This is a genomic window from Gottfriedia acidiceleris (assembly GCF_002128425.1).
GTDB lineage: Bacteria > Bacillota > Bacilli > Bacillales > Bacillaceae_G > Gottfriedia > Gottfriedia acidiceleris.
Map to the genome: position 1 here is coordinate 115,343 of NZ_NESS01000008.1, position 57,671 is coordinate 173,013.

Annotated in this window: 56 protein-coding genes and 2 pseudogenes (2 of these 58 running past the window's edge); 43 read left to right on the forward strand and 15 right to left on the reverse strand. The window is 32.9% G+C overall.

The window, feature by feature from the left end:
- On the forward strand, nucleotides 1-651 hold the 3' portion of the coding sequence (locus tag B6K90_RS15865; protein ID WP_088013736.1) for a DMT family transporter. The gene continues 255 nt to the left of window position 1, outside the view; the window shows 651 of its 906 coding nt (coding positions 256-906); its start codon lies off the left edge, out of view; its stop codon occupies nucleotides 649-651.
- Between the two features lie 19 nt (nucleotides 652-670).
- Nucleotides 671-1,966 (forward strand): uracil/xanthine transporter, encoded by a 1,296-nt coding sequence (locus tag B6K90_RS15870; protein WP_088013737.1) that lies wholly within the window; start codon nucleotides 671-673, stop codon nucleotides 1,964-1,966.
- 202 nt (nucleotides 1,967-2,168) lie between these two features.
- Here the strand turns inward: B6K90_RS15870 and B6K90_RS15875 are convergent, their stop codons facing one another.
- Nucleotides 2,169-3,179 carry a LacI family DNA-binding transcriptional regulator gene (locus tag B6K90_RS15875; RefSeq protein WP_167555390.1) on the reverse strand — a complete coding sequence of 337 codons (1,011 nt, stop codon included), beginning with the start codon at nucleotides 3,177-3,179 and terminating at the stop codon, nucleotides 2,169-2,171.
- 451 nt (nucleotides 3,180-3,630) lie between these two features.
- Between B6K90_RS15875 and B6K90_RS15880 the strand changes: the two genes are divergently transcribed.
- From B6K90_RS15880 to B6K90_RS15890, 3 genes are all read left to right on the forward strand, one after another.
- On the forward strand, nucleotides 3,631-5,052 hold the full coding sequence (locus B6K90_RS15880) for an aldehyde dehydrogenase family protein (protein WP_088013739.1): 1,422 nt from the start codon (nucleotides 3,631-3,633) through the stop codon (nucleotides 5,050-5,052).
- 234 nt (nucleotides 5,053-5,286) lie between these two features.
- Nucleotides 5,287-6,603, forward strand: a complete 1,317-nt coding sequence (gene gabT, locus B6K90_RS15885; RefSeq protein ID WP_088013740.1) for a 4-aminobutyrate--2-oxoglutarate transaminase — start codon at nucleotides 5,287-5,289, stop codon at nucleotides 6,601-6,603.
- A 156-nt stretch (nucleotides 6,604-6,759) separates the two neighbouring features.
- The gene (locus B6K90_RS15890; RefSeq protein WP_088013741.1) at nucleotides 6,760-8,154 is read left to right on the forward strand and encodes an amino acid permease; all 1,395 of its coding nucleotides are present in this window, start codon (nucleotides 6,760-6,762) and stop codon (nucleotides 8,152-8,154) included.
- Nucleotides 8,155-8,247: 93 nt separating this feature from the next.
- On the opposite strand, the gene B6K90_RS15895 is transcribed toward B6K90_RS15890, so the two are convergent.
- The gene (locus B6K90_RS15895) at nucleotides 8,248-9,294 is read right to left on the reverse strand and encodes a GIY-YIG nuclease family protein (RefSeq protein ID WP_328588117.1); all 1,047 of its coding nucleotides are present in this window, start codon (nucleotides 9,292-9,294) and stop codon (nucleotides 8,248-8,250) included.
- Between the two features lie 226 nt (nucleotides 9,295-9,520).
- Here B6K90_RS15895 and B6K90_RS15900 point away from each other — a divergent pair, with 226 nt between their 5' ends.
- The gene (locus B6K90_RS15900; protein ID WP_139840743.1) at nucleotides 9,521-9,859 is read left to right on the forward strand and encodes a hypothetical protein; all 339 of its coding nucleotides are present in this window, start codon (nucleotides 9,521-9,523) and stop codon (nucleotides 9,857-9,859) included.
- A gap of 286 nt (nucleotides 9,860-10,145) precedes the next feature.
- On the opposite strand, the gene B6K90_RS15905 is transcribed toward B6K90_RS15900, so the two are convergent.
- Together B6K90_RS15905 and B6K90_RS15910 are read right to left on the reverse strand one after the other, a co-directional pair.
- Nucleotides 10,146-10,493, reverse strand: a complete 348-nt coding sequence (locus tag B6K90_RS15905; protein WP_088013744.1) for a DUF952 domain-containing protein — start codon at nucleotides 10,491-10,493, stop codon at nucleotides 10,146-10,148.
- A gap of 19 nt (nucleotides 10,494-10,512) precedes the next feature.
- Nucleotides 10,513-11,256, reverse strand: coding sequence for a hypothetical protein (locus B6K90_RS15910; RefSeq protein ID WP_088013745.1), 744 nt, complete (start codon nucleotides 11,254-11,256; stop codon nucleotides 10,513-10,515).
- A gap of 161 nt (nucleotides 11,257-11,417) precedes the next feature.
- On the opposite strand from B6K90_RS15910, the gene B6K90_RS15915 reads away from it, so the two are divergent.
- From B6K90_RS15915 to B6K90_RS15925, 3 genes are read left to right on the forward strand one after another with little or no spacing between them, the layout of a single operon-like run.
- Entirely contained in the window at nucleotides 11,418-12,872 is a 1,455-nt protein-coding gene (locus tag B6K90_RS15915; RefSeq protein WP_088013746.1) for a spore germination protein, read from the forward strand.
- Nucleotides 12,873-12,892: 20 nt separating this feature from the next.
- Nucleotides 12,893-13,990: a GerAB/ArcD/ProY family transporter gene (locus B6K90_RS15920; protein WP_167555391.1), complete on the forward strand. Its 1,098-nt coding sequence runs from the start codon at nucleotides 12,893-12,895 to the stop codon at nucleotides 13,988-13,990.
- Entirely contained in the window at nucleotides 13,987-15,108 is a 1,122-nt protein-coding gene (locus B6K90_RS15925; RefSeq protein ID WP_088013748.1) for a Ger(x)C family spore germination protein, read from the forward strand. The genes B6K90_RS15920 and B6K90_RS15925 overlap by 4 nt, the downstream gene beginning before the upstream one ends.
- 40 nt (nucleotides 15,109-15,148) lie before the next feature.
- Here the strand turns inward: B6K90_RS15925 and B6K90_RS15930 are convergent, their stop codons facing one another.
- On the reverse strand, nucleotides 15,149-16,333 hold the full coding sequence (locus tag B6K90_RS15930; RefSeq protein WP_088013749.1) for an MFS transporter: 1,185 nt from the start codon (nucleotides 16,331-16,333) through the stop codon (nucleotides 15,149-15,151).
- 2 nt (nucleotides 16,334-16,335) lie between these two features.
- Nucleotides 16,336-16,779 (reverse strand): MarR family winged helix-turn-helix transcriptional regulator, encoded by a 444-nt coding sequence (locus B6K90_RS15935; protein ID WP_088013750.1) that lies wholly within the window; start codon nucleotides 16,777-16,779, stop codon nucleotides 16,336-16,338.
- Between the two features lie 215 nt (nucleotides 16,780-16,994).
- Here B6K90_RS15935 and B6K90_RS15940 point away from each other — a divergent pair, with 215 nt between their 5' ends.
- The 6 genes from B6K90_RS15940 to B6K90_RS15965 all read left to right on the forward strand — a co-directional run bounded on the left by B6K90_RS15940 (nucleotide 16,995) and on the right by B6K90_RS15965 (nucleotide 24,715).
- Complete coding sequence (locus tag B6K90_RS15940; RefSeq protein WP_235821823.1) at nucleotides 16,995-17,831, forward strand: YitT family protein; 837 nt, start codon at nucleotides 16,995-16,997, stop codon at nucleotides 17,829-17,831.
- A 191-nt stretch (nucleotides 17,832-18,022) separates the two neighbouring features.
- Nucleotides 18,023-19,681, forward strand: coding sequence for an FAD-binding dehydrogenase (locus B6K90_RS15945; RefSeq protein ID WP_088013752.1), 1,659 nt, complete (start codon nucleotides 18,023-18,025; stop codon nucleotides 19,679-19,681).
- Nucleotides 19,682-19,921: 240 nt separating this feature from the next.
- Nucleotides 19,922-20,683 (forward strand): SDR family oxidoreductase, encoded by a 762-nt coding sequence (locus tag B6K90_RS15950; RefSeq protein WP_088013753.1) that lies wholly within the window; start codon nucleotides 19,922-19,924, stop codon nucleotides 20,681-20,683.
- Between the two features lie 209 nt (nucleotides 20,684-20,892).
- Entirely contained in the window at nucleotides 20,893-22,611 is a 1,719-nt protein-coding gene (locus tag B6K90_RS15955; protein WP_088013754.1) for an alpha-keto acid decarboxylase family protein, read from the forward strand.
- A 310-nt stretch (nucleotides 22,612-22,921) separates the two neighbouring features.
- Nucleotides 22,922-23,869, forward strand: coding sequence for a LacI family DNA-binding transcriptional regulator (locus B6K90_RS15960; RefSeq protein WP_088013755.1), 948 nt, complete (start codon nucleotides 22,922-22,924; stop codon nucleotides 23,867-23,869).
- Between the two features lie 75 nt (nucleotides 23,870-23,944).
- On the forward strand, nucleotides 23,945-24,715 hold the full coding sequence (locus B6K90_RS15965) for a Cof-type HAD-IIB family hydrolase (RefSeq protein ID WP_088013756.1): 771 nt from the start codon (nucleotides 23,945-23,947) through the stop codon (nucleotides 24,713-24,715).
- A 238-nt stretch (nucleotides 24,716-24,953) separates the two neighbouring features.
- Here B6K90_RS15965 and B6K90_RS15970 read toward each other — a convergent pair whose 3' ends face one another.
- Nucleotides 24,954-26,642: a M4 family metallopeptidase gene (locus tag B6K90_RS15970; RefSeq protein ID WP_088013757.1), complete on the reverse strand. Its 1,689-nt coding sequence runs from the start codon at nucleotides 26,640-26,642 to the stop codon at nucleotides 24,954-24,956.
- 403 nt (nucleotides 26,643-27,045) lie between these two features.
- On the opposite strand from B6K90_RS15970, the gene B6K90_RS23455 reads away from it, so the two are divergent.
- From B6K90_RS23455 to B6K90_RS16000, 7 genes are all read left to right on the forward strand, one after another.
- Nucleotides 27,046-27,243, forward strand: a complete 198-nt coding sequence (locus B6K90_RS23455; protein WP_139840744.1) for a MerR family transcriptional regulator — start codon at nucleotides 27,046-27,048, stop codon at nucleotides 27,241-27,243.
- Between the two features lie 72 nt (nucleotides 27,244-27,315).
- A complete protein-coding gene (locus B6K90_RS23790; protein ID WP_268875908.1) occupies nucleotides 27,316-27,522 on the forward strand; it encodes a toxin-antitoxin system TumE family protein in 207 nt (68 codons plus the stop codon).
- 81 nt (nucleotides 27,523-27,603) lie between these two features.
- On the forward strand, nucleotides 27,604-27,786 hold the full coding sequence (locus B6K90_RS15975; protein WP_088013758.1) for a hypothetical protein: 183 nt from the start codon (nucleotides 27,604-27,606) through the stop codon (nucleotides 27,784-27,786).
- 345 nt (nucleotides 27,787-28,131) lie between these two features.
- Entirely contained in the window at nucleotides 28,132-28,362 is a 231-nt protein-coding gene (locus tag B6K90_RS15985) for a hypothetical protein (RefSeq protein ID WP_069035062.1), read from the forward strand.
- Nucleotides 28,363-28,490: 128 nt separating this feature from the next.
- Entirely contained in the window at nucleotides 28,491-28,997 is a 507-nt protein-coding gene (locus B6K90_RS15990) for a protease inhibitor I9 family protein (RefSeq protein WP_235821821.1), read from the forward strand.
- A gap of 232 nt (nucleotides 28,998-29,229) precedes the next feature.
- Nucleotides 29,230-30,699: a response regulator transcription factor gene (locus tag B6K90_RS15995; protein WP_088013761.1), complete on the forward strand. Its 1,470-nt coding sequence runs from the start codon at nucleotides 29,230-29,232 to the stop codon at nucleotides 30,697-30,699.
- A gap of 310 nt (nucleotides 30,700-31,009) precedes the next feature.
- Complete coding sequence (locus tag B6K90_RS16000) at nucleotides 31,010-31,537, forward strand: DinB family protein (protein ID WP_088013762.1); 528 nt, start codon at nucleotides 31,010-31,012, stop codon at nucleotides 31,535-31,537.
- 79 nt (nucleotides 31,538-31,616) lie between these two features.
- On the opposite strand, the gene B6K90_RS16005 is transcribed toward B6K90_RS16000, so the two are convergent.
- Entirely contained in the window at nucleotides 31,617-32,000 is a 384-nt protein-coding gene (locus B6K90_RS16005) for a VOC family protein (protein WP_088013763.1), read from the reverse strand.
- 241 nt (nucleotides 32,001-32,241) lie between these two features.
- On the opposite strand from B6K90_RS16005, the gene hutU reads away from it, so the two are divergent.
- From hutU to B6K90_RS16070, 13 genes are all read left to right on the forward strand, one after another.
- Entirely contained in the window at nucleotides 32,242-33,918 is a 1,677-nt protein-coding gene (gene hutU, locus B6K90_RS16010; RefSeq protein ID WP_088013764.1) for a urocanate hydratase, read from the forward strand.
- Nucleotides 33,918-35,174 carry an imidazolonepropionase gene (gene hutI / locus B6K90_RS16015; protein ID WP_088013765.1) on the forward strand — a complete coding sequence of 419 codons (1,257 nt, stop codon included), beginning with the start codon at nucleotides 33,918-33,920 and terminating at the stop codon, nucleotides 35,172-35,174. Before hutU ends, hutI begins: the two co-directional genes overlap by 1 nt.
- 69 nt (nucleotides 35,175-35,243) lie before the next feature.
- On the forward strand, nucleotides 35,244-36,551 hold the full coding sequence (locus B6K90_RS16020; protein WP_088013766.1) for an MFS transporter: 1,308 nt from the start codon (nucleotides 35,244-35,246) through the stop codon (nucleotides 36,549-36,551).
- 128 nt (nucleotides 36,552-36,679) lie between these two features.
- On the forward strand, nucleotides 36,680-37,003 hold the full coding sequence (locus tag B6K90_RS16025; protein ID WP_212667549.1) for an ArsR/SmtB family transcription factor: 324 nt from the start codon (nucleotides 36,680-36,682) through the stop codon (nucleotides 37,001-37,003).
- Nucleotides 37,003-37,458, forward strand: coding sequence for an SRPBCC family protein (locus B6K90_RS16030; RefSeq protein WP_088013767.1), 456 nt, complete (start codon nucleotides 37,003-37,005; stop codon nucleotides 37,456-37,458). Before B6K90_RS16025 ends, B6K90_RS16030 begins: the two co-directional genes overlap by 1 nt.
- A 196-nt stretch (nucleotides 37,459-37,654) precedes the next feature.
- A complete protein-coding gene (locus B6K90_RS16035) occupies nucleotides 37,655-38,080 on the forward strand; it encodes a MarR family winged helix-turn-helix transcriptional regulator (RefSeq protein WP_088013768.1) in 426 nt (141 codons plus the stop codon).
- Nucleotides 38,064-38,402, forward strand: coding sequence for a DUF3147 family protein (locus B6K90_RS16040; RefSeq protein WP_088013769.1), 339 nt, complete (start codon nucleotides 38,064-38,066; stop codon nucleotides 38,400-38,402). Before B6K90_RS16035 ends, B6K90_RS16040 begins: the two co-directional genes overlap by 17 nt.
- A gap of 68 nt (nucleotides 38,403-38,470) precedes the next feature.
- Nucleotides 38,471-38,854, forward strand: coding sequence for a YkvA family protein (locus B6K90_RS16045; protein WP_088013770.1), 384 nt, complete (start codon nucleotides 38,471-38,473; stop codon nucleotides 38,852-38,854).
- Nucleotides 38,855-39,165: 311 nt separating this feature from the next.
- Complete coding sequence (locus B6K90_RS16050) at nucleotides 39,166-39,633, forward strand: DUF3291 domain-containing protein (RefSeq protein ID WP_088013771.1); 468 nt, start codon at nucleotides 39,166-39,168, stop codon at nucleotides 39,631-39,633.
- A 140-nt stretch (nucleotides 39,634-39,773) separates the two neighbouring features.
- Complete coding sequence (locus B6K90_RS16055) at nucleotides 39,774-41,165, forward strand: L-cystine transporter (RefSeq protein ID WP_088013772.1); 1,392 nt, start codon at nucleotides 39,774-39,776, stop codon at nucleotides 41,163-41,165.
- A gap of 420 nt (nucleotides 41,166-41,585) precedes the next feature.
- Complete coding sequence (gene pbp4b, locus B6K90_RS16060; RefSeq protein WP_088013806.1) at nucleotides 41,586-42,854, forward strand: penicillin binding protein PBP4B; 1,269 nt, start codon at nucleotides 41,586-41,588, stop codon at nucleotides 42,852-42,854.
- Between the two features lie 260 nt (nucleotides 42,855-43,114).
- A complete protein-coding gene (locus B6K90_RS16065; RefSeq protein ID WP_088013773.1) occupies nucleotides 43,115-43,750 on the forward strand; it encodes an FMN-binding negative transcriptional regulator in 636 nt (211 codons plus the stop codon).
- 580 nt (nucleotides 43,751-44,330) lie between these two features.
- Nucleotides 44,331-45,311, forward strand: coding sequence for a cation diffusion facilitator family transporter (locus B6K90_RS16070; RefSeq protein WP_088013774.1), 981 nt, complete (start codon nucleotides 44,331-44,333; stop codon nucleotides 45,309-45,311).
- Between the two features lie 130 nt (nucleotides 45,312-45,441).
- Here the strand turns inward: B6K90_RS16070 and B6K90_RS16075 are convergent, their stop codons facing one another.
- The 3 genes and pseudogenes from B6K90_RS16075 to B6K90_RS16085 form a co-directional block, all read right to left on the reverse strand.
- Nucleotides 45,442-46,215, reverse strand: coding sequence for a hypothetical protein (locus B6K90_RS16075; RefSeq protein WP_088013775.1), 774 nt, complete (start codon nucleotides 46,213-46,215; stop codon nucleotides 45,442-45,444).
- Between the two features lie 13 nt (nucleotides 46,216-46,228).
- Nucleotides 46,229-46,369 (reverse strand): annotated as a pseudogene (locus B6K90_RS24590) (matrixin family metalloprotease); the annotation flags it as partial.
- A 6-nt stretch (nucleotides 46,370-46,375) separates the two neighbouring features.
- Nucleotides 46,376-46,807 carry a hypothetical protein gene (locus tag B6K90_RS16085; RefSeq protein WP_088013777.1) on the reverse strand — a complete coding sequence of 144 codons (432 nt, stop codon included), beginning with the start codon at nucleotides 46,805-46,807 and terminating at the stop codon, nucleotides 46,376-46,378.
- A gap of 498 nt (nucleotides 46,808-47,305) precedes the next feature.
- Between B6K90_RS16085 and ftsZ the strand changes: the two are divergent.
- A pseudogene (ftsZ, locus tag B6K90_RS16090) lies at nucleotides 47,306-48,251 on the forward strand (cell division protein FtsZ); the annotation flags it as partial.
- Nucleotides 48,252-48,806: 555 nt separating this feature from the next.
- Here the strand turns inward: ftsZ and B6K90_RS16095 are convergent.
- Nucleotides 48,807-49,013 (reverse strand): hypothetical protein, encoded by a 207-nt coding sequence (locus B6K90_RS16095; protein WP_088013778.1) that lies wholly within the window; start codon nucleotides 49,011-49,013, stop codon nucleotides 48,807-48,809.
- Nucleotides 49,014-49,605: 592 nt separating this feature from the next.
- Between B6K90_RS16095 and B6K90_RS16100 the strand changes: the two genes are divergently transcribed.
- Both B6K90_RS16100 and B6K90_RS16105 read left to right on the forward strand, forming a co-directional pair.
- Complete coding sequence (locus tag B6K90_RS16100) at nucleotides 49,606-50,127, forward strand: sigma-70 family RNA polymerase sigma factor (protein ID WP_167555394.1); 522 nt, start codon at nucleotides 49,606-49,608, stop codon at nucleotides 50,125-50,127.
- The gene (locus B6K90_RS16105) at nucleotides 50,114-51,433 is read left to right on the forward strand and encodes a DUF4179 domain-containing protein (protein ID WP_088013780.1); all 1,320 of its coding nucleotides are present in this window, start codon (nucleotides 50,114-50,116) and stop codon (nucleotides 51,431-51,433) included. Before B6K90_RS16100 ends, B6K90_RS16105 begins: the two co-directional genes overlap by 14 nt.
- A gap of 83 nt (nucleotides 51,434-51,516) precedes the next feature.
- Here the strand turns inward: B6K90_RS16105 and B6K90_RS16110 are convergent, their stop codons facing one another.
- Complete coding sequence (locus B6K90_RS16110) at nucleotides 51,517-52,455, reverse strand: patatin-like phospholipase family protein (protein WP_088013781.1); 939 nt, start codon at nucleotides 52,453-52,455, stop codon at nucleotides 51,517-51,519.
- 306 nt (nucleotides 52,456-52,761) lie between these two features.
- Between B6K90_RS16110 and B6K90_RS16115 the strand changes: the two genes are divergently transcribed.
- The 5 genes from B6K90_RS16115 to B6K90_RS16135 all read left to right on the forward strand — a co-directional run bounded on the left by B6K90_RS16115 (nucleotide 52,762) and on the right by B6K90_RS16135 (nucleotide 56,792).
- On the forward strand, nucleotides 52,762-52,962 hold the full coding sequence (locus B6K90_RS16115; RefSeq protein ID WP_088013782.1) for an alpha/beta-type small acid-soluble spore protein: 201 nt from the start codon (nucleotides 52,762-52,764) through the stop codon (nucleotides 52,960-52,962).
- Between the two features lie 309 nt (nucleotides 52,963-53,271).
- Nucleotides 53,272-53,703: an AbrB/MazE/SpoVT family DNA-binding domain-containing protein gene (locus tag B6K90_RS16120; RefSeq protein WP_114346597.1), complete on the forward strand. Its 432-nt coding sequence runs from the start codon at nucleotides 53,272-53,274 to the stop codon at nucleotides 53,701-53,703.
- Nucleotides 53,704-54,330: 627 nt separating this feature from the next.
- Nucleotides 54,331-55,287: a nucleotidyltransferase family protein gene (locus tag B6K90_RS16125; protein WP_167555395.1), complete on the forward strand. Its 957-nt coding sequence runs from the start codon at nucleotides 54,331-54,333 to the stop codon at nucleotides 55,285-55,287.
- Nucleotides 55,288-55,445: 158 nt separating this feature from the next.
- Nucleotides 55,446-56,189, forward strand: coding sequence for an AlbA family DNA-binding domain-containing protein (locus B6K90_RS16130; RefSeq protein ID WP_167555396.1), 744 nt, complete (start codon nucleotides 55,446-55,448; stop codon nucleotides 56,187-56,189).
- Between the two features lie 195 nt (nucleotides 56,190-56,384).
- On the forward strand, nucleotides 56,385-56,792 hold the full coding sequence (locus B6K90_RS16135) for a hypothetical protein (protein WP_088013785.1): 408 nt from the start codon (nucleotides 56,385-56,387) through the stop codon (nucleotides 56,790-56,792).
- Nucleotides 56,793-56,930: 138 nt separating this feature from the next.
- Here the strand turns inward: B6K90_RS16135 and B6K90_RS16140 are convergent, their stop codons facing one another.
- Together B6K90_RS16140 and B6K90_RS16145 are read right to left on the reverse strand one after the other, a co-directional pair.
- Complete coding sequence (locus tag B6K90_RS16140; protein WP_088013786.1) at nucleotides 56,931-57,134, reverse strand: helix-turn-helix domain-containing protein; 204 nt, start codon at nucleotides 57,132-57,134, stop codon at nucleotides 56,931-56,933.
- Between the two features lie 12 nt (nucleotides 57,135-57,146).
- Nucleotides 57,147-57,671, reverse strand: partial view of a DUF2975 domain-containing protein gene (locus B6K90_RS16145; protein ID WP_088013787.1) — the 3' portion only. 39 nt of this gene lie beyond the right edge of the window; the window shows 525 of its 564 coding nt (coding positions 40-564); its start codon lies beyond the right edge, outside the window — the gene reads right to left on this strand; it ends in the stop codon at nucleotides 57,147-57,149.

A 57,671-nucleotide genomic window follows, 5' to 3' on the forward strand; every position in this document is an offset into this window, starting at 1 on the left:
TTAGAAACAACCCATCCTACAACTTCTGCATTAATCCTTGCGCTTGCTCCTCTTACTACATCTTTTTTAGCTTCAATATTTTTAAATGAAAGACTAACAAAAGGTTTTGTATTAGGTTCGATTATAGCTTTTATAGGTGTCTTTTTTGTGATTACAAACGGACAAAAGCTTCAAATTACAATTGGCTTGATTTGGATTTTTCTAACTATGCTCACGTTTTCAATCTCAATTATTATGATTAAAAAGCTTACGGAAAGCTATGAATCCACCACAATCACACTTTACTCTAATTTTATAGGCTTTGGAGGATTATTACCGATTGCGCTTTTATCAGAAACAACTGAGTCGTTGAGTAAGGATGCAATGCCTTGGATACTATTAATTGTGACAGCTATTGTTATGCATGGGATTTGTACTTTAATTTGGAATCATCAAATTAAAATTGTCGGAGCATCAAAAGCGGCTATGTTTCTTAACTTAGAACCTTTTGTTGCAATGCTAGTTGGATTGATTGTCTTAAAAAATGATATTACTGCATCACAATTTTTAGGTGGAGCACTCATTATTATTGGTGTTTTTCTTTCAACTTCATTAAAATGGAGAAAGGCGATTAAAGACCCAATCTATATAAAAGAGACAAAGAATTTTTAAGCAAGAGGAGGAGGAAACTATGAAAAACCTGAGAGTTTCTACTACTCTTTTTTCATCGGTTCAATGGCTATTTTTTATTTTTGCGAATACGATCGTAGTCCCTATCTCAATAGGAGCTGCATTTCATTTGCCTTCAGATGTTATTGAAAGTACGATCAGAAGTTCTCTGATTTTCACTGGTATTGCATCCGTTTTACAAGGATGGATTGGTCATAAATACCCGGTCATGGAGGGTCATTCTGGTTTATTATGGGGAGTTATGCTGAATTTAGGATTATCAGCCTCTTCGTTTGGGTTAAGTTATACAGAAATTGGTGGAGGAATGGCAACAGGATTTATTGCAGCAGGTATTGTTACATTACTTTTATCTGCATTTAATTTGATTTCATTTCTTCAAAAAATCTTTACCCCAATGGTTATGACGGTTTATTTATTTTTACTTTCATTTCAGCTTATATTTGTATTCTTTAAAGGAATGCTTGGAATTACGAATAAAGGTGAAATCAGTATATCAATCAGTATACTTTCTTTATGCATAGTATTATTTGTTAGCATTTTAAAATTAAAAGGTTCTCGTATAATTAGCAACTTTTCAATATTAATTGGCATTATAGTAGGATGGTTATTCTACTCGATTTTATTTGGATCAGATGCAAAAGAAGTAGGGGCAGCAAGTGCTCATTTTTCTTTATTCCCTTTAGGAGCACCAAATTTAGAAATAGGTATAATCGCGATCTCATTTTTTGCAGGAATTATGAATTTAAGTAATACATTTGCATCAATTAAAGCTGCTTCTGATTTGTTAAAAGAAGAAGCAAGTGAAAAGCAATATCGTTTTTCACTATTATTCACTGGCGGTTTTACAATTATTGCTGCACTATTTGGAATCGTTCCATACACTCCATTTACATCATCACTTGGATTTTTACAAAGTACACAAATATATGAAAGAAAACCTTTCATTTATGGGGGAGCACTACTAGCTATAATTGGTGTACTTCCTCCATTAATCTCATTTTTAGCAACTATGCCTGTAACAGTTGGAAATGCAGTATTATTTGTTGCATATCTTCAATTGTTTGGAACGGCTTTTAGTAGTACAAATGGAAAAGTATTTACTTCAGATACAATTTTTAGATTGGCAGCCCCAGTTTTAGTTGGTGTAAGCTTAATGAATATTGCACCTGGAACATTTGGTAATCTTCCAACGATTGTTCAACCATTTTTAACAAATGGACTGATTATGGGAGTAATTCTTTCAATATTATTAGAGAAATCGATTAACTGGAATCAGTTTGAGAAGGTAAAAGGATAAAAAAATGGCTCGGGGAAAATATACCCGAGCCTATTTAAATGCGGTTCTTACTTCTAATCGCAATTACATTAAACTGTTAAAATATATACTCTTATGCACCCATTTGATAGTTGAACAAAAGATAGGCTGATTTTAAATGGATAGAAAATCGAAGACGTTAGTTATTCACGTACCTGATTCTTGATGGTTTCACTTCTAAAATCTATTTTATTCTAGGTTTCCCAGTTGAACGTCTAACAATTAAATGAGGTTTGATTGTAGTTGATACAGAATTAATTTGTTTCTCTTTATTTTCAATCAAATTAATTAGATGTTCCATAGCCAGATTACCTAGAGATTGACTTAAATGAGTTCCTACTGTTGTTAATTGAATAGATGCATGGGCAGAAAACTCGATATTGTCAATTGCACCAATGCTGATATCTTCCGGTATTTTAAATCCTTTACTAAGTAGGAAATCCATACATGTTAAAGCGATAGCATCTGTGGCAGCGACAATGGCTGTTGGATATTCTATACCTGAAAATAACTCTTTACAGGCTTGTACGATGGATTCTACACTTGTATCGGTTGTTTTTATCCAGTCTTCACGAACCGCTAATTTATGTCTACTAGTCTCCATTTTATATCCTTTTAAGCGACCGTAAAAAGTAGAGGCTTGTAGTGGCCCACCTATATAGGCCAAATTCTTATGTCCTAATTCGATCATATGATCTGTAATTAATTCTCCAGCTTTTACGTTATCAATCTCAAAATAGTTTGTTCCACACGAATGTTTACGATTGAACGTCACATACGGTTTGCCTTCCAGACTTTCTAAAATGGGAAAAATAGAATCATTTAATAAAATAGAGGACATTATGATTCCATCAACAGGGGCACTTAAAACTTGGTTGTAAAGCATTTTATCGTTATCTATTTTATGGAAATAAACGAGCACGTTATATCCGTTTTTTGCTGCAATAGATACAATTCCGCGAGTAGATTCTTCATAAAATGGATCGTGAATATGTCCTGTGATTAACGCAATCATGTTGGTTTTTTTTTTCACGAGATTTCTAGCAATCATATTAGGATGGTAGTTTAGTTCCTTAATTGCTCTCTCTACTTTCGCTACTGTAGATTGTTTGATATTTTTAGATCCATTTAATACACGAGAAACAGTAGATTGAGAGACTCCAGCTAACCTCGCAACATCGTGGGACGAAACCAAATAAATCACTCCAAGCTCATAGAATAAAAATTGAAATAATAGTAAATTAATTTGAAAAAGGCAATCAATACAATCTGATATACGAATTCCTTTTACTGCCAAAAACAACATAAACTGTGTAAGTTTTCAGACACTATTCCTCATTATAGCAAATAAAATAGAATTTGATTAGGATTTTGACGGAAATAACGTGGTTTTTGAATACGTATTCATAAAATAAGGATGAAAACGGAATTATTATAGAGATTAAATTCCCAAATATATTGATAAAAAAGGATTGGATTAAAGGTATTCATACCGAAATCATTATAATTTGTAATCATACTTTGATAATCAAGGGATTTTTTGTCGAAAAATTAATATTTAAAAAATGCTAAATAGTAAAAATTGTTTGACACTTATTTATCGTGAAGTTTATTATTAATACGTATTCATAAATTAGGAGGGAAACATGAAACAGAATCTTTGGATTAACGGACTACATATGGAAACAGAACATTATTCAGAATTACTTTCTCCCTATTCAAGTGAAAAGATTTCAGACATTTCAATAGCGAATAAAGAGCAAATTCAAAAAGCAATACAAGCAGCTTATGATGCTAAAGAAGTAATGGCTAAAATGGCTTCTCATCAACGAGCAGCCATTTTAGAGAAGGTTTCGCAACTTCTTGAAGAAAATTTAGAAGAAGCGGCAAAAGTAATTGCTCTCGAATCAGCTAAACCGCTTATCTTCGCTAAAGCAGAAGTAATAAGAACAATTGAAACTTATAAATTTGCATCAGAAGAAGCTAAACGAATTCATGGAGAAACAATCCCCTTTGATGCGGCAGTAAGTGGTGTAGGAAAAATAGGATACACTGTTCGAAATCCAATTGGTGTTATTGGAGCGATTACTCCATTTAATTTTCCTATGAATCTAGTTGCACATAAAGTAGGACCTGCTATAGCTTCAGGGAATACCGTAGTATTAAAGCCAGCTTCACAAACGCCACTTTCTGCATTTTATGTAGCTGACTTGTTCAAAAAGGCAGGTCTCCCGGACGGTGCGTTAAATATTGTTACGGGACCAGGCAAAGTGGTAGGTGACGCTATTGTAGAAAGTGATCTAGTTAATATGGTGACTTTTACAGGAAGCTCATCAGTTGGAATTGCACTTCGGGCGAAGGCAGGGCTTAAGAAAACAACTCTTGAACTAGGTTCAAATGCAGCATTAATCATTGATGAGGGCATTGATGTAAAAAAGACAATTGATCGTTGCTTAATGGGTGCATTTTCGAACCAAGGGCAAGTATGCATCTCTTTACAGCGTATATACGTACACGAAAAAATCTATGATGAGTTTGTATCACAGTTTGCTAAAGCGGCTAGCAAACTTAAACTAGGAGACCCTCTAGATCCTGAAACATATGTTTCATCTCTTATTTCACCGAATGATTTGGATCGTGCTTTAAGTTGGATCGCAGAAGCAAAAGCACAAGGTGCGACTATTGCATCTGGTGGTAAAGCGCAAGGTAATATTCTCGAACCGACAGTTATTTTAGATGTAACGAGTAACATGAAGGTATCGTGTAATGAAGTTTTTGCTCCAATTGTTTCAATTTGTAAAGTATCATCAGTTAACGAAGCAATCGATGCTGTGAATGATTCCCGTTATGGGCTGCAAGCTGGAATATACACAAATAATGTTTCCAATGCATTGAAAGCAGCAGATGAATTGCACGTTGGTGGAGTAGTTATTAATGATGTCCCAACGTTCCGTGTTGATCAAATGCCATATGGCGGCGTAAAAGAAAGTGGAACAGGACGTGAAGGATTGAAGTATGCAATTGAAGAGATGACTGAAATGAAACTGGTTATTTGGCATAAGGGATAAATTAATTGCAGCGACTAAAATGATTTTATTTTTCAAGTGTATCGTCTAGCGTTATTGTTTTTTTAGACGGTACACGTTTTTAAATTTCTTTATCGGCTCTCAAACTAAAATTTGAAATGAAGGTATGGGGAGCTATAAATAATAGTAATGCTTGAGCCCTATTTAAAAAAGACTCAGTATTTGAAAAAGCAACTATCAAAGCAAAAATTATTATAAAAATGGAGGAATCAAAAGATGGGTAAGCAATTAACCTCAAAAGAATGGCAAGAAAACCGTGATAAATATGTAGTAAAAGGAGTTAGTAATGGAAATCGAGCAATCGCTGTAAAAGGCAAAGGAGCGACACTATACGATTTGGAAGGAAAGAAGTTTATTGACTTCGGTGCGGCGATAGGAACAATTAACGTAGGGCATTCACATCCAAAAGTAGTAGCTGCTATAAAAGAACAAGCAGAAAAGGTCATTCATCCTGGTTTCAATGTCATTATGTACCCGTCATACATTGAAGTTTGTGCAAAATTGTGTGAAGTATCACCAGGAAGTTTTGCGAAAAAAGCAATTTTACTAAACAGTGGAGCTGAAGCAGTTGAGAACGCTGTGAAAATCGCAAGAAAATATACAAAACGCCAAGCAGTTGTCACATTTACTCGCGGATTCCACGGCCGTACATTAATGACGATGACAATGACGAGTAAAGTAAAACCATATAAACTTGGTTTTGGCCCATTTGCACCAGAAGTATATCAAGCACCATATCCATATATGTATCGTAAGCCAGACGGTATGACTGATGAACAATATGAAGCAGATGTGATTGCACAGTTTGACCAATTCTTTGTGGCAACAGTTGCACCAGAGACTGTGGCGTGTATTGTCATGGAGCCGATTCAAGGAGAAGGTGGATTTGTTATACCACCAAAATCATTTGTAAAACATGTGCGTGAATTTTGTTCAAAACATGGTATTTTGATGGTTGCAGATGAAATTCAAACCGGTTTCGCAAGAACTGGAAAATTGTTTGCGATGGAACATTTTGAAATTGCAGCTGATCTTATGACTGCTTCTAAATCTATCGCAGGCGGTATGCCACTAAGTGCTGTTATCGGTAAGGCAGAAATAATGGATGTGGCAGATCCAGGTGAATTAGGTGGAACATACTGTGGAAATCCGCTAGCTTGTGAAGCAGCATTAGCAGTATTAGAAGTTATTGAAGAAGAACAATTATGTGAAAAAGCACAATGGATTGGAGACGTACTTGAGAACCAAGTGAAAAAATGGCAAGAAAAGTACAACTTCATTGGAGAATTTCGCGGTCTTGGAGCAATGTGTGCAGTAGAAATTGTAACAGATCAAAAATCAAAAACACCGAATAAAGAACTTACTACAAAAATTGCAAAAGCAGCAAATGAAGCTGGACTTCTATTACTTACTGCAGGTCTAGATGGAAATATCATTCGTTTTTTAAGCCCATTAGTGATAACAGAGGAGGAGCTTAGCGAAGGTCTTGCCATTTTAGAAAACGTTTTAGAAAACGAATTAGCTTATTGTTAAAATTTTGTTGAAACTTAAACGTTCAATTGTTTTCATATGTTCAAACTTTTTAAGAGTAACTTCCGAAGGTGGAGTTGAATAGGACATGCTCGAGTCTTTTAAAGAAAGGTTTTTATAAAGAGTTTTATATTAACACAAAAAAAGGATAGGGTGAATATGGAGAAACAAAACAAAGGTTTACAACAAAATTTAAAGAACCGCCATATTCAGATGATTTCAATTGGGGGAATCATTGGGGCTGGTTTATTCGTAGGAAGTGGGAATGTTATACATAGTGCAGGTCCATCAGCAATTGTTGCTTATGTAATAGCGGGAGTATTAGTTGCACTTCTTATGAGGATGTTAGGAGAAATGGCTGCAGAGAACCCAGATAGTGGATCATTTTCAACGTATGCAAAAGAGTCGATTGGCTCTTGGGCAGGTTACACGATTGGCTGGTTGTATTGGTTTTTCTGGTTGATTACAATCGCAATCGAGTCGATTGCAGGTGCAAATATTATGAATTCATGGTTCCCGAGTATTCCATTATGGGGATGGGCTTTAATTCTTACATTTGTTCTTACACTCACCAATATTTTATCAGTGAAAACATTTGGAGAGTTTGAATATTGGTTTGCTATTACAAAGGTAGTGGCGATTTCAGCATTTATGTTATTAGGTCTAGCGATTTTATTTAAATTTATCCCTACAATTCAATCTCCGGGATTATCAAATTTGACACAGCATGGCGGATTTTTCCCTAAAGGTGTGAGTGCAATATTAGGTGGGTTTATGACGGTTATGTTTGCATTTTTTGGATCTGAAATTGCTGCGATTGCTGCAGGTGAATCTAAAGACCCTCAAAAGTCTGTTGTTACTGCAATTAATTCTGTTGTTTGGCGTGTAGCATTGTTCTACATCGGATCAGTTACTATTTTAGTATTATTAATGCCATGGAATGACGCGAAATCGTTAAGTAGCCCATATGTAACGTTGCTTACAAATTTAGGGATTCCTGGGGCTGCAACCATCATGAAGATCGTTGTACTATTTTCAGTACTTTCTTGTTTGAATTCAGCACTTTACACGAATTCTCGCATGCTATATTCATTAGCGAAGCAAGGAAATGCACCGAGAGTTTTTACAAAAGTAAACAAAGGTGGATCACCATATTGGGCGGTCTGGGCAAGTTCAGCTTTCGCCTTCCTAGCAGCAATTTTTAACTTTATTTCACCAGATAAACTATTTTCATTTCTCCTGAATGCATCAGGTTCAATTGCTCTTCTAGTGTATATTGTAATTGCAATATCGCATCTAATAAAGAGAAGAGAAGCTGAGAAAAAAGGTAAAGTGTTACGATTGAAAATGTGGGGTTTCCCATATCTAACTTACATTTCCATCATTGCGATGGTCGTAATTTATTTCTCGATGTACTTTATGAGTGGTCTTCGCTCACAGTTCTATTTAACATCTTTAATCACAATTTTAGTAATTTCTTCATTCTTCATTTTTAAAATTGGAAAGAAAGAGAAAGTGGAATCAAAACATGAAGAATTGCTTATAAATAATTAATGAATGTGCTAGTTTAATATTAATGTAAAATGGCTGTCAATATTGACAGCCATATTTTATTCAAACTATTAACATATTATTTTTATTGAGCCTCTATACAAAGAAGTTAACTAATTTTTGAAGTTCTTTTGTTAATTTAGTACTTGTAGGACTAAGCCATCTTTTTGGAACAATCAAATGTTTGCAATTATTACTATTTAAATAGCTGTAAATAATTTGAGCTTCGTCGATTTCATCGCGGCTTACATCTGTAAATGATTTATCGTTATTGTTTTTGAAGTAAATAAGGGAGTTTGAATATATTTGTTCAATCAACCGATCAAATGAATTTTTTTCAATTTGAACCATATCACAATGCAATATTTGTGTCCGATGGATAAGAAAGTACTTAAATCTGTTGTTTTCTAATTGTTCAATTGTAATAATATTATGATTTTGTTCAGTAAATTCGATTAGTTTTTCTTTGCTAATTAAAGACTTAACCATTTCAATCCAATCTCTGTATTTTGCTGCAGCCTCAAAATCAAATTGTTCAGATGCTGATAACATAAGTTTTTCCATTTCTTCAAGTAAACTCATGTCAGTACGTGTAAGAAAACGAATCACTTTATTAATGATCATATTGTATTCTTCAAGCGCTGATCCACCTAGACAAACTCCATTACATGTCCCTAATGAATAATTTAAACAAGCGCTATTTTTAACGGCTAGATGGCCGCAATTAATTTTAAAGCATTCCTTAATGCCGATAACTGCTCTTTCAACATAGCTTCTGCTTGTGAAGGGACCAAATATTAATACATTCTCGCTTTCAATAGGCTCATAACTAATTTCAAATGAAGGAACCTTTTTATTTAAATTGATGACTAAGTAAATAAATGATTGCGGACTTTTCATCATACGATTATACATTGGTTTAATTTCTTTAATTAAATGACACTCTAGCATGAAAGCATCGAATTCAGTATCAGTCAATAAATAATTAAAATCCTTTAAATGAGTTACCAGTTTTTTCACTTTTGGTGAATGTCCTTTTGAATTTTGAAAATAAGATTGAACTCGTTTTTTTAAGCTTTTTGCTTTTCCTACATAAAGGATTTGTCCTTTTGAATCCTTCATTAAATATACGCCAGGGGACAACGGCAGATTTTTTACTTTTTCTTGTAGAATAATAGTGGTTCATCCCTTTTCTTGTAAGTTTAATCTCATTTTAACATGAGAAAGGAATGAAAAGTCAGAACAATTATGTGAAATAGCTTCAACAACACTTAATATAAAAAACATAATTTAAAGTCTTTAATACACGCATAAAATATCCACTAAACGCGTAAAAATTGACTACAGAAGATTTAAAGGAGAAGTGATTTTGATGAAAACGATCTATACGACATCCTCTTTCTCCAATTGGATTCTAGCTTGTATTGTTAATGTATTAATAATTTGGTTATGTAGTTTATTTGCTGATTTAGTCAACTGGAAGTATGTTGATATGGGATTCTTCTTATACTTTGTCATTCTAGTTTTCTATATTATTTGTTTAAAACTGAATGAAGGATTCCCAGCACTTTTTCGGAAATTTGTACTCCGCAAAAAATTCGAATTAGTTAATGTATCTGCTTATGAAGTAACTATTATTCTAGTAGCTATTTTTCACGTAGCAAGAGCGATTGTGATTTATAAAGATGCTCTTAGTAGTGTATTTTAATTCGATCTCATTGACTTCCATAAAAAAATGAGGTTTCTCCTAACAGTCTAACTTCTTAGGAGAAACCTCGTTTTTTATTTTAATGGAATAAACGATTTGAAAAGCTATAAAAAAAGAGCAGTAACAAATAAAGTTGGAGTATCGCAAATAATATTAGTGAATCTAAAATAACAAAAGAGTTATGATAAAAAAGCCTGAGCTGCAAATAAGTCTTAGAGTATCGCCAAATAAAGAGCCAATCTGTGCAAATAAATATCAGTTCACCAATGTGAAACTGAGTTTTTCGTTATTCTTGATCTACTAATTCATCAGGTAATATAAATTGACCATTTTCGTCAGAGTTAAAATCAACAACTTTAAAAATAGCATCTAAATTTAATGGCCCATATATATGAGGAAATAATTGCCCGAAGTTTTCTGTATCTTCATAGACGATTTTTGATTTTGTTTTTTCTTCATTAATGCATAAAATTTTTAAATCAGTTGCTCCTTTGAAGAATAAGTTTGCGATTTCAACTGTTTGTTCTAGAGTTGCGCAATGGATAAATCCTTCGTTATTTAGACTTGGAGGGGAATATTCTTCAGAGTTAATCGTATTTTGCCAATCTTTATTTTCGATAATATGTAAAATCATTTTGGTTCTCCTTTATTCATTACTCAAAATAGTATTTAATTTTTCTTTTCATTTCTTCTTTGTTTTCTGCAAACTGTTTATGTCGATGTCCATTTCCACCAGATGTATGTGGGAATCCGTATAAAATTGAGTCCGAGTTTAAATAATCATTTGTTGTTAGATAGGTTAGAACTTTTGAAACATTAACTCCTAACGGGATAATGAGGGGATGTTCTAGTCTTATGATTTCCTCCGCAAAGGTATTAACAATATATTTTTTAAATAGATCGGTTCTTAAAATATTCGGAGTTGAACCATTATAGTTTTTTCCTTTATAAAAAACAGGGTATTTAATAACGGAAGTAGTTTGAACTAAATGACTTGCTGTATTAAAAAGTTCACTAGTTGAATTTAATTCAAGATAATGATGTAATTCTAATTCATCTAACATAGCAATTAAGTTTTTTCGCATCGGTCCTTCGAAGCTAGAATTCTTTTTAACTTCATGTAAAATTTCTTCGTCATCCAACTTCTCATCTTTAAGTCTGATTACAGTAGAATAAGATTGTTTCATTTGATGTAAGCCGGGTGTAATCCCTACAATGATGACTTTAGCTCGCTCATTAATGTACTCAAAAGGAGCATAATAAATTTCTAAATTTTTCTTTTCATCTTTATCTACTAGAAATTTTTCATTTTTTAATGTACTAGTTTCAAGTGAAGGAGATAAAGAAGATATTAACTTTTTATATTTGTTAAATTTTGAATTGGCTAAAATCGCCATGTTTTTTCCTCCATCACAACTATTTTTAGTTCATTGTAACGAATGTCATCCATTAAATCCAACTATCTAGTAACTAAGTTTTTAAGTATAAAATAGGTTATTTTTGATAAAACTGATTAGCTGATAGTAAGCTGGAAATTTATGAAAGGCTGGAAGATTAAGTGGATTATTCTAATGAACAAAAAAAGCGTTTAAGAAAATTTAATTTACGTTCTTCCGTTATTCATACTGAAGGAAATTTAATAGAAAACTTCAACATTATTCAGAAAGTGTTCCCGACCTCTGACTTAGTAAAAAAAGATTTAGTTATTAGAGATAAACAGGCTATGCTTTGTTTTTTGTTTAGTATAGTGGATGAACAAAAAATATCTCAATTTATTAATACAATAAGTTCGAATACAGAAGAAATAGAATTATTCATAATGAATAATACTGTTCGTACGAATCAAATCTTAGAAATTGAAACGGCAATATTGGATGGTAAAAGTATTCTACTAGTAGAAGGCGATCCAGTCGCATTTGTTTATTCGACTGAAAAATTACAACAAAGACCGTATACGCCTCCAAGTATTGATAATTCTTTAAGAGGTTCAAAAATATCCTTTGTTGAAACTGATCAAGCTAATATTGCTTTACTTCGCAGATTTATTAAAAGTCGAGATTTTCAAATTAAGCAAGTTGAAATCGGGAATGAGAATAAAAGTACCGTATCAATTGCGTATATCGATGGATTAGTAGATGAAGATTTACTATCTGGTGTAGAACAAAATATTTCAAAGATAAAATTTGATTCTGTTTTAAATGCAAACCATTTAGCGCAATTAATTGAAAGAAATCCATTGTCACCTTTTCCTCAATATTTTACAACTGAAAGACCGGATGTTGCAGCTACGACGTTGCTTGAGGGAAAAGTAGTATTAATCGTAGACAGATCCTCTGAAGTTATTATTTTACCGATTAATTTTGCAATATTTTTTAAAACGATTGATGATTATTCAGCAAGATCGTTGGTTGCTTCATTTAATCGGATACTTAGAGTAGTTGCATTTTTTTTAACAATCTTTTTGCCGGGAATCTATATTGCAATTATTTCATTTAATTATGAGATAGTTCCTTTAAAATTACTTCTATCAATCGGGGAATCTAGGGCAAAGGTTCCATTTGATCCTTTATTTGAAGCCATTGTTATGGAGATAACTTTAGAAATGTTAAGAGAAGCAGCTATTAGACTACCAGCACCTATTAGTACAACAGTAGGCATTGTAGGTGGGATTGTAATTGGTCAAGCAGCCGTACAGGCAGGGATCGTTAGTAATATTATGGTAATCGTTGTAGCTTTAACTGCTATTTCATCATTTATTATTCCAAACTATGAAATGGCATCTAGTTTACGAGTCATTCGCTTTCCAGTTATGATCATGGCTTCACTATTTGGTTTAATCGGTTTGATTGTAAGTACAATGGTTCTTATGATCCATGGATTGAGCTTATCAAGTTATAACAAGCCTTATACTTTACCGTTTTCTCCGATTAATCGTGATGCATTTAAAGATACAATTATAAGAATACCATTAAACTATCTTTGGAAAAAACAAAAAAAACGTAATGAAGAATGAATGTTAGAAGGGATTCTTTCATGGTAATTACGAAGTCGAAAATTACACAATTTCAATTTATTTTAATGATTTTTGGTATTCAGGTAGGAATTGGCATGTTGTCTCTTCCAAGAGAACTAGCTCTAAAAGCAGGTACAAGTAGTTGGATTTCAATCCTTTTTGGAGGAATAATTTCAACAGCTATTAGCATTTTATTTTTGAAATTAAGAGAAAAGGCTCCTAATTTAAATTACGTAAGTTTTTTTACTTTTTATCTAGGAAAAATAATTGGATCGATAGTAGTCTTTTTACAAGCTATCTATTTCCTTTATGCAGGGTATCTCGTATTATGTAGAGCTATCTTATATATTCAATCCTACATTCTTCAAGAAACAAGAGTATATGTTTTATTAGTGTTATTTCTTTTTCCAACTTACCAGCTGATAAGAGGTGGAATTCATTTAATTGCGAAATATATAGAAGCAATTTCTCCAATTGCTTTTTTTACTTTATTCATGCTACTTTTCACACTTAAAGATGCTGATCTAAATTTTATTTTACCGATCATTAAGAATGGCTGGATGCCGATTTTTAAGACAATTCCATTAACGACAACTTCATTTCTAGGAATTGAGTTAATTCTAGTTTTTTATCCTTATTTAAAGTCGAAGGAAACAGCAATAAAGGGCGTTATTATTGGAAATGCATTAACAACTTTTACATATATTTTTGTAACAATTATTTGCTTTGTTATTTATAGTCCTTATGAAATCAAAATGACGTTTGAGCCTGTAATCGATATTTTAAGTATAATGGAATTCCAATATGTTGAGAGATTAGATTTTATTTTATTCTCATTATTTTTAATGATTATATCAAAAACATGGGTTACTTATATTTGGGCCGGTATGAATGGATTATCGGAGTTATTTAAATTTAAACTAAAACCTTTTATCATTATTATTCTTTTTATCGTAATACTCATACTTACATTTATTCAAGTACCGACGTTTACAAATACGACTTATCATTTACATTATATAATGGTTTCTGGATCATGCATTATAATCGGTGTACCAATCCTCTTATTGGTCGGCGGCTTAATAAAAAATAGGTTAAGTAAGGTGAAAATAAATTGAAATATTTTCGAGTATGTTTGCTTAGTATTTTTTTAATAATAGGCGTTTCTGGTTGCAGAGGGAAAATTAATATAGAAGATGTCACATTATCGATGATTTTAGGAATCGATGTAAATGATGAAAATAAAGTAGAAATATATATGGCAAGTCCGGTCTTTAGTGAGCAAACAAAAGAGAAAACTGAACATTTTAGTGTGCAAACTCTTTCTATTAAGGAATCAAGAAATTATTTTGATACCAAAGCTAATGGTGTAACTGGTGGTGGTAAAATTCAAGCAGTCGTAATAGGATCAAAGGTTCTTGAACATAAAAATTGGTTTTCGATATTAGATATGTTTTTTCGAGATCCAAAATTTCGATTAAATGCAGATCTTATTTTTATAAATGGCCCTCTTTCGGATGTCTTTAATTTAAACCCAAAGGATAAACCAGAGTTACCAATCTATATTCCACAATTATTACAAACAGCTGATTTTCGAAATGTTGCTTTTAGAACGTCATTACGAATGTTTCATCAAATGCATTATGAGAAGGGAATAACACCTTTTGCACCTGAACTAACAGTACAAGGTGATCATTTAGTAGTCAGTGGAACGACATTGTTAACAAAAAATGATTTGTATAATCGAACCTTATCAATGAAAGAAACACAAATGTTAAAAATTTTAAAAGATCATTTAGAAGGGCAATTAGTTTTTGCGTTGGATCTTAAAAAATTTAGAAGAGATAAAGATGATGTTTTTAAACAAGAAGAAACTAGTTTTTATATTAAAGATGTAAAGCGTAACATCGATAAAAAATATACAAATGGTCGCTATAGCTTTAATGTAAATTTGACAATGCCGATTATGATAGCAGAATCCCCAATAGGATTGACAAACGGAACAGAAAAAGTATTAAAAAATGCAATAGAAAAAAAGTTACAAAAGGATTTAAATCAATTAGTTCAATCTTTTCAAAAAGATAAAGTTGATCCAGTTGGATTTGGTATACTTGCACATTCATTTCAATACTCAGATTGGGAAAAAAATGAGAATCATTGGCTTGATACATATCAAAAATCGAATATAAAAGTAAAAGTTAAAATTATTGTTATCGATAAAGGAATAACACAGTAAAAGTAAAACCCACCAAAAAAATTTGGTGGGTTTTCTACTTTTATGCAGCTGCATTTTCAATAGCTACAGCTTTTCTTTGGATACGATCATGCAATACATAGTAAATGATAGTCGTCGATAATACAGCAATTGCAGTTATTACGTACATAATATGGAAAGAGGTTTTTGCAGAGACAATTCCAAGAACGTAAGAGCCAATCCCCATACCGACGTCAAAAAACATAAAAAATGTTGCTGTTGCCATTCCCTTTTTAGCTGGGGCAGCAGTGTTAATCGCTAATGTTTGAAAACTAGGTACAATTGAACCATAGCCTAGTCCGATTAATGCTGCGGAAAATAAAAAGATTGTTGGTACAGTTGAAAAACTTAATACAACTAGACCAATCGTAAATAAGATGATTCCAGGATAAACGATTATGTTTGCTCCTTTACGGTCAAATAGTTTACCAGTAAAAGGTCTTGATCCTAAAATGAAAATTGCATAAACGATAAAAAAGAAACTAGCAACATCTACAAAACCTAAATTTTTTGCGTATAATGTGATAAATGAAATGATACCACTGTAACCAAAAGAGATAATTGCTGAAGTAATTGAGATTGGTAAAGCTGAACGCTCAATTAATTGTGATGGTTTAATTCGAGTTCTTGCTTTTAATGTTTGTTTAGGAATCGCAATGATTAGACCGAAAATAAGAGATACAATTGCGAAGAAGCCACAAACAAAAAACAAAATATGGAAGGTGAAATGATTCATTAAATTAATACCAAGATAAGGACCAAAAACCATTGCAAGGATCATGGATGAACTATAATAACTCATACCTTCGCCCCTACGTGCTACAGGAACTATTTCAGCAACAATAGTTCCTGTTGCGGTTGTTCCTAGACCAAAAGCGATCCCTTGTGCAAAACGCAGTAATAGTAATAAAGCAAAATTATTTATAAAAGGATATAAAAATGTTGTCAATGTAAAGAAAACCAATGAAATGATTAGTATTTTTCTACGACCAATTGTATCAAGCCAGATCCCTGCAAAAGGACGAATTGCAACTGAGGCGATTAGAAACGAAGTCACGACAAGACCAACTTTACTTTCTTCTTGACCTAAATTATCAATCACAAAAATCGGCAATGTTGCCATCAACGTATAAAATACTAAAAACACAAAAAATCCACTTAAGCTTACACTTAGAAAATCCTTTGTCCATAAACGCTCGTTTTTCAAACTTATTCCCCCTGTTTAGTAACCTCCGACGCTTTCATATTGTTCATCATTTTTTGAAAAACTTGAAGTGCAATATCAAGCTCTTCATCGGATATATCTTTAATAACATCATTCTCAAATGAGATGATTTGTTCTTTCCAACTATCAAATTGATTTATAGCTTTATCAGTTAGATGAATCATTTTTTCTCTTTTGTCCGTTCCTTCTTTACGAACAATTAAGTCTAGTGCTTCCATTCTACGTAGTGTACGTGTCAGTGTAGGTGGCTCAATATTCAAATTCGAACAAATTGTTCGTTGAGTACATGGTCCATGTAAATGGATATAATGAATCACGGACCATTGTGCCAAGTACAATCCAGTTGGAACGAGATGCTCATTAAATGATTTTGAAAACTGACGTGTAGTTTGATTTAATAAAAAAAAGAAAGGCTGCTTTTTGCGCATAAAAAAGTCTCCTTAAAAAATTAGTTAGCTAGCTAATTAAAATAGTTGTCTAGCTAATTATATGTGAACAAATTGTGAATGTCCAGTGAATGAACTTATTTAGTATAAATTGAGCATAAGAGCAAATATTAAATGTAGAAAAATTTTACAAAACAGTTAGGACGGTATTTGTGATGGCAGAAGCAATACATACAACAAATGGGAAATCTCATAAAATGAAGATTTTACAAAGAACAATCGCTATGCTAGTAGGTGCCATACTTGTAGCCACAGGTCTTGAAATATTTTTAGTTCCAAATGATGTTATCGATGGCGGTATTACAGGTATTTCGATTATGATTTCTCATCTTACAGGACTTCCACTTGGAGTATTTCTATTTGTTTTAAACCTACCATTTTTTTATTTAGGTTATAAGCAAATAGGGAAAACTTTCGCAATTTCAACGATACTTGGCATTACTGTACTTTCCTATTTGACGAGTATGTTTCATCATATCCCCGCTTTTACAGAAGATATATTACTTGCAACGATTTTTGGAGGAATGGTTCTAGGGGTCGGAGTGGGATTAGCCATACGATTTGGTGGAGCACTAGACGGGATTGAGATACTGGCGATCATTATTAATAGTAAGGTTCCTTTTTCAGTTGGCGAAATCATTATGGTTTTCAACCTATTTATTTTAGGAGCAGCTGGATTCATCTTTTCTTGGGATCGAGCAATGTACTCAATTATTGCCTATTTAGTCGCCTTTAAAACAATAGACATCGTAGTAGAAGGATTAGAACAATCAAAATCGGCATGGATCATTAGTGACAAGAGTGATGATATTGGAGAAGCAATTCTTTTTAGAATGGGCCGAGGTGTTACATATATAAATGGTACAGGAGCTTATTCAGGTGAAACTACAAAGGTTATATATTGTGTTATCACTCGTTTAGAAGAAGCAGAATTAAAAACAATTGTCGATGACATTGACCCTACTGCCTTTTTAGCAATTTCGGATATTGCAGAAGTACGTGGCGGAAGATTTAAAAAGAAAAACGTACATTAGACTATTTGTCAACAAAAGCATTAAATATTTAGGTTTAAGTAGGAAGGTTCATATTGATGGACCTTCTTTGCTTTTATTCTCTTTCTATTTACTGTATTATTTAATTGATAACTGAAAATTTAGAAAACTATTTTTTGTAGATAAATTTATAATTTGATAGATTAAAAGGCTTAGAAGGAGGGGGAAGTTGGATGGAGAAGTTCGATGTGATTGTTGTTGGAGCTGGATTGGCTGGATTAGTTGCGACTGCTGAGATGGCCGATGCTGGGAAAAGTGTATTGTTATTAGATCAGGAACCAAAAGCATCAATAGGTGGTCAGGCTTGGTGGTCATTTGGCGGGTTATTTTTAGTAGATTCTCCCGAGCAACGTAGGTTAGGAATTAAGGATTCGAGGGAATTAGCTTGGCAGGATTGGCTTGGAACAGCAGGGTTTGATCGAGAAGATGATGAGGATTACTGGGGGAAGAAATGGGCAGAGGCATATGTCGAATTTGCGTCAGGTGAGAAGCGCCAATGGCTTTATGACATGGGGGTGAGATTCTTTCCAATCGTCGGTTGGGCTGAACGTGGTGGATATCTTGCAGAAGGGCATGGGAACTCAGTGCCCCGGTTTCATGTAGTATGGGGGACAGGTCCTGGAATTGTTGCTCCTTTCGAACGAAGAGTTCGAGAGCATATGAAAAAAGGTTTAGTGGAATTCAGATCTCGTCATCGTGTAGATCAATTACTAACACAAGATAGAGCTGTAGTCGGTGCAAGTGGTTCTTTATTAGAACCAAGTAATTCAGAGCGAGGAGAGGATAGTTCGCGTGAAGTAATTGGTAGCTTTCAGTATGCGGCTAAGGCGGTTTTAGTATCAAGTGGCGGTATTGGAGCGAACTTTGAATTAATACGCCAAAATTGGCCAAGTCGACTAGGTACCCCACCGAAAAAGATGATATCTGGTGTACCAGCACATGTTGATGGTCGAATGCTTGCCATTACTGAAAATGCTGGTGGTCGAATTGTGAATCGTGATCGAATGTGGCACTATACTGAAGGTATAAAAAACTGGAATCCAGTATGGAGTAATCATGGAATCCGTATTCTTCCTGGACCATCCTCAATTTGGTTAGATGCACGTGGAAAACGCTTTCCTGCACCAAATTTTCCAGGCTTTGATACTTTAGGTACACTACAAGCTATTCAACAAACAGGCTATGATTATTCTTGGTTTATATTAACGAAAAAGATTATTCAAAAGGAGTTTGCACTTTCTGGTTCGGAACAAAATCCTGATTTAACTGGCAAAAGCATAAAACAAGTAATGAAAAGGGCAACTTCAGGAATACCAGCCCCTGTAAAAGCTTTTATGGAAAAAGGAGAGGACTTTGTCGTTGCAGACACGTTAGAAGAGCTTGTTGAAGGTATGAATAAGATAACTGGGGAAAATTTACTAAACTATGATGATATCGAACGTCAACTAATCGCACGTGATCGTGAGATGGATAATAAATTTACGAAGGACTTACAAATTATTGCCTTAAGAGGAGCTCGAAATTATATTGGTGATAAATTAATTCGTGTTGCATCTCCTCATAAAATGTTAGACCCAAAAAATGGTCCGTTAATTGCTGTTCGATTAAATATTGTAAGCCGTAAAACACTTGGTGGACTTCAAACAAATTTAGATGGTAATGTATTAAATTCTTCAGGAGATGCAATTCCAGGACTTTATGCAGCAGGTGAAGTTGCTGGATTCGGTGGCGGTGGTGTACACGGTTATCGCGCAATGGAAGGAACGTTTTTAGGCGGGTGTTTATTCTCAGGTAGACAAGCAGGAAGAGCGATTAGTAGAGATTTAGAATGAAATAATGGGAATCTTCCGTCAATAAAGCGAATAGCAATCATAAATTGATTCAGTTAGGGGAAGCTAGAAGTCCATTCAGGCTTCTAGTTTTTTTCTTATTTATATTTTTTGTTGACTTAAACCATAATTTAGGTCGTATTCTATTCATGTCGACTTGAAAATTAAGCGTTATACAAAACGCACGAATTCTATAAATGTATAAAATATCAATTGATAAATAAATGGAAAAGAGGAGTTAAAATGAAACTATCAGGAAATACAATCCTTATTACAGGTGGAAGTTCCGGGATCGGTTTAGCTTTTGCAGAACGCTTTATAAAATCTGGAAATAAAGTTATCGTGACTGGACGACGTGAAAATGTACTTAAAAATGCAAAAGAAAAATTTCCAGAGCTTATTACACATGTAAGTGACTTGAACTCTGAATCAGAACGTGTATCTTTGTTTGAATGGGTAACAAAGTACTATCCAGAAGTGAACGTGCTAGTGAACAATGCAGGGATTCAACAGCGTTTTAATATCTTAAAATCAGATGCGAAGAACGATTGGAATTATTTTAATAAAGAAATCACAACCAACATTGAAGCACCTTTTCACCTATCTATGCTGTTTGCTCCATATTTTGCTACAAAAGAAGCGTCAACGATTATTAATGTTTCATCGGGATTAGCTTTTACTCCATTGGTCATTGCTCCAATCTATTCAGCAACAAAAGCTGCACTCCATTCTTTTACAATGAGTTTGCGTCACCAACTTTCCGACTCATCTGTGGAAGTAATTGAAATTGCTCCTCCGGCAGTTAATACAGATTTAGGCGGAGCAGGGCTGCATACTCACGGAGAGCCTTTAGATGAATTCGCAGATGGTATTTTCCAAGGATTGAAAGATGGTAAACAAGAAATTGGATATGGAACTTCGGTAGAGCGACTTCGTATGTCGCGAGATCAAGTCGATGAACATGTTACAAATATGTACAATATGTTGAAAAATACAATTCAATAACCATTTTTTTCAATAGTTTAATATATGAAAATAACAAAAGGGCAAATTCGTTAATTCGAATTTGTCCTTTTGTTGCTTTGTATTGGCTTTACATTATTCCTTATTCCTGATACCAAACACCGTATAGCATGTTCAATGTAAGGGTACGAATAAAAAGGGTACTTGAAAACTGAACAAAATATAAACATTGGAAAAGGAGTGAGAGTGTAATGGATAAAATGAAGAATATAGTCGGTTCCGATACACATGCTGGAATGGCCCAAAAAACAGTTGGTCAGTTTTTGTTTGATTGCTTGAAGCTAGAGGGCATTACAGAAATTTTCGGCGTCGCAGGGGACTATAATTTTTCACTACTTGATACGCTGGAGCGATATAACGGAATCCAGTTTATAGAAGGAAGGAACGAACTAAACGCGGGTTATGCTTCAGATGGTTACGCAAGAATCAAGGGGATTTCCGCACTTATTACAACGTTTGGAGTTGGGGAGTTAAACGCATGCAATCCGATAGCCGGAGCCTTTAGTGAGCATGTTCCAATCATTCACATTGTTGGTTCGCCAAAAGATAAAGATCAAAAAGAGCACAAGCTGATGCATCACACTCTAATGGACGGGGATTTTAGTGTGTTTCGCAATATGTATGAACAGATAACGGCCTATAGTGCGGTGCTAACACCTGAAAACGCTATGATTGAAATTCCATCTGCGATTCGCATAGCTAAAGAAAAGAAACAGCCTGTCTACCTCGTTGTGGCCGATGATTTAGTGGATAAGCCGATTATGGAGCGAATAGAGCCGAAACCACAGTTACAATCTTCAAATACAAAAACTCTTCAGGCTGCGGTAAACCATGTTCGTCAGCTGCTTGGATGTGCAAAAAAGCCTTTGATCTTAGTGGATGTAAAAACAATACGGTTTGGCCTTCAAGCTGCAGTTCTGCAGTTGGCAGACGCTATGAATGTACCAGTTGCGTCCACGATGTTTGGTAAAGGAGCATTCGATGAAACCCATCCTAATTATATAGGAATGTACTTAGGCTCGTTTGGATGTTCTGAAGTTCAAAGTACTGTAGAAAATGCAGACTGTATCATTGCGATTGGCCTGGTACAAGCGGATACTAACACCGCCAATTATACAGCAAAACTAAATTCAATGGTAACGATCAATATCCAACCGGACTCAGTCAAGATTGCTGAGGCGGTATATCCGAACGTTCTTGCTACTGACATGCTTGAAGCAGTACAAAATGTGGGCTATAAAGGGCAAGGATTGCCAGGAAAAGTGTCATTTCAATACGATCAATACAAAGTAAGTACCGATGAACCACTTAAGGCAGCTGGCTATTATCCAATTTTTCAACGTATGCTGAAAAAAGACGACATTTTGATCGCTGAGATTGGTACACTTTACAATGGAATGGCTGAGGTGAGACTACCGAGCGACGTTACATATATTGGGCAAGGCGGTTGGGGGTCCATCGGATATGCAACCCCTTCGTCGTTCGGTGCCAGTATCGCAGCTCCAAAACGTCGGGTGTTGTTGTTTACAGGTGATGGCTCACTACAGCTCACTGCTCAAGAAATCAGCTCAATGCTCTATTACGGCTGTAAACCTATCATCTTCGTCTTAAACAATGATGGTTATACGATCGAAAAATATTTAAATGTCAAAACTAAAAATCAAAAATACAATAAAATCCCTAGGTGGTCTTATACTAAGCTGGCTGAAGCATTTGGGGGCAATGCGTTTACAGCTATTGTCCGTACTTATGGAGAACTTGAACAGGCAATAAACCAAGCTGAAATTGAATGTTTCGAAAGACTTTGTATTATTGAAATGATTGCCCAAGACCCATTGGACGCACCAGAAAATATGAAAAAAATGTACAAATATATGGAGAAGCAGGCGATGCAACGCAGTCAAAAATAGTTAGTATATATATATAAAGTTGGAAACGATAAAAAGTTGATTCCAACTTTTTTTGATGTCCTTTATATTTCTCTTGGCTAGTTGTTCAAATAATCGAGTGATGAAAACTTTAATTTGCTTCCCTTATAATTGGTATGAAATTTAGTATGATTTTTCTCTTGACTTGAAATCCATTTCATAAATTAGATTGAAAGTAAGCCGATTTGTGTTTAATTAATAAAAGATTATATATTTAAGCAATAAACAATTAAATTTGTAAGGATCTTTCTAGTTTGAATGAGGAAGGGAAAATATATGTTGGAGGTGTGTGATGACAAATATTAACGATATTGCAAGATTAGCAGGCGTTTCTGTCTCTACTGTTTCGAGGGTCCTTAACAATTATAAGTACGTTGCTAGTGATAAACGAGAGGCAGTGCTTAAAGTTATTGAAGAAATGAACTATACACCAAATAAAAATGCAATTGATTTAATACGAGGAGAAACAAGGACAATAGGTGTTATTCTCCCATATAACAACAATCCAGCATTTGATCAAATTTTAAACGGTATACTGAACAAGGCATTAGAGAAAGATTTTTTGATAACGGTACTTCCTTCAAACTATCATAAAGAAAAAGAACTAGAGTATTTACAAAAATTAAAAAGCAAGCTGTATGATGGCATCATTATCACTTCACGAGCAAATGATTGGGAGACAATCATTCCGTTTAGCGAATATGGTTCAATCATAGCTTGTGAATATACGCAATACAAGGAAATTGGATGTTCCTATATGGACCGCTATTCTTCGTATGTAGATGCCTTTCAATTATTGAAAAACAAAGGACACGATGTGGTAGCATTCACAACAGCTAGGCTAGAAAGCAACAGCACGAATCAAATGATAGCTGCTTATACAAAGATATTTGGTGAACTTCAACCTGAATACCATCTATCTGAATGCCATTGTTTAGAAGACGGTTATGAAGCAGCAAGAAAATTTCTTGATTTACAAAAAAAGCCAACAGCTATTTATGCAAATGGAGATGAAGTGGCTGGTGGAATGTATATATTCGCAAAATCGCAACAATTGAAAATTCCCACGGATTTAGCAATCATTGGTCAAGAAAATCAACCAATTGGTATCGGTATGGGAATTTCTACAGTGGATCACCAATTAACGAAAGTCGGTGAACAAGCTTGTAGCCTTGTAATAAAGAAATCTAGAGAAAAAGTTAAAATACCTTATCGCATTGTAGAAAGAGATTCTGTTTAAAGCTTCATTATAAGAAAAGGGCAAGTATTTGATAATCAAAGATAAAAAAAATTTAGAAAAATGTGGGGAAAGAAAATGAGTAAAAAATTTATTGTTTTTGACATTGATGGAACATTACTAACAACTGAAATGAAATTTTTAGACAGTACGAAACAAGCTTTGGTTTCTCTTAAAGAAAATGGACATGAGATCGTGATCGCGACAGGAAGAGACTACACTTCTGCAATATCTATCGTCGACGAACTCGAAATTGATACTTATGTTTTATGCAATGGTTCAGTAGGGTATGTCCGTCATGAAATAGCGCATGAGGAAATATTTTCAAAGGAATCTATTATGAAGCTAATTAAAATTGCGAAGGAAAACAATGACCAGATTGTGTTTCAAACATTGAACGGATTAAAAAGACATTTTGAAGTACCAGGAGAGTCATTAACGAAAGCCTACGAAAGTCTAGGGTTGATTATCCCTGACTTTGATGAAATGTATTGGAAAGAAAACTCCATTATTCAAGCAATGCTTTTTTGTAAGACTGAAGATCTTCAAAAATATGATATCCACGAATTCCGATATGTAAGTTGGCATAAATATGGTTCAGATGTCATCCCTAAAGAAGGTTCGAAAGCAAAAACAATTTTGAAAATCGCTAAAGAAAATGGATTTAAGCGAGAAGATATCGTCTTTTTCGGAGATGGAATGAACGACATAGAACTAATGGAAATTTCAGGAATAGGCGTTGCAATGGGGAATGCTGAAACTGCGGTTAAAGAGAAAGCTAATATAATCACAGATAGTTGCAATGAACATGGAATTTATAATGCTCTTAAGAAAATGTTATTAATCTAGCAAGTGAAAGAATAAGATTAACATTGATAAGCATGAACACTTTATGAACTCGGACAAATATTATAATAAAGGCTAAATGTATGATTTTGAGGCCTCTTTTTTTATGTTCTGTGTATTTCTATGTTCATTATCACCCTAGACAAAACGAAGCATTTGTACATCTCATTAAATCAAAAAAAGAGCCTCATAAGAATTTTCACTTATGAGACTTCCTTTTCATTATTTAGGTAATTAAATTTTAATATACACCAACTGCATCAAATGCTTTATTAACAGTTGTTACTTCAGCAGAGCTTGCACCATATAGGTCAGCAGCAGATTGTACAAGTGCTGCACGAGCTTGACTAAATGTCGCTGAAGAAGTCAAGTACACTGTATTTGCACGGTAGAAAATTTTTGCTAGTTTATCATTACCGATACCTGAAACAGTCACACCATAATGAGTTCCACCTACTGCGATTAGGTAAGCTGCTTTGTTAATAATACTGCTATTTGTATGAACTCCTCCATTGTCAGATGTTCCAGTGTAACGTTTTGAGTAGTGATCTGGATCACCATATTTAGTTGGGTCACTCATTGAACGAAGTGAGTCACCTGAAATACCAGGAGTATAAATATCTTCACCAATCTCGTAATCTGGATTGTTATTATTATAGAACTCAATAACAGTTCCAAAAATATCCGAAATAGCTTCGTTTAATGCACCAGATTCATTTTGATAGATTAAGTTTGAGCTTCTTTCTGTAACAGCGTGAGTTAATTCATGAGCTACTACGTCAAGGCCACCTGATAAGTAAGTGAATGTTGATCCATCACCATCACCATAAACCATTTGAGAACCATTCCAAAATGCATTGTTATAACTACGGCTATAATGGACAGTTGATTTTAAAGCAGCACCATTACCATCATATGAATTACGTCCAAAGACAGTTTTATAATAGTCATATGTTTTTCCAGCATAATAATGAGCATCAACTGCTGCAGCTTCACTTGTGCTATTTAGTAGAGTGTCAGAACTTGTCCAAAGCGTACCAGGAAGAGTAGTACGATTAGCCCCATTATATGTGAAAATACCGTTTCCTCTAGTATTGTCTTGTAAATAATAAGTTGAACCAGATAAAGTCATATTTAGTGTTTTTGTATCACCAAGTACGCCTTTTCCTGTTGCCGTTACATTTGTACCAGTAACTGATGGTTTAGCAACTGATGCACCAACAGATTTACTAGGAGATTTACTAGCAGCATGGATGCTGTCCATTGTATCAATACTATTGTATTTATTTAAAATTTTTCCTGTTGAAGCGTCAATGAAATAATTATAGTTTCCAGGTTTTGGAGATAAGAAGTTTAAGTTTACTTGATAAGCATACGTTGCATTATCACCATTTGTATAAACTACTAGTTGAGCTGTAGGGTCTTTTTCATAGTTAGGAGTATAGCCGAGGTCTGCTTCTGCGATTTTAATAGATTTATTTGCGTTAACTTTTTTAGTAGATTTTAGCCCTTTTTTAGTATCTAAGTTTGGAATAACTGTACCAGAGAAAACTTGTAAAGTACCATTATCTCCAACTACTGCCGTTTGAGTTGATCCCCATACAGGAACACCGTTATAAACTTGTTGTAGATGAAGTGCGGTACCATAAGTATCTTTTTTACTCGAATTAACAATGAATGATTCTTCTGAAGACTTCGAACCGAGTTTGAACTTATCTTTGTTAGCATTTACATAAGATAATACAACGCTCTTTGCACTCTTAGTTGATGGTTTTGTCAGCTGTCCTGATATGAACTCAGGTGATCCCACTGTTTTGTTGTACTTGTAATTAGACAATACATTTTTTGGTGCAGCATATGTATTAGTTACTGATAAACTACTTGCCGCCAAACCTACTGATAATCCAACCGCTAAAACTTTTTTGTTCATTAAAAATTCCTCCCCTTGGTTAACAAATGTGGTATTGCGGAATTCATCGTATCATTTACAAAACTAGTTTATCAAACTACAAAATTCGTCATTTTTTGCATTTTGCAAGAAAAAAATAAGCGGAAATATCGAAGGAAAATTTGTTCTGAATATTTAAAATAGTTAAAAAGAATCAATTTTAGTTAAAAATTGGTAAAAAACAATCGAATTATATTAAGAATGTTTATATTTTTGGTTAATATTAACCCAAATAACTGGAGTTTAATGAGAGAAAAAGCAATGATTTTATTATTTTAGTAAATCATTTATTTCGTATTTAATTAAGAGGTACGCACAAACATCAGCAAATTTTAACTTCGACAAATTTAGCAAGCTTAGTGAACAAATTTTATCTGACCTAGAGTTGTTAAAAACTTATTACCAAGAAATATTAAATTTATTAGCAAATGTAGCCTCAAATCAAGATGAGTCCGTAAGTGAATATACTACAGGACAACTATCTACTTATTTTGGTGTAAGTGTTACGACCATAAATAACTGGTTTAACGATGGACGATTTATTAGCTATAAAAGAAAAAAACAAATGAACGAGCTAAGATAAAAGGAAATACTCTTTGGAAAACAAGGGCTGGGAAAGTCTATCCGGTTAAGAAATTGTGATGCTAACGGAAATATTATTATCAAGTATCATTCAGAACCACACCATGATTTAAAATATCAAACTGAAACGGAACCTTTTCATATGCACGTAAAAGTGAATGAATTAGATTTAGCAGCATCCAAAAGACTCCCTCAACCAAAACAATTAAGAGCAATTGATGATATTTTAATTAATATCGTTAATGGAAAACATTTAAATTACGTCTTTATTAAAGAATAATTTGTGACAGCCATAGATAAGTATAAAATCACCATGAAATTACCAAAATAAATAGAAAAAGCTAGTCAAAGGGTGATTAATTTGAGTATCGAATTCCAAGTCGGAAAAGATTACGAAAATGGTTCAATTAAAGACGTTTTACACGATTTAGGTTTTCAAGAAGATGGTAGAGAATTTAAAAAAGACGGAAAGAGATTTAGTTATGAAGGATGCGATAAGTATCAGAGCTATGTCTTTTCTGTGACGATGAATCAATTAAATTAAAGAATTTACTAAAGACCTTCCATTATGGAAAGGTCTTTTGTTTTTTCCTGAAAATTTATGAAATCTAATTGCAGCACTTGAAAACGTAAAAGCAAATGGCACGTAAAATAGTCGATCAATAATAAAAAAAAAGTTTTGATGACTAATTTGGGGAGTGCATTGTACTTTACTTTTTTCTCCTAGTACGAATGAATCTTGAAGTATCAAACAAATAAAACTTTAGAGGTATAATTAGTAAACATGCAAAATAGAATGATAGAAAGAACTAGTCCTAAGTAGGTTTTAATAATAGGACTAGTTCTTTTTACGAAAAAACGTTGTTCTATACAAGTAGGAGGGGCAATTATGAACTTTACAGATTATCTAATAAATGTAAAAAAACTAAATGAAGTAAAAGCGAGTCAATATAATCATAGACTTTCAACTTTAAAAAAATATAGAATTTATAACAATGAAAAAGTATTAAGTGTTCATATGCTAAAGAGGATTAAAAGTCTTTCTAAAGACACAACAAAACAATATTTAAGGACTATTAATTATCATATTGAATTTTTGAATGATAATTATAGGATGTAATAAATGTTCATTACTTCTATACTTAGTTTAATTGCGAAAAATAATGTTTGAAAGGACACTCTATAGGATAAAATCCTGATAGATTGTCTTTTTTTATTGAACAGTTATTGAAGGGAATGAGAGTAAACGTGAAGAATTTTTATAGAGTTAGTATATTATTTTTTGTAATGTTATTAATAATGTCAGGATGTAATGGGACTACAATTAATACGACTAAAAATATAGATGAGACAAAGGTGGCGAAGGATACAATGAACCCTTCTTTTTATGTAGATCCATCAATTGATTTTTCAACTAACCAAATGACTTCAATTATTATTGAATTCAAAACAAAGCCTGCTGTAGTGGCAGTTAAGGAAGCCGAAGCTGTGGGAGAACAACTTTCATTGGAAGAAGCGAAAAAGCAAGTAGAAGAAAGTCATGCAAAATTCCAAGAAGAATTAAAAACTCTTCTAGAGGATCAACATGTACCTTATAAGATTAGACATGTTTACAAGACTGCTCTGAATGGTGTATCAATGGAAATACCCGGAAAAGATATTAAACGATTATCACAATCTACAGTAATTGCAAAAATCTATCCAAACAAAAAAGTTCATATCATGCCTCCAGTTACACCATATAATCAAAAGTAAAATTGAGAAGAAAAAGAAGTTTGTAGGGAGATTTATTAAAAGTAGGGGAATTGGACAAAAAGTGATTTAGTAAAGGAAGGCTATTTTTTAATTTATTGATTTCATTTAGACTACTATAGTGTAGTCTTTTTGTTATTCTATAAATTTTGAATTTTTAATAGTTTTTATTCTACAAAAACAAAATAAATTTGCTATTATGATATAAAAAAGCTAGAAGTGAAGGTGAAACACGATGGAAATTCATTTAGTTGCAAAAGATGAGTTAGAAGCTTCAGGGATTCGGTGGGTCGTGGAATCGCACTTTACTGGTATTAACCTTGTTTCTTGGAAAACGATGGGAGAATTTGAAAAAGCTATTCAAAAACAACAGCCAGACCTTGTAATATTTGATATGGATCATTGGAAAAATGAGAGTGAAAGATTTGGTGAATTAATCCAAAAGTTTTCAATTCGTTGGTTAGGTATTTCATCTGAGCGAATATTTCAAACTGCCTATCTTGCATTACAGTATCGAGCGGAGGATGTATTATTTCGCCCATTTTCTCCTACTGATTTAATTAAGCATATTCAACAATTACGCTATCAAATTCGTAATAATGTAAGTTCCTTTACTAGAAACATAAATGAAGAAATAAGCTCACTTAATATAGATTATCCTGACCTTTTTTTGAATGAACGAATGTATGAAGGTCCAATTACGATGGTTGCATTTTTGACACCAAATTCAGGGACACTTCCTTTTGTCTATAAAGCATTAGAACGAAATCCTTTTACCGGGAAAAATCGTTTATTCGTAGGATCTGACTTTATTTTATGTGTACATGAAGCAGATGAAGAAGTGTTATTGCAGGACGAATATAATGCATTTCTTGCTCGTTGGAAAGAAATGATGGATGAACCACTTGCAATCGTAATGAAAGTAGGATCTATGGAAGAAACATTAAAAGATATTTTTGAACAAACACTTCAGCTAACACGAAGAATCTTCTTTGAAGGTTATGATATTATTTTGGCTGAAAATGAACCAATGCCATATCAAGAAAAGGATCCATTCCTTACACCTCTTGAGCAACGCCACTGGATTGAAATGCTAGAAAGAAGAGATGCAAAAGCAATTCGAGACTGGATGGAACGGGAATTTTTAACCTTTCAGCAGCCTTACCCAGATCCAGAAATTGTTCGAATCCGATTAACAAGTGTACTTGCACAAATAAGAAGATATATGAAGTCTAATAATCTTCAAAATGCATTATGGGAAGGTACTTATTATGATATTTTCCAAAAAATTGTACATGGACCGATCATTTATCAAATTGTTCAAGAATTGCTTGATTTTACAACAAATCTATTGCTACAAGGGCATGATTCACAGAAAGAAGGCCATCGTACATTAGTTGAGAAAACAAGAGAGTTAATTGAATCAAATTATTGGGATGCCGGATGGAGTTTAACGGAATGTGCTGATGCACTTCGGATTAATAAAAGTACACTAAGCCGTCGCTTTGCGGCCGAATCAAATCAATCGTTTAGAGAGACGCTCCATGAAGTGCGAATTAGAGAAGCAAAACGATTATTAGATGAAACAGACATACCACTAGATGAAATTTCAAGATTAATTGGTTATTCTCATCAATCATATTTTAATGCAAAGTTCAAACAGCTTGAGGGGTGTACTCCTTTAGTTTATCGATCTGGGTTGTAGGAAGTGGTTTCAAACGCTAATGTATTCCATCAAATGACTGCTATTTCTATAGTAGTCATTTTTGATATTAGTAATAATGTAACTGTCATAAAATTAAGTTTGTTAAACAACATAGAATAGCGGATTATCAATTAAGGAGTTTAAAGATGCTTTAAAAAATGATGGTAACTTACAAGGTTATTTATTTTAGTGTAATTGCAGCAAAAAGCATCGTCTTCATATTGATGGATCATAATTACCTTTTTTCTATTGACTAATTATTATAAAATGAAATTTTATGTAGATTAAAAAAATGAAAGGGGTTGCAATTATGAACGAATGGAACAAATTACTATTAGTTGGGGAACAAGATGGCGTAAAAGGAGATTTTAATACATTAATTTCAATGATGAATTATGTAAGATTTACAACTCTGGAAGCTATTAAAGATATTACAGTAGAGGAGTTAGATTATTTGCACACTCCAACAGGTAATTCAATTGGAATGTTACTAACTCATATGGCAGGAGTTGAGTATTGGTATCAACGTAATACATTTGAAAATCGAGATTTAAATTCAGAAGAAGAAGAGAAATGGTTACCTGGATTAGATTTAGATGATTACGCTAGAGAGACAATTAAAGGTAATGATGCCAACTATTATATAAATCTTTTAAATACAATTCGAGAAGATACATATGCAAAATTTAATACACTTTCAGATGAGTGGTTATATGAGCAGACAGAGTTTGGAAGAGCAAAAGCCACAAACTATTTTAAATGGTTTCATGTGTTTGAAGACGAAATTAATCACCGAGGACAAATAAGAATGATTCGTAAATTATATAAAAATGCTTAAAAATAGCCTGTATTGTTGATTAATTAATAATCAATGATACAGGCTAAATTTTTAGATTTTTCTCTACTATTCTCTCATATTAACTATTACAGATCATTAATACATTTCCATCCAAATCTTCAAAGTTAAAATAAGCAAATTCTCCAATACGTTCAATTTCTTTTACGATTGTAATATTATTTTCTTTCATAAAGTTATAAGCCGCGTCTATGTCTTTGGAATAGAAATTAAATATTACATTTTTTGAAGGTTCGAACTTAAAATTAGGATCAAAAGTATGATCATCTAATGTAAGTCCAGTTGTACCTGTTACTGGGATATTGAATACAGGGGATTCAATCTGGCTACTATCTACCGTAATACTAAGGAGTTTACAGTACCAATTAACTGATTCTTTTAAATCCTTAACATGAATAAAAACCGAGTTAACTTTGTTTGCAATTGGGGAAACAGTTGATTTCATTACGATTCCGCCTTTCGATTTAATCAATTTATAATTTCAACATTATTTATGTTAAACCTCTTTTATATTCATAGTTTCTTTTAAAATAATCAAATTAATTAATAGAATTTGAAATAATTTATAAAAATACAAATCAAAGTTAAGTGTGTTGAAATAAATTATAAAATAATCATCATTTTATAATAAAATATCGGAAAATTCGTGTTAGACTGAAAATATCACAACTAGGGGGTAATAATTTATGAATACGGTTACAGTCGATAAAGTAGTTAGATATAGAGGTACAGAATTAAATACAAAAGGCTGGCAACAAGAAGCAGTTCTTCGTATGTTAATGAATAATTTAGATCCAGATGTAGCGGAGCGTCCAGAGGATCTTGTTGTATATGGTGGAATTGGTAAAGCAGCACGTAACTGGGAGTGCTTCGATGCGATTGTTGAATCATTAAAGAAATTAGAAAATGATGAAACTTTATTAGTTCAATCCGGTAAACCAGTAGCAATTTTTAAATCTCATACTGATGCACCACGTGTTTTAATTGCCAACTCAAATCTAGTACCTGCTTTTGCTAACTGGGATACTTTCCACGAATTAGATAAAAAAGGTTTAATGATGTACGGTCAAATGACAGCTGGTAGCTGGATTTATATCGGTTCTCAAGGTATTGTTCAAGGAACTTATGAAACATTTGCTGAATTAGCAAAACAACATTTCAATGGCACACTTACAGGTACAATTACTGTTACTGCTGGTCTTGGTGGAATGGGTGGAGCTCAACCACTTGCTGTTACAATGAATGGTGGAGTTTGTATCGGTATCGATGTAGATGAAACAAGAATCGATCGTCGTATCGAAACTAGATATACAGATGTGAAAACAGATTCATTAGATGAGGCAATTCGTCTTGCTGAAGAAGCGAAAAAAGAAGGTAAAGCATTATCAATCGGTCTAATCGGAAATGCATCTGATATTTTACCAGAAATGATTGCTAGAAATTTTATTCCAGAAGTATTAACTGACCAAACATCAGCGCACGATCCATTAAACGGTTATACTCCATCAGGAATGTCTTTAGAAGAAGCTGCAGAATTAAGAGCTTCAAACCCAGAATTATATGTTGTTCGTTCTAAAGCTTCAATGGCAACTCACGTAAAAGCAATGCTTGAAATGATGGAAAAAGGATCTGTGACTTTTGATTACGGTAATAATATCCGTCAAGTTGCGAAGGATGAAGGGGTAGAAAATGCATTTGACTTCCCAGGATTCGTTCCAGCATATATCCGTCCACAATTTTGTGAAGGTAAAGGTCCTTTCCGTTGGGTAGCATTATCAGGTGATCCTGAGGACATTTATAAAACTGACCAAGCTATTTTACGTGAATTTGCTGATAATGAGCATTTATGTAACTGGATTCGCATGGCTCAGGAAAAAGTTGAATTCCAGGGCTTACCTTCTCGTATTTGCTGGTTAGGCTATGGCGAGCGTGCTCGTTTCGGTAAAATTTTAAATGATATGGTTGCAAGTGGCGAATTAAAAGCTCCAATCGTAATTGGACGTGATCACTTAGATTCAGGTTCTGTAGCATCTCCAAACCGTGAAACTGAAAGCATGATGGATGGATCAGATGCAGTAGCAGACTGGCCGATCTTAAATGCAATGATTAACGCAGTAGGTGGAGCTACTTGGGTATCAGTTCACCACGGTGGTGGAGTAGGTATGGGTTACTCATTACACGCTGGTGTAGTAATTGTTGCAGATGGTACAAAAGAAGCAGAAGCGCGTATTGAACGCGTATTAACAACTGACCCTGGAATGGGTGTAGTTCGTCACGCTGATGCGGGTTATGAGCTAGCTAAACAAACTGCTCGTGAAAGAGGAGTAAATATTCCAATGCTTGATAAAGGGACTGATAAGTAATGACAAAACCAATTTGGATTAAAAATGCAGCTCAATTAGCAACGCTTGATTCTGAAGTTAAAGGACCTCGTTCAAAGGAAGCAATGTCAGTCCTTGGTTTAATTGAAGACGGTAGCTTATGGATTGAAGATGGAGTAATCAAAGCTGTTGGTACAACAAAAGAAATTCAAGATCGCTATGCAGAAAAAATTCATGAAGCAGAAGTAGTTGATGCAACAAATCATCTAGTTACGCCTGGTCTAGTAGATCCACATACACATGTTGTGTATGGTGGAAGCCGTGAACGTGAATTTGAAATGCGTCTTGAAGGTGCAACATATATGGATATTATGAATTCAGGTGGCGGAATTCATGCGACTGCCCGCATGACTCGTGAAGCGACTGAAGAAGAATTAATGGAACAAACTATGAAACGTCTAGATTCATTCATTGCACACGGTGTAACAACTGTAGAAAGTAAAAGCGGTTATGGAATGGATTTAGAAACAGAATTGAAACAGTTAAGAGTAATGAAAAAATTAAAGGAAAAGCATGCAGTTGAATTAGTTCCTACTTTTATGGGTGCTCATGCAGTGCCGAAAGAGTTTAAAGGAAGAGAAGACGAATTCGTTGATCACTTAATTAACGACATGCTTCCAATAATAGCAGAAGAAAAATTAGCTGAGTTTAATGATGTATTCTGTGAAAAAGGTGTATTTACGCCAGAACAATCAGAGCGAATTTTAGAAGCAGGAAAAAAATATGATCTAATTCCAAAAATTCATGCTGATGAGATTGAACCGTATGGTGGAGCGGAATTAGCAGCAAAAGTTGGGGCTATTTCAGCAGAGCATTTATTAAAAGCTTCTGATGAAGGTATATCTGCAATGGCTAAATCAGGTACAATTGCTTGTCTTTTACCTGCAACAGCACTTTATTTACGTGAAGATGCTGCAAAAGGAAGAAAAATGATTGATGAAGGAGTAGCTGTAGCAATTTCAACTGACTGTAATCCAGGTTCTTCACCAACAACTTCTATGCCGCTTGTAATGAATTTAGCTTGTATTTCGATGAGACTTACTCCAGCTGAAAGCTTAACAGCAGCAACATACAACGCTGCATGTGCAATTAATCGCCAAGATCAAATCGGTTCACTTGAAGTTGGAAAGCAAGCAGATATCGTATTATGGAATGTAAAAAACTATCAAGAATTACAATATTTATTTGGTGTTAACCATGTGAAATCTGTATGGAAAAAAGGTATTAAAATTGTTTAATTAGTAGCAAAAAATGATAAATCATGGGGGTCCCTTCTGATAAAAATTAAATAGGAGGAACTAGCTTTAATGAAAAATAATTATAGATTCTTTATCATTTTTATGATCATTATGATTACGATTGTTAATTACATCGACCGAGGTGCAATCTCATATGCACAGGCAGAGATCATTAAAGAATTTGGATTAAGTCCTGTAAGTTGGGGTGAAATCTTAGGTTACTTTGGATATGGTTATATATTCGGAGCATTATTTGGTGGAGCTTTCGCCGATAAAAAAGGACCTAAATTTATGTGGTTACTTGCGGCAACTGCCTGGTCAATTTTTGAATTAGGTACTGTATTTGCTGGTAATTTAGGTGCAACTTTATTTGGTGGATCAGCTTTAGCTGGATTTGCAGTTTTCAGAGTATTATTTGGATTTGCAGAAGGACCTACCCTCTCAACAATGAATAAAACGATGGCTAACTGGGTTTCTCCGAAAGAAAGAGGGTTTGCAGTTGCGCTTGGTTTAGTAGGGACACCAGTAGGAGCACTGATCACTGCACCAATCGTAGTTGCTCTATTATCAGTTGCAAGTTGGAAACTGACATTTATTATTCTTGGGGTAGTTGGTTTAATTTGGGCATTTATTTGGTCTAAAGTATTTACAAACCTACCAGAAGAAAATCCAAACGTTACTAAACAAGAACTTGAGATAATCCGTTTGAATAATCCGGTTAGTGGAAAAAGTGAAGAAGAATCTACACCATGGTACTATTTTTTCAAAAATCCTACTCTAGTAATGAATGCAATTGGTTATTTTGCCTTTTTATATGTAAATATATTATTACTTACTTGGACGCCAAAATATTTACAAGATGAATTCGGTTTTTCATTAGCATCACTAGGAATCGTTGGAATGATTCCATGGATTGGAGCCATTTTTACAGGATTACTTGGAGGGAAAATATCAGATTCACTACTTAGAAAAACAGGGAATTTACGTATTGCTAGATCTTGGTTCACAGTTATTTCATTATTCTTTACAGCAATTTGTTTCATGCTAATTCCAACAGTTCAAAGTGCTACAGTAGTCTTAATCTTAATGTGTATTGGTAATGCATTTAACTATTTACCAAACTCAATTTATTGGACAGTAGTATTAGATACAGAACCAAAAAAAGCTGGAACATTTGGTGGAGTAACACATTTTATTGCAAATCTAGCTACAATTATTGCGCCAACCTTAACAGGTAGCTTAGTTGCAAAACATGGATACAGCGCAATGTTTATCGCAGCATCAATTGCCGTAACATTAGGAATGGTTGCAATGATCTTTGTTAAACCAGGTAAACGAGCAAAAACAGCTAGACCTTCGAATGATCTTGCTGGGTAATAACTTTTAAAAAGAGAAATTGTTTCGGCAATTTCTCTTTTTTGTTTTTTATTTTTTAATACGAATAGAAACTTAATTAGACTTGACATGCAACCTATTGGTTGCTTAATATTTAAGTATTGAGGAGGTTGAGTAAGATCGATCAGGTTTTTAAAGCCCTTGCGGATTCAAGTCGTCGAAAACTTCTTGATAAGCTTTTTATGAAAAACGGGCAAACATTAAGCGAATTATGTCAACATCTTGAAATGAGTAGACAAGCAGTAACCAAGCACCTAGTAATACTAGAAGAAGCAAATCTTGTTGTAGTTGAATGGCACGGTCGGAATAAACTTCATTATCTTAATCCTGTGCCAATTAATGAGATTTCTAAACGATGGATTAACAAGTACGAAAAAAATCATTTAGAAGCGCTTAGTGAATTAAAAGATAAACTTGAGGAGGGAAATAAATAATGAATAAACCACAATTTGTTTATGTTACATACATTGCAACTACACCTGAAAAACTTTGGGAAGCATTAACAAGTACTCAATTTACTGAAAAATACTTTTTCGGAACTGCAATTGAATCTGATTGGCAAGTAGGGTCAACAGTTTCTTATTTACGAAATGGAGAGGTTACTGATTATGGTACGATATTAAAATGTGAGCCAAATCACTTACTTTCATTTACTTGGAATCACACAAATGATCCGACGAATCGAAATGAACCCTCAATAGTTACTTTTGAATTGAAGGGGTTAGAATCGACAGTTAAATTAACACTTAAACATGAAAATCTTGAGCCTACTGATTTAGTGGAAAAAGACGATACGTTTGAAGGACTAAACAACGGCTGGCCAGCAATTTTAAGCAATTTAAAAAGCTTGCTTGAAACAGGTAATACATTGCCACCTATTTCTATTTAATATTATTGACATATAAGAGCTCAGTACACAAGGAATATATTGCCTTGTGTTTTTTTTTATATCCGAGTTATCAATATTGTGTTCGTTTTAACGGCATACCATCCATCCAAAGACAGCGAGAAATTTTTAAGTAATTTAATTTACATATATCGTATAATAAGATACAATCGTATTATACGATATAAGGAGAATCTACATGGATAAAGAAATTAAACAATTGAATCAACTATGGACTGATATTTACTATATTTTACGATATAAGCATAAAGAAAATATTACGCACCAAGGTGTAAGGATATTACAAATGATCGATAAAGAAGATGAGATTGGAATAAAGGATATTGCTGAAGGCATTCAAGTGTCACACAATACAGCATCAGAACATGTAAAACGTTTACTAGAAAAAGAGTATGTTTTTAAAATCCGTGGTGAGATGGATCAACGAAAAGTAATATTAAAGCTTAGCGATTTAGGTAGAGAAGTTTTACTACAAAATTCAAGTTTAAATGAAGAAAAACTTCAACAGCTTCTTTTTGAACAGATGACTGAACAAGAAAGAGAAAGTGTTTTAAAAGCTTTTCATTTAATGAAAGAGAGGGCTCAAAATGTACGCGATCATTAAAGTATTTACTTCAGCAATTATTATAGGAGTTATTACTGAAATAGCACGTCGGTTTCCTACACAAGGTGGTTTGATTGCAGCTTTACCGATCGTTAGTCTTTTAAGTCTTATTTGGTTAAATGTTCAAGGTGAACAAGTGCAAACGTTAAGCAAATTCGCTTATGGAGTTGTATTAGGCATTCCTGGTACAGTCGTTATGCTGTTAATTATTGGAGTTGCTCTTCAACATTCAATGCATTTAATTAGTTCAATCGGGCTTGGTATTGTTGGATGGGCTCTTTATACTTTTACTCAGGATTTAGTCGTAAAGCATTTGTTTTAATAGTGAAGCGCTATTTTGAGATTTTTTCAAATTAAATAAAAAAATAAACGCTAGTTATAGGAGAAAAAATGCTTAAAAAACTAAAAATATGGGCGAAGAAATTAAAACGTCAAATCTTCACACTTTATTTTGCTTATAAGCATGAGCGTGTTCAATTGTATGCAAAAGTATTTATAGCTTGTGTAGTTGCATATGCTTTTAGTCCAATTGATCTAATCCCTGACTTTATTCCGATTTTGGGGTATTTAGACGATGTTATACTTGTTCCTTTAGGTATTATTATTTCTTTAAAGCTGATTCCCGAAAATGTAAAAATAGAATGTGAAATAAAAGCAGAAGAAATGATGAAAAAAGGAATACCAAAAAATTGGATAGTAGGATCATTCATATTGTTAGTTTGGGTAGTGATTTTTATTTGGGCCATATTAAAGGTTTATCAATTATATAGTTAAAGTCAATTTCAGTTTGATTGTAAAAAAATTATATTTCTAAAACGACTGCCCTATGTAGAGGGGAGTCGTTTTTACTTTTTTAAGGTAAGTTTCAAAAAAATAGACAAAGACATTATGTGAATTACTCGTATAAATTACATTAGTTCATCATTCACTTTGACAGTTCTTTATTAGAGTTTACTAAATTAATATAGACACAAAATCTTTACAATAAAAAATGCAATTTTACAAGGATTGATAAAAGAATTAGTTATGAGATGAAAGCTTGCTTGAATATAAATTTAATAAAACCTATTTATGGAGGACTATTTATGGCTTTTGTAGCAATCTATACAGTTGGTAGGCTAAAACACCCATATGACCACTCTGCATCTCGTCAATTTTTTTCTGTAGGAAATGATGTCTTTCGTCAGGCCATGAAATCAGGACACATGATTGATGCGTTTTCATCTGATGGAATCTCTCTCCCTGAAGAAGCTAGTAAGGGGGACGGTTATCCAATTCTTACACTCACAGTATGGAGTAATCTAGAATCCTTATATCGTTTTACGTACTCAGGACATCATAAGCAAGCGTTGAAGGATCGAAGTAAATGGATGGAGCCTTATAAAGAGAAGCACCTTTCATATGTGGTGTGGTGGACAAAGAAGCCAAGCGATGTTTCATGGGAAGAGGCCTTTAAAAGATATGACTATTACATTCAAAATGGATCTACTCCTACTGCTTTTGATTTTAAGTATGCATTTGACGAATATGGTGAAGCAGTATCAATAAAGTAGGATATATTTCTAGATAAATTGTATCTTAATGATAAAAAAGTAGGAATTTTACAAAAATATAACAATTCCTACTTGATTTATAGGAATACTTGTATTAATATTTTCGTAAATTATATTATTAAATGAAAAGGGGGAGAAAAATGAATAACTTTCTTATCTGCGTAAATGTTGCTATTTTATTAGTACTTATGTATGGCTTGTATTTTATGCAAAAGAAGCATGTATCTTTTTCAAAACGTGTATTCGCGGGTTTAGGTTTAGGTCTTATTTTTGGTTATATTATTCATTTAATCTATGGAACTGAACATGACGTAACAGTTGGAACAATTGACTGGTTTAGCATTGTTGGTAGTGGTTATGTAAAACTATTACAAATGATTGTCATGCCGCTAGTATTCGTTTCGATTGTCGGAGCGTTTACAAAATTAAAATTAACAAAAAATATTGGTAAAATTAGTACCTTAGTTATTGGGATTCTTCTTGGTACAACTGCTATTTCAGCAGCAATTGGAATTGGATCCGCTTTAGGATTTGGACTTGATGGAATAAAACTATCTGCAGGTGCTGTAGAGACTGCTAGAATTACAGAATTACAAGGACGTGTTCCAACTGTAGAAGCGATGACAATTCCGAACCAAATTCTTGAATTAATTCCAAGTAATCCATTTTTAGATTTAACTGGTGCCCGTGCCACATCTACAATTGCAGTTGTAATTTTTGCAGCAATTGTGGGGATTGCCTACCTTGGAGTAAAACGTAAAGAACCTGAGACTGCAGAGTTTTTTGCTAAAATAATTGATACACTTTATAAATTAACGATGAGAGTCGTATCATTAATTCTTCGTTTAACACCTTATGGAATCTTAGCAATTATTACTAAAGTAGCAGCAACAAGTGATTATGATGCAATCGTGAAATTAGGTAAGTTTGTAATTGCCTCTTATGTGGCATTAATCGCAATGTTTATTGTGCATTTATTATTATTATCATTTGCAAAACTAAGCCCAGTAAGATATGTGAAAAAAGCATTACCAACTTTATCATTTGCATTTACATCACGTACAAGTGCTGGAACATTACCGATGACTATCAAAACACAAACAAAAGATTTTGGTGTTTCAGAAGGGATTGCAAACTTCGCTGGTTCGTTTGGGCTTTCAATCGGTCAAAATGGATGTGCTGGTATTTATCCAGCAATGTTAGCTGTTATGGTAGCTCCATCAGCTGGTGTTGATCCAACAAGTGCATCATTTATTATCTCTCTAATTTTAATCGTAGCAATCAGTTCATTTGGTGTAGCTGGTGTCGGTGGAGGAGCAACTTTTGCAGCGCTGATCGTACTTTCAGTAATGAATCTTCCAATCGCAATCGTTGGACTACTAATCTCAGTTGAACCTCTAATTGACATGGGCCGTACAGCTCTAAACGTTAGTGGAGCAATGACATCCGGTATCCTAACAAGTAAGGCTACAGGAGAATTCGAAAAAGAAGTTTATCAGCAATCTAAAGTTGTAGATGTTGTAGAAGCATAAATTTAATTTGTTAAAATGGATAGCCTGAATTGGCTATCCATTTTTTCGTAATTACATCAATAGAAAACCCAAGATTGAAATTCTGGATCAAATTAAGAAAACAAAAGAAAATCGATAGTAAAATATCAAACTTTACAAACTACGAATCTCGGCTTTATACTAAAAATAGTTGGAATTTTCTTTCGATTTTTAATGCGGTAATTTTGAAATTTATTTTCAAAAATTGAAACGAATAGTTCAACGATTAGGCTTGTGAAAGTTTGGCTATTTTATCTTAATGGGAGGAGATTTAAATTGACTCGAATTACTCGAAGAATTGTAACATCTACGCTATCACTTGCTTTGGCCACTACAACAGGGTCTGTCAGCTATGCTCAAACAAATGCAGAGAAAACCTCAATCCAGGCAGAGGTGAATGGAATGAAACAAATCAAACAGGGCGAGAACTTTCCCATATTGAGTAAAGTAAAACGACCTGAGGAAGTTGGATTCTCATCTGAGAAATTAAAACAAGTAGATGAATTGATTCAGCAGGACGTAAACAATGGTTTTCCAGGTGCAGTTCTAATGATTATCAAAGATGGGAAAATCGTAAAAAACACTGCATATGGGTATTCGAAAAAATACGATGGCCTGTCACCACTGAAACATCCTCAGAAGATGAAGACTAATACAATGTTTGATTTGGCATCAAACACTAAAATGTATGCAGTTAACTTCGCATTGCAACATCTTGTTAGTATAGGGAAAATAGACTTGAATTCAACTGTACAATCATACTTTCCAAATTTTAAAGATAAATCAACTGATACGATTAAAGGGAAGGATACCTTACGCTTAATCGATATTTTACACCACACTGCTGGTTTTCCAGCTGATCCGCAATATCACAATCCTACTGTAGCAGGTTCCCTATATACACAAGACCGTAATGAAACATTTGAGAAAATCGCTGAAACACCGTTAGAATACGTACCTGGTACGAAAAATATTTATAGTGACGTAGATTATATGATTCTCGGTTTTATTATCGAAAAAGTAACTGGAAAGCGGCTAGATGACTATGTAGAAAATACAATTTATAAGCCGTTAGGTCTAAAACACACTATGTTTAACCCGTTGCAAAAAGGATTCAAACCGAAAGATTTCGCGGCAACAGAGTTAATGGGGAATTCACGTGACGGTGTCATCTCCTTCCCAAATATTCGTACATACACAATACAGGGAGAAGTGCACGATGAGAAAGCTTACTACTCTATGGGTGGCGTATCGGGGCATGCTGGACTTTTCTCGACGACAAGCGATTTAGCGGTTCTGTTGCAAGTAATGTTAAACGGAGGTGGATATGGCAAAGTAGAACTATTTGATCAAAAGACGGTCGATCAGTTTTCAGCACCTTCAGATTTAAATCCAACATACGGTTTAGGGTGGAGAAGAAACGGCTCACCAAGTATGTCGTCTACGTTTGGATTGTATGCAAGTCCAAATGCGATTGGACATACCGGTTGGGTAGGCACGCTGACCATTATAGATCCAGATAATAATTTAGGAATTGTCTTATTGACCAATAAAAAACATACACCCGTAATTGATCCAGTAACAAATCCAAATAAATTTGAAGGAGATGACTTTGCAACTGGACAATATAAAGCCGTGGCGACTGCTGTGTATGAAGCATTAATTAAGTAATTGTTGAAATGGAATTTATCTCGTTCGAAAGCTTTGTTCATTTATTCTTGAATAGGAAAGAGAAAAATCTTCTAGATTGAATGATTTTTCTCTTTTTTATAATCCTCATAAAAAAGTCCATTAATAACTCAAAATGTTCTAGTCAGTGATATAAATCCTATTAAAAATATTATTGCAAATGCAACAATATTAAGTTAGATTTAATGTATAGATTTTTTTATTGCATTTGCAACAAAATGAATAGGGAGGTATTACGGATTATGTATATTCCAAAATATTATAAAGTTACAAATCCAAAGGAAATTTGGAATTTCGTTCAAAAAAACTCTTTTGGCACAATAATCACTACAAAACAGGGTAAACCAATTGCTACACATTTACCTTTAGGGCTAAGTAAAAAAGGTGAAGATTATTATATTACTGGTCATATTGCATATGGAAATCCACAATGGAGAACATTTGAGAACAGTAAAGAAGTGCTTGTTATGTTTCAAGGACCTCACGCTTATATTTCGTCTTCTTGGTACGAAGTTGAGGAAGTATCAACGTGGAATTATCAAGCTGTGCATGTATACGGTAAAGCAAGCATTTTAGAGAGAGATGAATTAGTAGATGAATTAACAATCATGCTAGAAAAGTATGAAAAAAATCGTGAAAAACCAGTTTTGTGGGATAAACTTTCTCCACAAATTTTAGAAAGTGAACTAAAAGGTATTGTTGGATTTAAGATTAAGGTGGATGAAATTCAGGCTTCATATAAATTAAGTCAGAACAGAAACGAAAAGGATTACCTTAATATTATTGATCATTTACATAAAGAAGAGGATCCATATTCAAAACAAATGGCTGAACTGATGGGAAAGAGATTTGAAGATTTATCTTTAAAGGAATGCTAGAAGTAGTAAAGATGGTTTTAAAATTTGAAATTGAACTAATACATTTCATTAATTGCATATAAAGAACTAAAAGCTGTCATTTAAGATAGCTTTTTTTTGGTTCAAAATTAAATAATTAAGTATGACAAAAAACATCAGTTAGGAGATGTGAAAGCAGATGTTGATTGTGTTACTTACGATACCAATTATATTAATAGGATTATTATGTTTATGGGTTTCAATTTTTAATAAAAAGAAGCTTATTTTTAAGAAAATATGTTATTTCTTAATAGGAATAACAATGTTAATTATCGCGATTTATCTATTGGATTTCTATTTGTTTTTTCGTTTTGAGTAGAGCAAGTGTTTTACTAAAGAATATTAGCTTCCATGCAACCCATCAAAATTATTTTAGCTAAACAGAAATATTTTTATGGAAGAGACAGAAGAATAATCAGAACCTATGGTAATATTAAATTACATATATTTCCAAATCCTTCAAAAAATGTTCTTAAGTTAAATTTATACCGAACTTTCTAGGTTAGCTAATAAAAAATATAAAAATACATAATATAAAAATACTAGTGAAGAGGAGTATAGAATGAAAGAATTTTTACAGCTTTTAAAAAAGGGTAATAAATCTGCATTATTAGCAGCCATTGTTAACGCGGTAATAGCGATATTAAAAGGAATAGGGTTTAGTATGACAGGAAGCGTTGCACTTTTTGCGGAGATGATGCATAGTGCCGCCGATACTGCAAACCAACTCTTTGTATTTAGCGGTTCAGCCTTAAGTAAAAAGGCACCAACAGATCGGTTTCCAAACGGATTTGGTCGACTTGTTAATTTAGTTTTACTAGGAGCGGTATTAATAGTAGGAATAATGGCGTATGAAACGATTGTCGAAGGAATCCAGCACATCATACATCCAAGCCACTCTTCAGGTCTGGCTATCACTTTAGCTATTTTAGGTGCTTCGGTAGTGCTTGAAGCATTTGTACTTTATAAAGCAATGAAAGAAATTAGTCATGAATTAGGAATAACAACACGAGGTTTTGGAGTAGTTACTGCGGCAATTTCTAATTTAGGAAAAGCGAGACCAGCTACAAAATTAGTTTTCTTAGAAGATACAGTAGCAACTTTAGGTGGATTATTAGCGATGATTGCTGTAATCATTGCTTACTTTACACCATTTCATCAAGCTGAAGGTATTGCTTCCGTCATCATCGGTATTTTGATGTTCCTTGTCGTTGGAAAAGTATTTCTTGATAATGCTGCCGGGGTAATTGGTGAATCTGATGAAGAAATGGAAGACAAGATTGGTGAGTTGGTAATGGAAGATCCAGATGTCAAAGATATTCAAGCTCTTACGGTTGTTAAAGAGGGTGAAGATTTACATGTTGAATTAGAAATTGAACTTGACCCAAATTTAACGGTAGCTCAAGCCGATGACATAAAAGACCGATTAGAAGAAAAAATTATGAAAGAAAAAGGTGTAACTGACGTAATTATCGAATTGGACGAAGATGACGGAATTCAAAATTGGACTGAAGAAAATAAAACGGAATTAATTGAAAAATAGTAAAGTTGGAACGGCAATACTTTTTTGTCGTTTCTTTTTAATTTGGAGAGTTTTGTTTAACTACCGTATTTTAAGGGAAAGGACTTGGTTATTTCAAGTCCTTTTTATATTATGAAAAAATAATATAAAATTAGCTTTCTAGTTGATTATTTAGTTCTGTAATATCCTCATTTATTTTCAATTCTTTTTCTTCTTCATCTGTAGTTACATTTTTAGGCATACCACGTTTGTATTTCTTCGTCTTAGTATCTTGAGTAAATCTTCCTTTATATGCTCCTCTGATTCCATATAACTTAGACTCTGTATTTATGGCATCTTTATCATCCACTAAAAAAGCGACCATATTTTGCCCGGCTTTAGAATTGGGTATACCTTCTAACGATACTTCAAGTTTTTCCTGTAACTCTGAATTAGATAAATTATTGAACTTTTTATCTAGACCGAAGTCTTTTTTTGAAATTATTCCTCCATATTCTAAAATCGATATTGTCTTTCCTTTTAAATTTTTATCTCCTAATAGAACATGTTTGATTTTAAAAGTTAGTTTAGTATATGGTCTTCCAATTCCATCATTATTTTTTATGACATACGGTTCTGAGGATTTTACTGTACCTTTTACGACTAAATCGGAATCTTTCATCAAGTCCTCAACTCTATCAAAGTTTCCAAAAAGTGATGCACTTGCAACTACAGTTTCTATTTTATTACTAGAAGGGTTATTTAATTGATTTTTTGAAGGATTAGTTTTTTTGTCATCTAAATTTTTTTTGAAATTTTTGTTTTCTTCTATCATGTTTGCGGTATTGTTTTGTTTAGTTGGTTTTTGATTATTTATATAAAAGTAAATTAGTGAACTAAATGATAAAGAAACTAAAACACTAAAAATAATTATATTTTTTTTCAATTCTATTTCCTCCTTATTTATAAATGGAATTGATTCCTTTAAATTGATCATTTACGGGAATATTGGTGGTTGACTGGTTTCCATTTTTATTCATTAAATTTCCATAAATATTTGTGTGATTTAAACCAAATGCATGTCCTATTTCATGGGCATGAACGAGTCATTTTTTCCAATCCGTTAATTTATTATAAGTTTCAGATTGTAAATCTATATATGCCCAGTACCAATCATTTTTTGAAGCATCAACATTTTTTTTTCCATACATAAAATATGTGATTCCAGCTACCCCATAGTCTTTAGCAGTAATTTTATATACATCAATAACAGAAGAAGATTTAGTAGTCGTTTCTCTAAAGGAAATTGGTGTTGTAATAGTTCCATAGATCCATTTATTCATAGCATCTTTAAATTTTTGCTTTTCTGAACCTAATGAACTATCTAGAAAATAATATTGTCTGTTTTGTCCATAATTACCTTCACCATTAACTAGTTTGTGGCCATATGTATTATAGGCATACGACGTTTTGAATGGGAAAGAGAAACTTGTTAATATACAAAATATAACAATTAAACTTGTAAATAATTTTTTCATACTCTCTCTCCTTTATAAATTTATTTTTTGAATAGACGTGGAATTAATTCCCTGTACATGTATATATTACCAAAATATACTTTTTGTATCGTACCATTAAATGTATTGTTTGTGAATGTTTTAACAAAATGTATTGTAGAGTGTTTGTTTTCTCATAAATCAATAGATTCTTAAAGGATTCAATCAAAAAGGAAAGAATTATATTAATTGTACAAATTTTTTGATGAAAGTTTGTTACGAAATTTATAGAGATATTACATTAAGATGTTAAAATACATGTTTTAGTTAAAGGTATATTAAGGAAAAATTATCAAAAAGATAACAAGTAGTTTTCTTGTATAGTAGTGTTAGGGGAATTAGGACAATTCTATGTCTTGAAGTGAATTGAATAATTCTAATCTACTATAACGTACATAAAAAGATAAATCTTAGAATGAAAATGAATGGTTCTTTGAAAAACGTGAAATTATGTAATCGGTATGACGAGGAGGAATGATCATGTTTGAATTTGAAAATATAGAACAGTTTGCAAGAATAAAAGTTATTGGTGTTGGTGGCGGAGGAAATAATGCCGTTAACCGAATGATTGAAGATGGAGTAGAAGGCGTTGAATTCATCGCTTTTAATACAGATGCTCAAGCACTAAAACAATCAAAAGCTGAAATTACAATGCAAATCGGAGCAACGTTGACACGTGGTTTAGGAGCAGGTGCAAATCCTGAAATTGGAAAAAGAGCTGTAGAAGAAAGTAAGTCACAAATTGAAGAAGTACTAAAAGGAGCTGACATGGTTTTCGTTACAGCTGGAATGGGTGGCGGAACAGGTACAGGGGCAGCACCTGAAGTTGCAAAAATTGCTCGAAAGCTTGGTGCTCTAACAATTGGAGTAGTAACCCGACCTTTCAAATTTGAAGGGAAAAAGCGTGCAACAAATGCTGAAGGTGGAATTAAAGCACTTAGAGAAGCAGTTGATACATTAATTATCATTCCAAACGATCGACTATTAGAGCTAGTTGATAAAAAAACACCGATGCTTGAAGCATTCCGTGAAGCGGATAATGTACTTAGACAAGGGGTTCAAGGGATTTCCGACTTAATCGCAGTACCAGGATTAATCAATCTTGACTTTGCTGATGTTAAAACAGTCATGTCTCATAAAGGGACAGCCCTTATGGGAATTGGTATTGCTAAAGGTAAAGACCGCGCTACAATCGCTGCTCAAAAGGCATTAAACTCTCCGTTACTTGAAACTTCTATTAATGGAGCTCATGGTGTTATCATGAATATAACTGGAGGACGTAACTTAAGTCTATTTGAAGTACAAGAAGCTGCAGACATCGTTGCCTCAGCATCACATGAAGAATTAAATATGATTTTCGGTTCAGTAATCGACGAAAACTTAAAAGATGAAATTATCGTAACTGTTATTGCCACAGGATTTGCGGACAAAGAAGAGAAAATGGTAAGAACATCTTCTAGACCAATAGAAGAAGCACCTAGCTTATACAATAGAGAGCAACGATTCCAACAAGATCAGAGATATCGTAATGACCAACAGCAAGATTACGCTCGATATAATGAGCCTCAAGACTACGGTCGATACACAGAACAGCAGGATTATAGCCGTTACAAAGAACAAAAAGAATATAATCGCTATAATGAGCAACAAGATTATGGTCGATATAATGAGCAAAATGATTACGGACGCTATAATGAACAGCAAGATTATAACCGTTACTCAGAGCGACATGATAATAATCGTTACACAGAACAACAAGATTACGGAAGATATAATGAGCAACAAGAATATGGCCGATACAATGAGAAGGAAGATTCAACTTCATACATTCCGGCGTTCTTACGTAATCGAAAAAACAGAAATAGATAGATTTATAGATGTAGAGAAGGACATGAGTGTTGATGCTCATGTCTTTTTATTTAAATGACAGTGAAGAAGTCAACACCTTAAAATTACTATTGTAGGACCATTCCATTCCATTTTACTCCGGTTTACATTTGATTTCTGCTTTAACTTCATTTCTATTTTTCTTCCAATCTAAAAATACTAATAATGGACCTGTACAAAAAAATAATACCTGTAACAAAAGAACATACAATTTATACTTATGAAACTCAGGACCAACTATTATCAATACCGTAAACATTATGTAAGAAATTATAATTAATGATTTTTTTGCTAATGTCATAATATTATCCTCCTGTTCCTATATGTTACTCCTGTTATTTACTGGTTCTTTTCACATAACCCCCATAAGCAGATTCAATCCCCCTAGTATTAACTTAGTACTTAATATTACCGCAGAAGTTAAAAATCGAATTAATCTTTTTCAAACTATCACCTTTTTTTAGTAAGCGTTAACAAAATTATCTTAACATTTAAAAAGGTAAAATTCACAAAAACTCAATGTTATTATTGTGAACTTTTCGTATTCTTTCAACAGCCATTTTTACTGCTATTGACCTATTCTTATATTATTTTTGAAAAAATTTAAATCTTCACCAAGACTCATCTTATGTCTTTAATTATAGTAATCTGGAGAATGAATTCAGAGGAAATAAAGGCTAGGTTATACTTATAACTAATAAAACTAGTATTTAACATTTCCAAATAAGCGGGTTGACCAAATTAATTAAGAATTAAATAGAAGTGAATAAAATTTTTAAAAAGTTAACACTGACATTCTGTATGTCAAAGCTTACTAAAAAATGTAAAAAGATTAAAACTTTTTTGGCTCTCAGTAGTCTAATATATAGAACACCGAGATGGAGGGATTGAGATTGCAGGATCATAGTCTAGTAGAAAGGGCTATCAAAGGAGATGAGCAAGCATTTTTATCAATTATGCATGAGCATAAATTGTCATTATATAAAACTGCACTAGCTTACTTGAAAAATAAAGATGAGGCACTTGAAGCAATTCAAGAAGTAACCTTTAGAGCTTACCAAAGCATAAAAACATTAAGAGAACCAAATTATGTAAAAACATGGCTTATTCGGATTATGATTAATTACTGTCAGGATTGTATAAAGATGAATCAAAGAGTAACCTTCGATGAGGAATATATTTCACAACAAGGTACGAACGAGGACTATAACTATATTGAGATAGAAGAAGCAATGTCCCAGCTTGATGATACACTGCAGCAACTATTACATTTGAAATATTTTCATGATGTCAAAATTAAAGATATCGCCATTATGTGGAATCGCCCAGAAGGTACAGTAAAGACTTGGTTAAATAAAGCATTGAGATCACTAAGAGGAATCCTTGAGGAGAAAGGAGAAAATGGCCGTGTTTGAAAAAGAAGAAAGAGAACTAAAAAATTTGAAAGAAATATACGAAAACGTCGACATACCTATACATGAAATTGATGAAGCCATACTAATTGGTTTTCAAAAAGCAAAAGAAACTAAGATGGTAAGTAAACCGAAGTGGAAATTAAGGATTTGGTCAATTGTTGTAGCAGCCGTTTTTCTATTGGGATTTCTAGGAAGTATACGTGTATCTCCTACGTTTGCTGATTATTTAACGAAAGTACCGGGCATGGAGAAAATCATTAAGCTTATTCGTGATGATAAAGGATTAATATCAGCTGTAGAAAATAAATATGCTCAAGAAATTAATATTTCACAAGAAAAAAGTGGAATCAAGGTAACGATTGATTCCGTAATTGCTGATGAGCAAGGAATAGTGATTTTTTACACGATTGACGCAAAAGAGCCACAACATAATTTTGAAATAAAAGAAGTGAGTCTCAAACCAAGTAATGGTGAAGAATTGCCAGAACATTCTTCATCATTTGATCTTCCAGTAAAAGATAAGTTAACTACTTATACTAGCAGGATTGAATATTATTTTGAGAAAGCAAACGAACAACATGATTTTAACTTAGATTTAAAGATCAAGAGTAAGGAAGTTTCTGAGCAATTTTCTATCCCATTCTCTTTAAAAAATCAAGAAAAAACAAACCAAATATACGAACCAAATAAAACAGTAATGATTGAAGGACAAAAAATAACAATAAAAAAAGTAACAATCTATCCTCTTCGAGTAGCTGTACAAGTAAAAATGGATCCAAGTAATTCTAAGAAAATACTAGATTTTACTGATTTTAAACTTCTTGATCAAAATGGTGAAGTGTGGTCTAAAATTACAAATGGAACTACAGCCAAAATTATTAGCGATAATGAAAGAATTATCTATTTGCAGAGTAATTACTTTAAAGATCCAAAAGAGTTATATTTGGATATTAGTAAGCTACAGGCAGTTGATAAGAATGAAGACTATATTTTAGTTGATACGGAGAAAAAACAAATTCTTAAACAGCCAAAGGGCAATTATTTAACTGACTTTAAAAAAGAAGGAACAGACTTAAAGTTCACCTTAAATACAAAAAAAGAATTTCATTACTCATTGGTTGAATCAATTGTTGATGTTAATGGAAAAGAAGTTCAAACTAGCGCAGCATCAACAGAATATCATGACGGTGGTAAACAAATAGTAAGAATAACAATTTCTTCTGAAAATTACATTAATCCATTAAAGCTTAAGCTAGCCTTTTATCCTGTATATATTCAAGGAGATGCTAAAATAAGGATTAAATAAATTAACTAATCGGACCAGAATAAAGAAAATAAAAAACGTAATCTTCTCTATTAAAACTAGAAAAGATTACGTTTTTTAAGTTGCTACAGACTATTCACCTTATTACAGTACGGTACAGGAGGATAGTCGTGTTTAAACTTTACAAAATCCCAAGTTCCGAGAAATTTTTTTGCGGCTTGGTAACCATTTGTGTAAAGTAGTTCTTTTTCTTTTTTAGTTAAACTGAAATCTGTGCTTGATATTTCGTCAGTAGGGATTTTAATTGTTCGTTCATTTACTTCTGCTGTTAGATGTCGAATGTCGTGTGCTTGCCGCATCGTTATAAATATTGATTTGTAAAATGAGATTGGGTTATGACCATCTAGCGGTTTCCCGATAATTTCTTCATCTATTAGACGAAATCCAAAAGTCGGCCATTCTTGATGGTCATCGAAAATCCAAATTGGAAAATTACTTAGAATTCCACCATCAACAATTAATATTGGGTAATCATAATTAGGAGTTTTTAGTTTAATTGGTTGAAAGAAAAAGGGAATTGTACCACTCATTCTAACTGCTTGAGAAATTGTTATATCTTTTGTAGATAAACCATAAGCAGGTAAATCATCAGGTAAAACGACCATTTTGCCATTACTAATATCTGAAATAATGATTTTTAATTTTCCCTCTTCTAAATCATCGAAATAGCGAATTCCTTTCTTTGATAATAAAGCTTCTAACCATTCTTCTTCAAAGTCATTTTTATATAACCCATTTTTAAATAAGATATTTAATCCCAATCCAATTAAAGGAATAAAGTGCAACCATGTTTTTGTGATAAATTTCTTATAATCTAGATGATCCATAATTTCCTTTAATTCTTTTCCAGTATAGCCACATGCTAGAAGAGTAGCAACAATAGCACCAGCAGAAGTACCTGCCAAACGCGCCCACTTATAACCAGCTTCTTCCAAAGCGCAAATAGCTCCAACATGTCCGATTCCTCGAACTCCTCCTCCTTCAAAGATACCATCTACTTTCATTTTGTTACACCTACCTTTCAAAAAATGGAATTATACTAATATAATATATGAAGAGTTCTTTTTAAATGTGATTAGCCTTTGATTCAGTCATATTTATGAAACAATTTATTTTTTGGGAAATAATCTGACAATCTTTGCAGATAAATTTAAAATTCTAAGGGAATCGATAACTAAAATAAATTTCGGATGAAAAATAAAAAAAGTTGCAGAAATAGTTATTTGATGAATATTTTAAATTCAATATGAAATACTAACAGCAATCTGATAGTTTATATCAGAAAATTATATTAAAAGGGGCTACATATCATGGCAAACAGATCTTCAAATCAATATGTTTCACCAAATGCTGAATCTGCAATCGATCAGATGAAGTATGAAATTGCAACAGAATTTGGAGTACATTTAGGTCCAGATTCAACAGCTCGTGCAAATGGTTCAGTTGGTGGAGAGATTACAAAACGTTTAGTTCAAATGGCTGAACAAAGTCTAGGTGGCTATTCAAGATAAGTGATTTAATTTGAGAGATGAGTTAATTAAAGGTAATTCGTTACCGATTAATTAACTCATCTCTTTTTGTATCTTATAAAAAATTTTACATAATTTAACTAAAATTAAAACTAAAGATAGAGTTAAAAGGAAGTAACTAGAAAATATCAATAAAATTTTAAAAATTTGTATTAATATAATTAAAAATGAGTCGATTTAAGTAGAGAGAAAATTAAAATAATTTGGTATTATTAAATTAAACTCAATGTAGATATAGAGAGAATTATGTTGAGTATATAAAGAGATAGAAATAAATGGGGAGTTGCAAGTATGAAATCAACTGGAATTATTAGAAAACTAGACGATCTTGGAAGAATTGTTCTACCTAAGGAACTAAGAAATACAATGAATTTAGAGAACAATGCTCCATTCGAAATTCATTTTGAAGAAGGTATGATTATTCTTACAAAATATGATGAAAATTCCGGTCTAAGTGGAATTGTCAGAAGACTTGATGACTTAGGAAGAATTGTTTTACCAAAGGAATTAAGAAATATGCTAAATCTAAATAAATATGAACCATTTGAAGTATTTATTGAGGAGCAAAGAATTATCCTTAAACAGTTTGTTTCGAGTAATGCTTGTATGGTAACAGGAGTTATTGATGAAAATAATTTCTCATTTGATAGTGGAAAGATTGTATTAAGTAAAAATGGTGCTGAATTACTTATTAAGGAATTGCAGGAATACATAGCTAAATAAAAAATCTCTAAAAGTGCTCTTTAATCTTTTCAAAGTAGAAGAGCACTTTTTTGTTTGAATTTAATTGTCCTTTCTAGAGTAATATAAAGAATCTCTTTTTTTTGTTTCTCAGCGATTTACTACAAATTTGTTAAAACCCTCTAAAATACACCAAGATAATAAGACACTACATAAAATAATAATTTCCATTGTTTACATCTCCCTTTCTTTGTTCTATTTTTAAGTTTTCTTAAGTTTTAACTGTCTTTAAATTTAAGATTGTATGTTCTGTTTTGTTTGGATGTTTTTATTATACACGAACACTTATTCTGATGTAAGTAGTTTTTTCGAAATTTTATAGATTTTTTGCGAACGTATAATCAGGTCGTTTGTTCGTATTTAGAGGTTCATTACAAAATTAGAATAGATTTATTAAATTTATATATATTTAGAGTTTAAAAATGATCTACTCTGAGTATTAGCAGAGTAGATCAGCGACAACATATAAGCTTAGGTTAAGCTAAAACAAATCTCTTTTTTATGTGAACTAAACTAGTGTTTTTTGTGCTCATTCTTGTTCAGAAAAAGTATGTTTCTTTCATAAATATGGTAGGATATGGTTATGGAAATGTTAGAAGGAGAAAGAGTATGGGACTAATAGAGAATCAAAAGTACTTCTTTGAAAAATATAAAATTGATGAACAGGATTTTAAAAAGTACTGTTTAGACTGGTCAAAATATATTGAAATTTATAATGAATACATATCAGAAATACCGAATCTTGAAACGGTAGCTACTTTTATTTCAGAAATACTCCGTAAAAATCCTGAAATTCATACAGTGAAATCTCGAATAAAATATCCTGATCATTTAATTGAAAAGATTATTCGAAAGACGATAAAAGGTAAAAAAACGGACCCGACTTATGAAATCGATGTTTCGAATTATAAATCTGAAATCACAGATCTAATTGGAATAAGAGCATTGCATTTGTATAAATATCAGGCTGCAGATATAGATAAAACAATTAGACAAAATTGGAATTTACATGAAAAAGCGACTATTTACCATCGCTTAGGAGATATGACGAGCGAACAGCATATAGAAGAAGAGAAGTTCCAGTTTTTAGTTCATGATGCCGGATATCGTTCATGGCATTATGTAATTAAGTCGCAAATGACAAAAGTAAATTATTTAGCTGAAATTCAAGTAAGAACGATATTTGAAGAAGGCTGGAGTGAAATCGATCATCAACTTAGGTATCCTTATGATTTAGATAATGAGATTTTAAATGAACAGCTTTTAATCTTAAATAGGCTCTCAGGTGGGGCTGATGAATTGGTTAATTCAATTCTTCATACTAAGATGACTATTTATCAACAAAACGAAGAAAAAGAGTTTCGTGATGAAAAAATTCAGGAATTATTAGACGAAATATCTAGTTTGTCAGAGGATGGAAAATTAACTGATGAGGATAAGAAGTCATTAGAAGAGAAAATTAAGCAATTAGAAGCTAAAAAGATTAAAGTAAATTATAGTAATTTGTTTAATAATCGCTCAGTTGAATATCACTTTAAACGAAGAATATTTCCTAGCGATTTTTAAGATGATTGTTATTAAGCTAAGGCTATATGCTTTGGCTTTTTGTATTTTTTTTCCAGAAAAATTTCTGTGATTTTTTAGGTGCCATTTCTTTTTTCCTAACATTAAATGTAATAACAGATCTAGTTTAGATTTTAAAAAATATGAAACTAGGTGGAATAATGGTTAAAAGGCCGATTTATAAGCAGGAATTTCTAAACACATTTAATTATGCAGACAAGAATTTTGATATTGTTTCCCTTAAAAATCTGATTGAACAATCCTTTGGAGAAAATAATGCATTGGATTTTAAGGAAACATTCGTTAGAGAGGATCAAATTGCAAAATTAATCATTGCAATGGCGAATTCTGGTGGAGGATCAATTATTTTTGGCGTAAATGATGATAATCACCCAGTAGGAATCCTGAAAGAAGAGATAAAGGATCCAACCGATTTTCAAAGAAAATTAAATGGTTATTTGCCTTCTATTTTAATTTATCATCTTCAACAAATTGATTACGACGAGAATGAAATGTACGGATATTTTAGTGGTAAAACCTTCTTCATCATTTATATCCCCGAGCAAAATCGATATATCCCGTTTATTGCCAAAAGAGGCTCCGATAAATTATTTACAGATAAAATCTATATTAGAAAAAATACTTCAAACGAAACCGCCACAAACGATGACTTAGAGATTATTTTTAGAAAAAGGCTCATTGAACAATATGAGGACTTATCAAATATGAGTCTAAACGAGCATATGGAACAATTAAAGATCCTTTATCGAATCGCTGCAATTAGTGGTGATACAAATAAAAACCAAAAGAGCCATAAAGAGGATTTTAGTGAATTTATTGCCAAAATGATTGAGAAGAAGAAACGGAAGATTGAGATTGTTTTGGAGGTTAGTAATATTGAGTGATAGCGAATTTTCTTTATGATCACAAAGAAAAGTACTGAATTATACGAACATAAAAAGTCTATAAACAAAACTTTAATCGTTTGTTTATAGCTTTTTTATTTTTCATATTAATTTCATACTTTGTCACTCTACTGGAATATATTTCATTTTATAATTAGCTATAAGAAATCTTGAATTTGGAGGCATAACATATCAATGACTTTATTTTTATTACTCATTTTTATTGCAGTTGCCGTAATTTTATTTAGGAAGAATCAGCTATCAGTTTTGATTGGTGAAAATCACAAACTTGTACTTAAATTGAAAAATACTAGTTGGATTCAAAATCATTGGATGTCAGGAATCTTCTTATTTTTTGTAAACGGAACTTTGTTTTTTATTACAATTATTTTGCTCTTTTTATTAGGATATCTTGATATTCCCTATTTTCATTTACTTGTGATGGTAGTGGCAGTCTTTGGAAGTTTCTTTTTTTGGATGATATTGAATAAGGCATGGCAAGGTACAAACGCAAACCGTATTAAAATGAGTATTTTAGGAAGTAGTTTTTATTTTTTAGGCTGTTTTCGTAAAGTTTGTGGCTTTTATAAAATAATGTATTAGTAAAGGAAAATTATTGTTAGATGTCGAATAATTATCATGGGTCCTTGTTCAACTAAATGGCAGGATAGTTGCTCAAGAAATCAGCTTTTTCGTAATAGAATGCAAATAGACCTAGGAGTTATTTCCTATGTCTATTAATTACTCTACATATTCCATAATATCACCAGGTTGACATTCCAAAACTTTGCAAATTGCTTCTAATGTAGAAAAACGAATTGCTTTAATTTTACCCGTTTTTATATTTGATAGATTTACAATACTTATATCAATCGCTTCAGCTAACTCATTAAGTTGCATCTTACGGTCGGCTAGTACACGGTCTAATCGCAAAATAATACTCATATATAACCTCGCTTATAATAGTGAATCGTATTCTTCTTGCAAATAGCATCCATATCGAAAAACCCCTGATAGAATTAAAAGGCAGACTCCAAATAATAATACAGGAACTTCTGAATAAAATAATTCAAAACTAACTCGGTGTTTTAGAAAAATTAAATCTTCGATAAAATCATATATGTATCCAATCAATGCTTGAACTACTAAAAGCCCTCCCATTATTCTTATACTAATAGCATTATTGTAAATAAATGGTTTTTGTTCCATAACATTTTTTAGAATTTGATTAAGATTTCTTAAAAGTAATGAGTTGGTTACTCCAATAAAAACACCTTGAATAGAGATAGAGAAAATAATTAGTTTGTAATTAAATGCAGAATAATTGCTTTTATGAATCCCTAGCTGAGTGTAAGCCAAAATTGTCTTTTCACTCAAATCACTGAAAAAAACTGAAGCAACAAAAAATGCAACTAACGCGGTTCCAATGTAGCAGAAAAAAGTAGCATATTTAGTAAGGCGATAAAGAAGTTTAGTTACTTT

Coding starts and splice junctions, on each gene's coding strand:
- B6K90_RS15870 (WP_088013737.1), top strand. CDS start 671: ATGAAAAACCTGAGAGTTTCTACTACTCTTTTTTCATCGGTTCAATGG.
- B6K90_RS15880 (WP_088013739.1), top strand. CDS start 3,631: ATGAAACAGAATCTTTGGATTAACGGACTACATATGGAAACAGAACAT.
- gabT (WP_088013740.1), top strand. CDS start 5,287: ATGGGTAAGCAATTAACCTCAAAAGAATGGCAAGAAAACCGTGATAAA.
- B6K90_RS15890 (WP_088013741.1), top strand. CDS start 6,760: ATGGAGAAACAAAACAAAGGTTTACAACAAAATTTAAAGAACCGCCAT.
- B6K90_RS15905 (WP_088013744.1), bottom strand. CDS start 10,493: ATGATTTTACATATTATCGAAAATAAAGATTGGCAAAATACGATTAAC.
- B6K90_RS15910 (WP_088013745.1), bottom strand. CDS start 11,256: ATGGCGATTTTAGCCAATTCAAAATTTAACAAATATAAAAAGTTAATA.
- B6K90_RS15920 (WP_167555391.1), top strand. CDS start 12,893: ATGGTAATTACGAAGTCGAAAATTACACAATTTCAATTTATTTTAATG.
- B6K90_RS15935 (WP_088013750.1), bottom strand. CDS start 16,779: ATGCGCAAAAAGCAGCCTTTCTTTTTTTTATTAAATCAAACTACACGT.
- B6K90_RS15940 (WP_235821823.1), top strand. CDS start 16,995: ATGAAGATTTTACAAAGAACAATCGCTATGCTAGTAGGTGCCATACTT.
- B6K90_RS15945 (WP_088013752.1), top strand. CDS start 18,023: ATGGAGAAGTTCGATGTGATTGTTGTTGGAGCTGGATTGGCTGGATTA.
- B6K90_RS15950 (WP_088013753.1), top strand. CDS start 19,922: ATGAAACTATCAGGAAATACAATCCTTATTACAGGTGGAAGTTCCGGG.
- B6K90_RS15955 (WP_088013754.1), top strand. CDS start 20,893: ATGGATAAAATGAAGAATATAGTCGGTTCCGATACACATGCTGGAATG.
- B6K90_RS15960 (WP_088013755.1), top strand. CDS start 22,922: ATGACAAATATTAACGATATTGCAAGATTAGCAGGCGTTTCTGTCTCT.
- B6K90_RS15965 (WP_088013756.1), top strand. CDS start 23,945: ATGAGTAAAAAATTTATTGTTTTTGACATTGATGGAACATTACTAACA.
- B6K90_RS15970 (WP_088013757.1), bottom strand. CDS start 26,642: ATGAACAAAAAAGTTTTAGCGGTTGGATTATCAGTAGGTTTGGCGGCA.
- B6K90_RS15985 (WP_069035062.1), top strand. CDS start 28,132: ATGAACTTTACAGATTATCTAATAAATGTAAAAAAACTAAATGAAGTA.
- B6K90_RS15995 (WP_088013761.1), top strand. CDS start 29,230: ATGGAAATTCATTTAGTTGCAAAAGATGAGTTAGAAGCTTCAGGGATT.
- B6K90_RS16000 (WP_088013762.1), top strand. CDS start 31,010: ATGAACGAATGGAACAAATTACTATTAGTTGGGGAACAAGATGGCGTA.
- B6K90_RS16005 (WP_088013763.1), bottom strand. CDS start 32,000: ATGAAATCAACTGTTTCCCCAATTGCAAACAAAGTTAACTCGGTTTTT.
- hutU (WP_088013764.1), top strand. CDS start 32,242: ATGAATACGGTTACAGTCGATAAAGTAGTTAGATATAGAGGTACAGAA.
- hutI (WP_088013765.1), top strand. CDS start 33,918: ATGACAAAACCAATTTGGATTAAAAATGCAGCTCAATTAGCAACGCTT.
- B6K90_RS16020 (WP_088013766.1), top strand. CDS start 35,244: ATGAAAAATAATTATAGATTCTTTATCATTTTTATGATCATTATGATT.
- B6K90_RS16030 (WP_088013767.1), top strand. CDS start 37,003: ATGAATAAACCACAATTTGTTTATGTTACATACATTGCAACTACACCT.
- B6K90_RS16035 (WP_088013768.1), top strand. CDS start 37,655: ATGGATAAAGAAATTAAACAATTGAATCAACTATGGACTGATATTTAC.
- B6K90_RS16040 (WP_088013769.1), top strand. CDS start 38,064: ATGTACGCGATCATTAAAGTATTTACTTCAGCAATTATTATAGGAGTT.
- B6K90_RS16045 (WP_088013770.1), top strand. CDS start 38,471: ATGCTTAAAAAACTAAAAATATGGGCGAAGAAATTAAAACGTCAAATC.
- B6K90_RS16050 (WP_088013771.1), top strand. CDS start 39,166: ATGGCTTTTGTAGCAATCTATACAGTTGGTAGGCTAAAACACCCATAT.
- B6K90_RS16055 (WP_088013772.1), top strand. CDS start 39,774: ATGAATAACTTTCTTATCTGCGTAAATGTTGCTATTTTATTAGTACTT.
- pbp4b (WP_088013806.1), top strand. CDS start 41,586: ATGAAACAAATCAAACAGGGCGAGAACTTTCCCATATTGAGTAAAGTA.
- B6K90_RS16065 (WP_088013773.1), top strand. CDS start 43,115: ATGTATATTCCAAAATATTATAAAGTTACAAATCCAAAGGAAATTTGG.
- B6K90_RS16070 (WP_088013774.1), top strand. CDS start 44,331: ATGAAAGAATTTTTACAGCTTTTAAAAAAGGGTAATAAATCTGCATTA.
- B6K90_RS16085 (WP_088013777.1), bottom strand. CDS start 46,807: ATGAAAAAATTATTTACAAGTTTAATTGTTATATTTTGTATATTAACA.
- B6K90_RS16095 (WP_088013778.1), bottom strand. CDS start 49,013: ATGACATTAGCAAAAAAATCATTAATTATAATTTCTTACATAATGTTT.
- B6K90_RS16105 (WP_088013780.1), top strand. CDS start 50,114: ATGGCCGTGTTTGAAAAAGAAGAAAGAGAACTAAAAAATTTGAAAGAA.
- B6K90_RS16110 (WP_088013781.1), bottom strand. CDS start 52,455: ATGAAAGTAGATGGTATCTTTGAAGGAGGAGGAGTTCGAGGAATCGGA.
- B6K90_RS16115 (WP_088013782.1), top strand. CDS start 52,762: ATGGCAAACAGATCTTCAAATCAATATGTTTCACCAAATGCTGAATCT.
- B6K90_RS16120 (WP_114346597.1), top strand. CDS start 53,272: ATGAAATCAACTGGAATTATTAGAAAACTAGACGATCTTGGAAGAATT.
- B6K90_RS16125 (WP_167555395.1), top strand. CDS start 54,331: ATGGGACTAATAGAGAATCAAAAGTACTTCTTTGAAAAATATAAAATT.
- B6K90_RS16130 (WP_167555396.1), top strand. CDS start 55,446: ATGGTTAAAAGGCCGATTTATAAGCAGGAATTTCTAAACACATTTAAT.
- B6K90_RS16135 (WP_088013785.1), top strand. CDS start 56,385: ATGACTTTATTTTTATTACTCATTTTTATTGCAGTTGCCGTAATTTTA.
- B6K90_RS16140 (WP_088013786.1), bottom strand. CDS start 57,134: ATGAGTATTATTTTGCGATTAGACCGTGTACTAGCCGACCGTAAGATG.